Source organism: Acinetobacter entericus, assembly GCF_026168575.1.
Classification (GTDB): Bacteria; Pseudomonadota; Gammaproteobacteria; order Pseudomonadales; family Moraxellaceae; genus Acinetobacter; species Acinetobacter bouvetii.
The window spans coordinates 1-57,671 of record NZ_JAPEQW010000010.1; the positions used below are offsets into that span (position 1 = coordinate 1).

The following is a 57,671-nucleotide window of genomic DNA, read 5'->3' on the forward strand; positions in this document are numbered from 1 at the left end:
AATCTTCATCACCGCCGATGGATGTGCATTCTACAGTATTTCCTATCCCTTGCAATACCTTTTTCTTAATATTTTCACCGTGTGTCTCTTTTTTAAACATTCTATAGCTATTAAGTATTATTATTGACCCAATCTACCCTAATTACCTTGAAAATTGAGTTTGATTTACTCTTCACCCATACAACCTTATTTTTTAAAATTTAAAATGTTCCCAAGAATTACCCTAAACACACTATGTGTCTGCGTTGCTTTTTTCAGCGCCGCCTCATTTGCAGATCCAGTTTCCACCCCGTACAGCACAACCTTTTCCATTTTAAGCTACGCAAAATGGAATACCACCATGCCTGAAATTTGCGTGGTGGACAATTCTGCGCTTGCGCAGCAATTCCAAAGCCACTCACCCAATCCTTCGAATTTCAAAATTTCCAGCATTTTAAGCAATGCCATTAAAAGCAAAGATTGTGAAGTTTTAATTTTTTCAACATTATCACCCAAAGCCGAACAGCAGCTATTGAATACTGCTGTCAGCTTTCCCACCCTATCAATCAGCACCAATAATGCGGAATGTGAATTGGGTAGCGCATTTTGCATCTATAAACGCAATAGCAGCTACGCATTTAAAGTGAATTTAAACAGCCTCTCTCAAGCCAAAGTTCATATTGATCCACGTGTATTACTTCTTGGAAAAAATATGGAGGGCAATCAATGAAGCAGCTATACACCCCGATTACACTGCATCAGCTGTTTACGCGATCTCAACTGACGATTTTTGTTCTGACTTTCACGATTTGCTCTGCCATTTTTTTAGTGATCTCTACATACACAATGAATGCTTATGCAAAAAGCAGCCTGAATATTTTAACGGAAGCCTTAAATGAGCGAATTCAACCCGCCGTTGTTTTTAATGATCGACTCACGATAAATCAAATTCTAAACGAATATATTCAGCAATACCCTATTCGCGCCATTGAAATCAACACACCCAGCAACAGCCTATTGGCGCACGCGGAGCAAAAAGACTTACAGCAACTTTCAAGCCAGTCATTTCTGGATCATCTGTTCTACAGCCAGCCGATTTATATGAATATCGAGCATAATCAGCAAAATTTCGGCAAACTGATTGTTTACGGCAACTCATCAGAGTTAGTGATTTTTTTCCACAAAATTCTATTGGCGCTCTTAATTGGCTTTATTTTACTGCTGGCAACAGCCTACTGGGCTGTAAATTCGGTCTACCAATACCTCATGCACTCCATACGCATTATTGTAGAATCCGCGCAAATGATCAGCGTAAAGAAGAATTACAATATGCGGGTATCAAGTTCCGACATTCAGGAGCTGCAAGCCTTAAGTACGGCCTTCAATGGCTTGCTCAGCGAAATTGAACAATCAAACCATACACTGCTGTCTGAAAATAATAAGCTGCTGCATCAATCCAAGCATGACCCCTTAACCCTCCTGCCTAACCGCAGCTTCTTTTATCAAGAGTTGTTTAAGCTTTTTGAAGCAGCTGAGCCACAGAATGCAGCCGTTTTACTGCTGGATCTCAATCACTTTAAAAATGTGAATGAAAAATTCGGCCATTTGGCTGGAGATGCCGTTTTGCGCGCATCATCCTATTGCGTCAAGAAAGTTCTGCCAGAGGATGCTTTTTTCTCACGCCTAGGAGGAGATGAGTTCGCCATCATTATCCCAAACATTTGCGTTTCCGCTGATATCACACATCACTGTCAACGCATCCAAGAGTGTTTTGCATCTACATTTATTTTTGAGCAGCAAAATATCTCGCTCAGCATCAGCATCGGCGCTGCTTTTACCCACAAAGCAAAAACACCTGAAGAACTGATTGCGAATGCCGATCATGCGCTGTGCAAAGCTAAACAGCTGAATGAAAAATGGTATATTTACCCCAAACTTGATAATAAATAGGCACACCATGTTTAAAAGAGCAGCTACTGCTTGTTTCATTCTGACATTAAGCGCAATTTTAAGCGCATGCATGAATTTAGGAAATCTAAGCTACAAACAAGCAAAAATGCTAAAAAAATAGGGCTTTACGCTCACCCAGGATGGCTGGACTTTAGCGCTGCCGGAACATCTGCTGTTTAATTTTGACGATTATCAGATTAAAGACCACCAGCAAGAGCGGATCATTACGCTTTCCAATCAATTACAGCAATACAATTTGGTGAAAGTTAAATTTGTCGGCCACACCGATAATATTGGCCAAGCCAGCTATAATTTATTGCTGTCGGAAAAGCGCGCGCAGAGCGTAGCCAATGTATTTTTAACGCACGGGTTTAAAGCAGACAACATTCAGACAATTGGCCGCGGTTCCGATCTTCCTCTAGTCAGCAATGACACTGAAGAGCATCGTGCGCAAAATCGACGAGTAAATGTGACAATTATTCCTTGATCCGCAAGAAAAAAGCCTCCTGAACAGGAGGCTTTTTTTAATCTGGGAATTGCCAAATTTCAGGCATAAAAAAACCGCTTAACGCGGCATCTTTACTTGACCACTTTTAAAAAGTGGTCGGAGCAGTAGGATTCGAACCTACGACCCCCTGGTCCCAAACCAGGTGCACTACCAGGCTGTGCTATGCTCCGAATTGGGGTGAATGATGGGACTCGAACCCACGACAACCGGAATCACAATCCGGGGCTCTACCAACTGAGCTACATCCACCGTTACATCGCTTTCAGATTCTAAATATCAAGCAAGCCAAAAATGGCGCGCCTGACAGGACTCGAACCTGTGACCATCCGCTTAGAAGGCGGATGCTCTATCCAACTGAGCTACAGGCGCATGCTCGATGATATAAAATATCATGCGATTATATTGCCTTGAAGAATTGGTCGGAGCAGTAGGATTCGAACCTACGACCCCCTGGTCCCAAACCAGGTGCACTACCAGGCTGTGCTATGCTCCGATTCATCTCAGCTTTGTATCGAACATCTCGTTCGGTACGGGGTGCATTTTAGGCGCGACGCCCAAGGACGTCAACACCTATATTTAAAAAAAGTTAAAANTTCATCTCAGCTTTGTATCGAACATCTCGTTCGGTACGGGGTGCATTTTAGGCGCGACGCCCAAGGACGTCAACACCTATATTTAAAAAAAGTTAAAAAAACGCTTCAACCGCTTATTTATCAAGCATTTTAAGCATTTTTTAATCAACTTTCAGCGTTTTAAACCCGCGCTGAAGTTCAGCATGCGGTCTAAAGGCAATTTTGCGCGTTCAGCCAGTGCAGGATCAACGAATATTTCCTGATCACCACGCTGCAAAACCTGCAAAATGCCGTCTAATTCATTCATTGCCATCCACGGGCAATGCGCACAAGAACGGCACGTTGCCCCCTCACCGGCTGTTGGCGCCTCAATCAGAATCTTATCCGGCACCGCCTGCTGCATCTTATAAAAAATGCCTCGGTCTGTAGCTACGATTAAACGCTCATGCGGCAAAGCCTGCGCTGCTTTGATCAGCTGAGACGTGCTGCCGACGGCATCTGCTATGTCGACTACTGATTCTGGCGATTCTGGATGCACCAGAACGGCCGCATCTGGATACAGTGCTTTCATATTGGCAATGCCGCGCGCGCGGAATTCTTCATGCACAATACAGGCACCATCCCATAACAGCATATCAGCGCCAGTTTTCTTTTGAATATAGCGTCCCAAATGCTGATCGGGCGCCCAAATAATTTTTTCACCAAGACTATCCAAGTGCTCTACAATTTCAACTGCGCAGCTGGAGGTCACAACCCAATCCGCGCGCGCTTTAACAGCAGCTGATGTATTGGCATACACCACAACGGTATAATCTGGGTGCGTATCGCAAAACTGGGTAAATTCATCCACCGGGCAGCCCAGATCTAATGAACAGGTTGCTTCTAGCGTTGGCATCAGCACTGTTTTTTCTGGCGATAAAATTTTTGAGGTTTCTCCCATAAACTTCACACCAGCAACCACCAATGTTGTCGCAGGATGGTCACGGCCAAAACGCGCCATTTCCAATGAGTCTGAAACGCAGCCGCCAGTCAGCTCAGCCAACTCCTGCACTTCTGGGTCGCAATAATAATGAGCGACAAGGACAGCATTGCGTTTTTTTAATTCAGCTTTGATCAATTCAAATTTTTCAAGCTTGGCTTCTTCCGTCAAAAGATGTTCTTTTGCCTCACCCAAACGGTCTAAATGCGCCTGCACAATGGTTTTTGCTTCATTGGCAATTAAATTGTTCGCATCACTCATAACAAAATCTTCTCTATCCTTAATGCCCAGCCTATTCGATGGACTCTACCCAAGTTACCGGCCTGAAATAACGGTTAAGCTTTTTGACCAGTCATTCAAAAGTATCCGTTATAAAAAAGCCTCGCGATGGAGGCTTTAAAAAAATCTTTAACTGCTTAAGAGCGGTAATCCGCATTGATTTTCACATAATCATAGGAAAGGTCACAGGTATAGACCGTATCTTTCGCCTCGCCCCGCCCTAAATCGACACGGATGGTGATCTCGGATTTCTCCATCTCACGCGCGCCAGCTTCTTCCGTATAATCCGCTGCGGCTCCGCCATCTTTGCAAATTTGCACATCCCCCAGCCACACCTGAATATTTTCTACATTCAGTTCCGGCACACCGGCATAGCCAATGGCCGCTAAAATACGGCCCCAGTTTGGATCTGATGCAAACAGCGCTGTTTTCACCAATGGCGAATGCGCAATGCTGTAGGCCACATCACAGCACTCTTGCGTATTGCCGCCGCCTTCTACAGCGACGGTAATGAATTTAGTCGCGCCTTCCCCATCACGGACAATCAATTGCGCCAGACGTTTCATGACACGCGTCAACACCTCTGCAACCGCTGCATAGCGGGCATCGCCCGTTGAACTGATCTCTATACCGCCCGCCTGGCCTGTTGCTGCAAAAATACAGGAGTCATTGGTTGATGTATCGCCATCAATGGTAATGCGGTTGAAAGAAACATTCACGGCATCTTTAAGCAGCTGCTGCACCAACTCACGGCTGATCGGCGCATCTGTTGCAACGTAGCTCAGCATGGTCGCCATATTCGGGCGGATCATGCCTGCGCCTTTCGAAATGCCTGTAATGGTGTATGTTACACCATCCAGCTGAAACAGTTCAGATGCGCCTTTAGGTGTTGTATCCGTGGTCATAATACCCGCAGCAGCATCGACCCAAGCATTTTCACTCAGTGAATTCAATGCCGGCTGCAAGCCTGAAAGCAAACGATCAATCGGCAATTGTTCGCCAATCACGCCGGTTGAAAACGGTAAAATTTCTGAAGCCTGCACACCGGCCAATTCGGCCAGCTTGGCGCAAGTTGCTTCGGCATTAGCCATGCCGATTTTGCCTGTGCCAGCATTGGCATTACCAGTATTAATCACCAAGTAACGCGGATTGCCTGCTTTCAGATGAGCTTTAGACACATGAACTGGCGCAGCGCAGAATGCATTTTGAGTAAAGACGCCCGCAGCTTGAGTGCCTTCTGAAAATTCAAAAACAACCAGGTCACGTCGGTTCTGATAGCGCACATACGCTTCTGCCGAACCAATTTTTACACCTTTCACCGCATGCATGTGCGGCATAGATACGTCACCAACTGCCATTTTCAAATTTCCAATTCAGTTTTCAGAAAAAATACAGCTTAGAGCAAAATACACAAAAAATCGAGCGCCAGCCTAGTTTAAGGCTATTTTTCTTATGCAATCCTTTTCGATAAAAAACCAGCCGGCTGGCTGGTTTTTTTTAAGCATTCAGAAGATATCAATTACGCGCCAGCTGTCCCGCTTCGTTCAGCAGCGCTTGTTTCGCTCTTTGCTGGCTTGCATCAGACAATGCAGGATTGGATGCAATAATGCGGTCCGCATTTGCTGAATTTGCCGCAGCAATTTTTGCAGTCTGCATCACAATCGGACGGTTTGGATTAGCAAAAGTATATTTGATACCTGTACGCGGGCTAGCAATTGTTACTTGGCCGTCAGCTCCGACTTGAGCTTGAGCAGTTTGCGCGCCTATTGCCTGCTTTACTTTTTCCGGCGTAGAGGTCTGTGTATTCGCAGCTGCAAATACAGGCATTGCAAGCAGAGCAATCATCAACGGTTGTAATACTTTTTTCATTGTCGGTTCCGTTTTCCAATTATCAATCTGAAACTAAATAACACTTAATTCAGCGAACTGCAAATACTATTCACAGGCTGAAAAACTTATGCCACAAAATAAATCAGAGCCTTTCGGCTCTGATTTAGGCAGTCATTCGTTAAATTTTACCATGGCACTGTTTATATTTCAGGCCTGAACCGCAAGGGCATGGCGAGTTGCGGCTTTCCGGCGCTTCAACCAATTGATTGCCCTGTACAGGTGTAAATTGCGCATCGACTTCAGCAGATAAATCGTCAGCCAATAAGCTGTCAAATTCCGCATGCGACAGATTCAGCTGCATAGCATCCGCCTGAGCCTGCTTCTGCGCTTCCATCTCTGCCAGCTCTTCAGCAGTTGGCACATGCACGCGTGACAAATCAGTCACTACGTCCGATTTAATAACTGCAAGCATGTTCACAAACAGATTAAATGCTTCTTTCTTATATTCCTGCTCGGGATTCTTTTGTGCATAGCCGCGCAAATGAATGCCCTGACGCAGGTAATCCATGGCAGCCAAGTGCTCTTTCCAGTGACGGTCCAGTGAGTTCAGCACAAAATACCGTTCCAGCTGCGCAGAAGATTCTGCACCCATTTGCTCACGGCGGCTATGATAGCGTGACAGAACTTCATCCGTAATGCGCGCAACCAAACCTTCTTCGTCTAAGCGGCGGTCATTTTCCAGCCACTCACCGATCGGCAAGTCAATTGCCAAGTCTTCGCGCAAAGCGCTTTCAAGGCCATTAATGTCCCACTGATCATGAATGGATTCAGGCGGCACATAAACTTCAATCACGCCTTTCATCACATCACGGATCATTTCATCAATGTATTCCTGCAATGAGTTTTCAGCCAAAACATCATCACGCTGCGAGTAAATAATCTTACGCTGTTCATTATTCACATCATCGTATTTCAACAAGTTTTTACGGATGTCAAAGTTGCGCGCTTCAACTTTGCGTTGCGCATTTTCAATTGAGCGCGACACCATTTTGTGCTCAATCGCTTCATCTTCTTGCAAGCCCATGGCGCGCATCATGGCAACCACGCGGTCACCGGCGAAAATGCGCATCAAGTCATCTTCAAGCGATAAATAGAAGCGTGAAACACCTGGGTCGCCTTGACGGCCGGCACGGCCGCGAAGCTGGTTATCAATACGGCGTGATTCATGACGCTCAGAACCGATAATATGCAGGCCGCCTGAGTTCAAAACCATTTCATGATTTTGTTCCCACTCAGCTTTCAAGCGCGCTTCATCTTCAGCAGTTGGCGCTTCAATTTTAGCCAGCTTGGCTTTCCAGTTGCCGCCGAGCAGAATATCTGTACCGCGGCCCGCCATATTGGTGGCGATCGTCACAGCGCGCGGTGAACCTGCCTGTGCAATAATATCCGCTTCACGCTCATGCTGCTTCGCGTTCAATACTTCGTGCGCAATGCCTGCTTCTTTTAATTTATCAGACAAAATTTCAGACGCTTCAATAGTTGCCGTACCAATCAGGATTGGCGCAACGCCTTCTTCATGCACACGCTGAATTTCTTGAATAATCGCGTTATATTTACCGTTGCGGTTCAAATAAATTAAATCGTTTTCATCTTTACGGATCATTGGGCGGTGCGTTGGAATCAGCACCACATCCAAACCGTAAATTTCTTTCATTTCGGCAGCTTCAGTATCCGCTGTACCGGTCATGCCTGAAAGCTTTTTGTATAGACGGAAATAGTTCTGGAAAGTTGTGGTGGCCAGCGTTTGGTTTTCCGGCTGAATTTCCAGGCCTTCTTTCGCTTCCACCGCTTGATGCAAGCCTTCTGACCAGCGGCGGCCCGGCATGGTACGCCCAGTGTTTTCATCGACAATAATGACTTCACCATCATGAATGATGTAATGCACATTGCGCTGATATAAATAGTGCGCGCGGATAGCCGCAGACACATGATGCACAAGGTTCAAATTGGCAGATGAATACAGGCTCTCACCTTCCGCCAGCAAGCCCATCTGAATTAAAGCGTCTTCAACGGTTTCATAGCCGATTTCGGTCATTTCAACGGTGCGCTGCTTTTCATCAATCCAGAAATGGCCGCCATCCGGCACTTTCTCTTCTTTTTGCGGATGCAGTGTCGGCGGAATAGAGTTGATTGCGGCATACAGCTGTGAAGAATCTTCACTTTGCCCGGAAATAATCAGCGGCGTGCGCGCTTCATCAATCAGGATCGAATCGACCTCATCGATAATGGCATAAGTCAGGCCGCGCTGTTTTTTCTCTGCCAGCGAGAACACCATGTTGTCACGCAGATAGTCGAAACCGAATTCATTATTGGTCCCGTAGGTAATATCCGCACGGTAAGCCTGCGCTTTTTCAGTCGGATCCTGCATGGAATAAATAATGCCGATGCTTAAACCCAAAAATTCAAACAGCGGGCGGTTCAGTTCAGCATCGCGCTGCGCCAAATAATCGTTCACGGTAATCACGTGTACGCCTTCACCGCTGATGGCATTTAAATAACAAGCCAGCGTACCCATCAGGGTTTTACCTTCACCGGTGCGCATTTCTGCAATTTTACCTTCGTGAAGCGTAATACCGCCAATCAGCTGCACATCATAATGGCGCATTCCCATCACGCGCTTAGCCGCTTCACGGCAGACAGCAAACGCTTCTGGAAGCAATTTATCCAGACTTTCGCCTTTATTATAACGTTGTTTGAATTCTTCAGTTTTTGCAGATAAGTCTGCATCGCTTAGTGCAGATATCGTCGGCTCGAGCGCATTCACTTTGTCTACGATTTTACGCATGCGTTTGAGTTCGCGCTCATTTTTAGTACCGAAGATGCCTCCGATCAGACTTGCCAACATGAATAGACTCTCTAAATCTTGCTTGTCAAATGAATAAGTTTTCTTAGTCGTTATTATGGTGCTAGAAATTTGAAGTACAAGGGCTTTGCGCGAAAAGCCGCTAAAAAAGTCTGATCTTTCATTCTAGCCCGATGGACCTAAGGCAAAGTAATGTAGCAAATTTTGTACAGCCGATACAGTAAATGCCCGATGACTCTCAGGATTTTTTCCACTGAATCGTTATTTTCTATTTTCACTTTACAGATAAAGAAATACATAAACAGTATTTTTCATAGTAAAGAAACTGCGCCATATTAAACAACATCTACATACAACGATGCATTATGAGGCTTGAAAATGAGTTTACGCTTAGGAGACACCGCACCCGATTTCACACAGGAATCCAGCGAAGGCGCCATCCGCTTTTATGACTTCCTCGGAGACAGCTGGGGCATTTTGTTTTCGCATCCCGCCGATTACACGCCTGTCTGCACCACCGAGCTGGGCTATACGGCAAAACTCCAGGATGAATTTGCTAAACGCGGCGTGAAAGCCATTGCGCTTTCTGTGGATGATGTTGAATCTCACAAAGGCTGGATCAATGACATCAATGAAACACAAAATACCACGGTCAATTTCCCGATCATTGCAGATAAAGACCGTAAAGTTTCTACGCTGTATGATTTCATTCATCCGAATGCCAGTGAAACTTTAACTGTCCGCTCTTTGGTGATTATTGATCCGAGTAAGAAAGTCCGCCTGATTATTACCTACCCCGCTTCAACAGGCCGCAACTTTAATGAAATTCTGCGCGTCGTCGATTCCCTGCAGCTGACGGATCATCATAAAGTAGCCACACCAGCCAACTGGCAGCAGGGCGATGATGTGGTGATTGTCCCGTCCTTAAAAGATGAAGAAGAAATCAAACAGCGCTTTCCAAAAGGCTATAAGGCTGTTAAGCCCTATTTGCGCTTAACACCCCAGCCTGAGCAAAATTAAAAGGACTCCTTTTTAATTTTGCACAAGGCAAACGGCATGCGCAGTATAGAAAAGCAAAAAATTACGCTGCCATTAAAATAAGGGAGAACTTTTATAAATACGGCGGCTGAACCGCGCTAAATTCAGGCCGCATGACGAGCCGGTCTTGAGATTCTCCACAGCCTGCCTCCGCGTAGGCTTTTTTTCAGCCTGAAATGTGAATCATTGCAAAGCTTAAACAAATACAATTTGGTGAAAATGCCTCCGTTCAGTTATAAATAACCGGACAACCGAATAAAAATGACATCATGATTTATAATATTCACCATTTGCACTGCGGCACCATGTGCCCTGTTTGCGGTCCGCTTTTCGGGCAAAACCGCTTTACAGCTAAAGTCATTTGCCATTGCCTGCTGCTGGAAACAGATCAAGGCTTAGTTTTGGTGGATACTGGACTGGGCGTTCAGGACTATCTGCATACCAAAACCCGTTTAGGCAGCTTCATCGCCCGTGCAGGGCGCATTGAAAACAATTTAGAACTTTCAGCGGTTGCGCAGATTCAGCGCTTAGGCTTCCAGCCTAAAGATGTGAAGCACATTCTGCTGTCGCATTTAGACTTTGATCATGCAGGCGGCATTTCAGATTTCCCTCAGGCTACCGTACATGTGCTGTCAAGCGAATATAACGCCGCGCGCAATCTGAAATCATTCAAAAGCAAAGCCCGTTATAAGCCGCAGCAGTTCCAGCAGCACCGTTACTGGAACTTTGTTGAACCGCTGCAAGGTGAAAGCTGGCATAACCTGCACCGCGTGCAAGGCTTTCAATTGTTTCATGACGATATCTTGCTGATTCCCTTAGCGGGCCATACCCGCGGGCATTGCGGCATCACAATCCGCAAGCGGGATGGATGGCTGTTTTTCTGCGGTGATGCCTATTACTCTCACTTAGAGTTGGCCGGCGGACATTCCCTGAAAACGCTCAATCAACTGGAACGCTTATTTGCTGTAGACAATCAGCAGCGCATAGCCAATTTAGAAAAAATCAAGCATTTAGCGCAAACTGAGCCGGCTATTGAACTCATCTGCGCACACGATCCTATTGAATTTTCGAGATACTCCGCCCTATGAAACGCCTTGCTTTAACACTCATGCTGAGCGCGAGCCTGACAGGCTGCATGACATCTGCGGTTTGGCCTGATCAGCAGCGCCCTGAAAACTGGGGAACCGCCATTGAAGGCAACGCCAACTTTTATCAAATCAGCCCTTTCATCTACCGCAGTGAACAGCCCCATTCTGACCTGCTGCCTTTGCTCAAAGCGCATAACATTCAAGTGGTGATCAATTTAAGATCACGCAATGCCGATGAAAGCATACTGCCCGCCCAAGACTTTCAATTGGTGCATATCCCCATTCAGACCTGGGCGATTTCCAAAGAAGATTTGCTTCAGGTCATGCGAAGCATTCAGCACGCCCAGCAGAACCATCAGAAAGTTTTAATTCATTGCTATCACGGTTCTGACCGCACTGGCGCCAGCATTGCCATGTACCGGATTATTTACGAACACTGGCCTGTAGAAGATGCACTGAATGAAATGAAACATGGCGGCTATGGCTTTCACCCCATCTGGAGCAATATTGAAAAGTTATTCAGCCCTGAGAATATAAAATGGATCCGCCAGCAGCTGGGGGATCCATCTTGAATATCGTCTATGCGGATGCAGCTTAGCGCTTATCGAGCGGCACCCAATCAATGACCCATGCCGACTTCATGCCCAAACTGGCATCGGAGTTGATTTTCTTGCGTGCAGAATCTGCGGTTTCACGGTCTTTCGATGGGCCCACCATGATGCGGATACCTTTTGAGGTCGGGCTCTTGGTCACTCGATAGCCTTTTGCCCTCAGCTTAGACGCCACTGCATCAGCATTGGCCTCATTGGCTGCCAGCGCCACCTGCACCATCCATTGCTTATCGCCATGTTCCAATAAATCACGGGCTTTTTCCGCTTCAGCTTTTTTCTTGGCGTCTTCTTTCTGCTTTGCTTCGGCTTTCTGCTTTTCTTCTGCCTTCCGCTTAGCTTCTGCCGCTTGTTTTTCAGACGCCTGTTTTTCTGCTGCTTTCTTTTCAGCAGCTAAACGTTCAGCGTTCCGCTTTTCATCCGCCGCATGTTTTTCCGCATCAGCAGCTTTTCTGGCAGCATCCTGCTTGGCTTGATCAGCCTTGAGCTGCGCTGCTTTCTGCTGATCTAACTTTTTTTGAGCCGCCAGTTTATCCTCAGCAAGATGCTTTTGTTTAGCGGCCTGATCCTCTACCAGCTCTGGCGGAATGTTATCTGAACTTTGCTGCGCTGAACGGCGCGCATTCAATTCTGCATATTCTTCGGCGGCTTTGCGGGCAGCATCCGCTTCAGCCTGCTGCTGCATTGCCAAGAATTCTGCAGCGCGCGCTTCCTGCTCAGCCACAGACTTTTCACGGGCATGGCGCTGCGCTTCCAGCAGGCGCTTTTCCGTTTCAACATCTACAGTCAGCTGAGATGCGCTGTTATTGGTATTTTTTTGAGCAGCCTCAACAGCAGTTTCAGACGCCTGAACCTGATTGTGATGAATTTCTTCTTTGCCTTTTAAAAGCAATGCGGTCAGCAAAACACCGCCGCTTAATAAAACAACACCGCCCATCCAGCGCTGTTTGTTATTCATTGACATTCTTCCAAATACTCCCATACCGCTTCTAAGGTATGAAATGAACCACATACCAAAATCAGCTGATTATTCTTCGCTTCATCTACGGCTGATTTAAAAGCTAATTTCACACTGTCAAAGTGCTGCACCTTAAGCCCCTGCAGTGCAGAATCCAATTGTGTGATATCAGCGGCGCGCGGAACGGTTAATGGTGCAATTTTCCACATTAAAACAGTGTCTTTCAACAAATTGGCGACAGAATTTATATCCTTGTCTGACAGCATTGAAAAAATACTGATCACTTCTGTGTACTGTTTATTGTATTCTAAGAATTTCTGCAATTGCTTTAACAAAAAATCAACGCCATGCGGATTATGTCCGGCATCAAAAATGACGGTTTTTTCTGCAATTTTACGCACTTCAAAACGGCCTTGCAGCTTGGCATCGATAATGCCCTGATCCATTGCTGACTGCGATACCGTCAATCCGCTGAGCAGAACCGCCGCGGCCGCGGTAGAGATATTTTCTAAGGCTAAACTGCCGATTGGCAATTTCAAAGTCGTGCCTGCAGATGCAAACAGCCAAGACTGGCCATCTTCTGCAAATTGATAAAAATAATCGCGGTTGACTGCATGCAGCTGAGCTTGGCAAGCATTGGCTTTATTTTGGATGGCGTGCGGCAAGTCCTGCTGACCGCCAAAAACCACGGGGATATTCGGACGGATAATGCCGGCTTTTTCAAAAGCGATTTTTTCAATGGTATCGCCCAGCCAGTCGGTATGGTCTAAACCAATATTGGTAATGACCGCAACATCCGGATCAATGACATTCACCACATCCAGACGGCCGCCTAAACCGACTTCCAGCACCCAAACATCGCACTGCTGCGCTTTAAAAATGACAAAAGCCGCTAAGGTCGTGGCTTCAAAAAAAGATAATGATAAATCACAGTCACGGCGCGCCTGATCGACAGCTACAAAAGCCTCTATCAGCATTTGATCGCTGACTTCCATTCCCTGCAGCTTTACCCGTTCATTAAAGCGGTAAATATGCGGGGACTGGTACAGCCCCACTTTATAGCCTTGCGCATTTAGAATGGCAGCCAACGCGGTGGTGGTAGACCCCTTGCCATTGGTTCCGGCTACGGTAAATACTTTGGCCTCCGGACGTGTAACCCCCAGTGCTTCTGCCACGGGAATCACGCGCTCTAAGCCTAAATCAATACCCGTAACATGAACATGGCTCCAATAATCGAGCCATGTGTTTAAAGAATCGGTTGCAAGAGGCGCTGTGTTCAAGTCAAGTTCATCAATTTACTGATAATGCGGTATACAGTATCACGTAATGCGTGACGGTGAACAATTTGATCGATTACGCCATGATCAAGCAGGTATTCTGCGCGCTGGAACGGTTCTTCCAGTTTTTCACGCACAGTCTGTTCAATCACGCGCTTGCCGGCAAAGCCGATCATGGCTTTAGGTTCAGCAATATGCACATCGCCCAGCATAGCTAAAGATGCTGTGACGCCGCCATATACAGGATGGGTCAGCACCACAACATAGGGTAAGCCTGCTTCTTTCATGCGCTGAATCGCGGCTGAAGTGCGCGCCATTTGCATCAGGGACAGCATGCCTTCCTGCATGCGCGCGCCGCCCGATGCAGCGAAACAGATTAACGGCTGTTTCTGTTCAATGGCGCGTTCCGCCGCCTGTACAAAACGGTCGCCAACCACTGAACCCATTGAGCCGCCCATGAAATCAAATTCAAAAGCGCAAGCAATTAAAGGAATGCCTTTTAGCACGCCTTGCATGACCACCAATGCTTCAGTTTCGCCGGTTTTCTTTTGCGCTTCAGTCATACGCTCTGGGTATGGCTTGCTGTCAACAAATTTCAGTGGATCTTTGGCTTTAAATTCCTGACCCAATTCATTTTGCACTTGGTCAAAGAACCAATTTAAGCGGTCACGCGCTTTCATGCGCAGATGTTCATCGCATTGCGGGCAAACATAAGCATTGAACGACATTGCTGTACGGGTCACTAAAGCATGGCACTCAGGGCATTCAATAGTCGGCTCTGTAAAAGTGGCTTTAAGCGCCTGCTGTTCATCGGGCATATGGATGCCTGGCACAGTGCGGTCCGTCCACGGTGTAGACGGGTTTAGAATTTTCCCTGATTTCACGTCTTGACTCATACTAACTCATCGAGCGCGGCTCGAAGCTCCTTAACTTTATTCACCGTTGCTGTAACGGCTTGTTCTGGGGCTAGGTTTGCAAACTGTTTAACAAAGGCGCTGCCGACAATCACGGCATCTGCAGCCACACCCATGGCTTTAGCAGATGCAGCGTCGCTGATACCAAAACCAACACCAACTGGAACATTGGTATACGATTTGATTTTCTGAATGCGGCTGGCAGCTTCTGCCACATCTAAAGTCGCAGCGCCTGTCACCCCTTTCAGGGAAACATAGTAAATAAAGCCGCTGGCCTGCTTCACCACATGCTGAATGCGTTCATCTGTAGACGTTGGCGCCAGCAGGAAGATCTGATCCATGCCGTATTTCTGCAGCACTGCATCTAAATCTTTTGCTTCTTCCGGCGGCAAATCCACTAAAAGAACGCCATCTACACCGCAGTCATTGGCATAAGCCACAAACTTTTCGTAACCAATCACTTCAACAGGGTTTAAGTAGCCCATTAAAACCACAGGTGTTTCTGTGTCTTTTTGACGGAACTCTTTCACCATATCCAAAGCATCAAGGGTATTCGTGCCGCCTGCCAACGCGCGTTCAGCAGCCAGCGCAATCACTGGGCCGTCTGCCATTGGATCAGAAAACGGCAAGCCTATTTCAATCACATCCACGCCCGCTTCAACCATGCCGTGTAGCAATGGAACAGTTACTTGCGGATGCGGGTCACCAGCCATGACATAAGAAACCAGCGCTTTACGCTGCTGAGATTTAAGTGTTTCAAAACGTGCGGCTAAACGTGACATAGGGCTATACTTTCCTTGAATGGTTCAAAACGAGTTGGCTTTGTAAAAATACAAGACACTGCATTGTAACGCTATTTTTCACTCAATGAACAGGGTGCGAGCGTTTCTGCCGGCATTTGTACAGTCTGCAAAACTTCCAGAACAATCCGAAAGCAACATTTACGGATATTTCAGCTTTTTGCACAATGATCAAAGATGCCTAATTTCACTCAATTACAAAACGTTAAGTATTTGGATATTCTTAATTTTATAGATGAAAAACTGATATAAATAACAGGTTTAGCATTTACATTTACCGTTTTTGGAAATTGCAAAACCTGCTTTATACTATGCGCACTGTTTTACTTTTTATCTTCTATGACCTTCAACACCCAAGCAAAAGCGCAGGCAAACGCCTATGCGCTGCTGCCGCTTATTGTATTTTTAGCCATTTTTTTAGGCAGCGGTATTTACCATTCCATCATTGGCACCGAGTTTGCCTTTTATCAAGTCAAAGCCCCGATTGCCGCCCTGCCTGCCGTTATTTTAGCGGTGCTGATGTATAAAGGCCCGCTCAACAGCGGCATTGATACCTTCCTGAAAGGCGCAAGCCACCCGAATCTGATTTTAATGTTCATGGTCTTCATGCTGGCTGGGGCATTTGCCAGCGTCAGCAGCGCGATTGGCAGTGTCGATGCCACGGTGCAGCTGGGCCTGTCCATTATTCCGCCTGCCTATGTGCTGCCGATGCTGTTTGTGATTTCTGCTTTTATCGCTACAGCGATGGGCACGTCTATGGGAACCATCGCCGCCTGCGCCCCAATTGCCTTCGGCTTTACCCAAGCCACCGATATTGAAGCGGTTTACGCCATTGGCGCAGTGGTTGGCGGCGCCATGTTTGGCGACAATCTTTCGATGATTTCCGATACCACCATTGCCGCCACCAGCAGCTTGAAAGTGCAGCTGCGTGATAAATTCCGTGTGAATGTGTGGATTGCTGTTCCGGCATCAATCGTCAGCCTGCTGATCTACATACTGATCAGCCATGACTCCCAAGCCATCGAATACAAGGCATATAATGCCTGGCTGATTTTGCCCTACCTTGCGGTTTTCATTTTGGCATTCAGCCGCCTCCATGTTCTGGCGGTATTAAGCATTGGCATTATACTTTCAGGATTGATCGGCTTAAGCGCTCAGCAGGAATTCAGCCTGCTGCAATTGAACAATGCCATATATGACGGCTTTGTCAGCATGTTTGAAGTCGCGCTGCTGTCAATGCTGCTTGGCGGCCTCTCTGCCATTATGCAGCGCGAGGGCGGCCTGCAGTGGCTGATTCAGCGCATTTACCGCTTAACCAGCCTGTTTAAAGCCAGCGCGCAGCGCGCCGGCGAGATTGGCATCAGCTGCCTGGTGATTTTCTCTAATTTATTTGTCGCCAATAATACCGTGGCCATTATTTTATCCGGGGATATGGCGCGTGAAGTGGCAAAAGAATACGGTGTCGATCCGAAACGCGCAGCTGCGCTGATGGATATTTTTTCCTGCGTCATTCAGGGCTTGATTCCCTATAGCGCGCAATTGCTGCTGGCCTGCTCCATTGCTAAAATTTCGCCGGTTGAACTGCTTGGCAGCATCTATTACTGCTGGGTGCTGGCCATCTGCGCCATTTTGTCAATTCTCTTGCGCTATCCCCGCTTAAGCGCAGCAAAACTCTAGCGCTAAAAGACAGGCTCCTGCCATTCATCCCGCCAGCAGAATGCAGCTGGCTCAATTAGGGCTGCGGTTTCAGCCGCTTCTTGCGCTGCATTAATGTTTGCCTTGTTGAGGCTTTATACGCCCTGGCCAAGGCCGACTGATCTGAATACCCCAGCTGCAGCGCAATTTGAGCTATAGGCGTGTTTTGCTGCAGCAGCTGCTCACAGCGCTTCATCCGTTCTGCATCCAGCACCTGCTTAAACGAAGTGTTCTGCCCATTCAGCTGACGCTGCATCGTGCGGACGGATAGATGCAGTTCTTCTGCAATGCTTTCAATTTTTGGCGCTTGCGCATTCAGGCGCAGGTATTCCGCCACATGCACATGGATCTGCGGCACGATATTTTCAAAATGCGGCTTGGATGCAATTGCCTCTTCCGCCTGCTTCAGCAGCAGCTGCTTCAGTGAAGGATCTGCCAATTCAGATTTTAAATCCAAGCTGTCCGAACTGATGACAAAGGAATACTTTGCATGCCCAAACTCAACGCTGCAGCCAAAAAACTTTTCATAATGGTATCGGGCCATTTGCGGCGCATGGGCAAACTGAATCTTGAGCAATTGCAGAGATGCCGGAAAAATCTGCTTGGCTAACCGCGCCATACAGGCCGTCGTCAGCTCATTTACCAGCGCATATCGGTCATCATGCAGCGGCCAATATAAATAGATTTCCTTGCCTTGGGACTGCAGCTGCATTGGGATAACTGCGGCGCCATCAATGACTAAACGGCTGAAACGCATAATATGCTGCAGCGCCTCCGCTACACTGTCGCTGCGGCTGGCCATATAACCCAGCACCCCAAAATGTTCCGCGCGGATGAACTTCGCCATTTCAAAAATCAGCTGCGGGCAGTCTAGATGCTGCCGGGTCAGCTCCATCACCGCAGAAAAAAAAGAATGCGGCGATTGCGAATCAATCGGCAAAGACAGGACATGGTTCAGCTGCTGCTGATACGGCGCTAGAAAATCCAGATGCGCATCATCCATCTTCAATTCCGCCATATGCATGCGCCAAAGCTGAAAATAACCATTGGGAATCTGAAGCTCTTGCATCACGCACCTCTTTTCCATCATTTTGCCGTAGATAATTTGACATTTATCATTTTCACCTTGGCGTTAAATGTATAAAAATTGGCAATAACTGTCAAAACATTTGCTTCAATCTTAGACATACTGCAAACATCACCGGCAATTGAAGTAAAAATAAAATGAATGCCCATGTTCAATACCCCCAGATCAATCCAGTCGTACGCACCCAGCTGAATTTTAAGCTGGATGAAGTGCCGCGCTTCTGGTTTGGCGGCGACCCGTTCATTACCCGCATGTTTGACGCGCTGAGCCTGACCTTCCCAGATGGTGAGCGTTATTTTATTGAATGCGTGCGTTTATTCCGCGACCAAATTACCAATGCGGATTTACAGCAGCGCGTGGCTGATTTTATTCGTCAAGAAGCCCAGCACGGCATCGCCCATGACAAAATGAATCAGGTGATGAAAGCGCAAGGCATGCCTGTCGATGCGTTTATTCGGCGTTTAAATAAAATCTTTAAATTTGAGCTGAAGCACCGCTCTGCCCAATACAATATTGCTATGACTGCAGCCGCTGAACACTTAACAGCACTGATGGCAGAAACCTTCTTTAGCCAAAAAAACACCTTGCAGGATGCCCACCCCTATGCGCGCGCATTATTTGCCTGGCATGCCATAGAAGAAATGGAGCACCGTGATGTGGCTTTTGATGTCATGAAGCAAGTGGGCAACGTGCCTGAATTGACCCGTAAATTTGCCTTAGCGTTTACCACGTTTATGATGTTTAGCTTCACCCTTTACCGCACCAATATTATGCTGAAACATGATGGCTTTAATTTGCGTGAACGCCTGCAAATGAACCTGAAAGGCTTGCCTTGGTTCTTTGGTAAAAAAGGAATTTTGTCACGTATGCGTGGACAATACTGGGATTGGTTTCATCCAAATTTCCACCCCAATCAACACCCTATTATTGCGCAATACGATGTTTGGGTGAAAACCCTTGCAGCCACAGGTGACCCGATTCAGGCGGGTGAAGCCTTTTGGCAAGCCGCCAAGTAGGCTATTTCATTTAAGATGCATCACTCGTTTCAAAAAGCCGTATTGCAGATTGCGATACGGCTTTTTTATTCACTACCATTTGGCGTAGTGCTGTTCTAATAATCCATATTCATTCAAGAGCACAATTTCTTTATTGTCTTGCTCAATTGTTCCGCTGACCTTGGCCTGCCACTGGCTGAACTGACTGCCCACCAAGCGTAAGTTTAAATTTTCATAACGGCGCCAGCCGGTCGATATCATTAAATTCAACTTATTGTCCAGTGAACGAATGATCCATTGATTGTCATCTTGCTGCTGAAATAGAACGTCTGCAACTGGATACAATACCCCATTGACCCATAAGCAATTTTCATTGCCAAAGCTTTCATTCACACCGGATGCCAAGTTCAAACCAATTCGATTATTTTCAGTGTCCCAAAAATTGCAAGACAGCCAAAACCAAGCGGTTTCAGGGCGCAAAAAGCCGCAAGTGTCATCTAAGGATGCAAAAGTCCGCTCATTAAATTGAATGATATTGCCGCGCTTATTTTTAAAGAAACCCTCACAGCCCAAAGTGGTGAGCTTCTGGGTATAGGTCCAGCCATTAATGCCCGTTGGGCTGCACAGGCTGAGCGGATCTGTGCCGGCGCAGAAAATACGCGCGCTGAGCTGCAGCTCGCCATGCTTGCTGACCTGAATATAGCGCACGCCATTGGCATGCTGAATATCCAGCTGCATGCCTGACTTGCTGAAATGGCTTTGATTGTATAAGGGCTGTTCATCCAGCACGGTATTGGCTGCGAGCAAATTAATTGCATTCCATTCTATGACTTCATTTTTTAGGTGGTCATAGACATACACAAAACCATGTCCTGCCCATGCGATGTCTGCAATTGCCAAACCAATGGTGTAATGCTCATGCTGAATACAGCAAAATTTAAATTTTTTATATTTTAATCGCTTACGCCAACCCGTTAGGACTTTCCCATAAGGGTTTTTATAAATATATTGATTCAAATCAATATGCTGAGGCAAAGCGCTGAACCGGCCATAATTGGGCTGGCCATTGGGCTGTATTAAATCCATTTATTCTTATCCGTGGAATAAATTTGTCTGAAAATCCTTATACTTATTATGCCTATAATTTTTGAGCAGAACAGTTCCATACATCTAATTTGCATAAAATTTCACAAAAATTTTGCTGCCGCTGACTCAATGCTGCCATTTTTAAGATGCAAAAAACTTTATCCGCTTCCTTTATTCCACGCGGCGCGGCATCACTCACCAATGGTCAAATACGTATTTTCCCAATGGCCTTCATCAAAACCGCCTTCAAGCAGATGAACATAACGGCCATGCACATAATCAATGGCAATGCAGTCATCCACATCCAGCACTCGGTCTGTATGCTGTTTTTGCCAAGCAGAAGCAAAATGCAATTTCCCTTGCAGTTTGGCCTCAGCTGCAGTTTTAGCGGCAACCAAAACATAGCGGTGCAGTTCGCCAAATTCTTGCGGTATGTAACCGCCTAAGTTAATCAGCCACAATTTTTCATTTTCTGGATGAGCCTGTGCATCACTAAACTGGATTTGATAGCGCTTGCCTTCAGATACCACGCCATGAATTTGCGCCCATGCATCAATATGCAAGCCTTTTTCCTCGCCAAACCAAGCCTTTCTGAGTTGCGGATAGACCTCTTCCAGCGTTTCTCCTACAGCAAGCACAACATCATGCACTTCAGTGTTTGCACGCGCATGGCGGCCGCCAAGCATGACGACAAATAGGCTGGGCATGTTCTACTCCTTTTTCAAATTAAAATGTACATGACAGAGTCTTACAGTTTGTACTTCTTATTTGTGGAGCTCGTCATGTTACTTTGGTTTCGCCCAAAGTAACCAAAGGCATTCCCGTTTACAAAACTCGGCACATACTGTCAGCCCGCCCACTATATCGCAGAAACAGTATCTTTCAACTAACAGTCTGCCTCAAACAATTGCAAACGGCCTCTCCCCCCATCAAACAACTTTATTAATTTGCAACTTTTTCAGTTCTAATTTTTAAAATCGAAACTCTGTACATAACAAAAAAATCGCGCGGAAATGCTTCTGCGCGATTTTATTTTTTTCTGAGCTAGTAACCTATCCCTTGCGAACTCAGAATATATTCTGAGATTCTCATCTCCTATAAGGAGAAGGCTTCCCCCTCTTTCATAAAGAGGGGTTGGGGGAGATTCCTTACATCTCAACCATTTCCACGCCATCAATGCGGGCAACGGTCATCAAGTCTTTATCGCCGCGGCCAGAAACCGTCGCAATAATGATTTGGTCTTTGTCCATGGTTGGCGCAAGCTTAGTCACGTATGCCATGGCATGTGAGCTTTCCAGCGCAGGAATAATCCCTTCAATATGAGTCAAATCACGGAAGCCCTGAAGCGCTTCGTTGTCATTGATTGGCACATAGTTTACGCGGTGCATGTCTTTTAAGAAGCTATGCTCTGGGCCTACGCCTGGGTAGTCCAGACCGGCAGAAATTGAATGAGTTTCAATGATCTGGCCTTGCTCATCCGACATCAAATACGTACGGTTGCCATGTAATACACCGACATGACCTGCATTCAATGGCGCAGAGTGCTTGCCAGTTTCAATGCCATAGCCTGCAGCTTCAACACCGTACATTTGCACAGACTCATCATTCAAGAATGGATAGAACAAGCCCATCGCATTTGAGCCGCCGCCGACACATGCAACAAGAGCATCTGGAAGACGGCCTGCCTGTTCTTGAATTTGTTTGCGCGCTTCACGGCCAATAATCGATTGGAAATCACGAACAAGCTGCGGATATGGATGCGGACCTGCAACTGTACCAATCACATAATACGTGCTATCGACATTGGTGACCCAGTCACGCATGGCTTCGTTCATGGCATCTTTCAATGTTTTTGAACCGCTTTCTACCGGTACAACAGTTGCACCCAATAGACGCATACGATAGACGTTCATGGCTTGACGCTTCACGTCTTCTGCGCCCATGAATACCACACACTCAAGACCTAAACGCGCAGCAATCGTAGCCGTTGCCACACCGTGCTGGCCTGCGCCAGTTTCTGCAATAATGCGCTTTTTACCTGAAAGTTTTGCAAGTAAAGCCTGACCAATGGTGTTATTCACCTTATGTGAGCCGGTATGGTTCAAGTCTTCACGTTTTAAGTAAATTTGCGCACCGCCTAACTCTTTCGACCATCGCTCAGCATAATATAAAGGACTAGGACGACCGACGTAATACGCCAAGTCACGGTCGAATTCTGCCAAAAACTGTGCATCATCTTTCATGCGGAAATAGAGTTTTTCTAAGTCCTCAAGTGCTGCCATTAGAGTTTCTGACACAAAACGCCCGCCATGAATACCGAAATGCCCTTGTGCGTCAGGGAATTGGGTATAGTCAATCTTATTTTGCTGATCCACGATGGACTCCTTGCATAAAGCGTTCTATGAGTTGTTGGTCTTTCATACCTTTGCTTGATTCTACCCCGCCGCTGACATCGACTGCATAAGCGCCTGTGGTGCGAATCGCATCTTCAATATTTTCAGGTTTTAAGCCGCCTGCCAAAATTAAAGGAATATCCAGTTTGGGAAATTGAGCCCAATCAAAACTGTGCCCTGTACCGCCTTTTAGCTCGGGATGCCAAGCATCTAAAAGTACGGCGCTTGCGCCTGCTGCCTGATAATTCTGAATTTCTGCAATCACATCTAAGTCTGGTTTAACCTGAATGGCTTTGTACCAGCGGCGACCTGCCTGTGCAGCGATGCGCTGGCATTGTTCTGGCGTTTCATCACCATGAAACTGCAGAATATCAAGCGGAACGTCTTTTAAGATTTGCAAAATTTCATCGGCCGATGCATTTACAAATAAACCGACTGTCTGCACATAAGCAGGCACATGCTGAATCAATTGTTTGGCTTGCGCTGTGCTCACACTGCGGGGACTTGGCGGAAAAAATACAAATCCGATCGCATCTGCGCCTGCATTGACGGCAGACTGAATGTCCTGAATGCGTGTAATTCCGCAAATTTTAGCACGGGTTCGCATAGTGTTGTGGCTCTAACTCCGCCTCATTCATAGCCTATCTATGAATATGAAGGCGAATCATTGTAATGCAATTTTTTAGATTTGCGTGCATTTTCAGCATCATTCACGCGGAATTTAAAAAGCCCTGATCAATCAGGGCTTTTTAGTTTGAAGATTAGCTTTTAAGATTATTTCATTGCATAGCGCAAAGTGACCCAAGCCGTGCGGCCGTCTTGGTTGTAGCCTTCAGACGTTTGATATTGCTTATCAAACATATTCGCAAGTTTCGCCTGAACACTAAATTCAGGCGTTGCTTGGTAAGTGACACGCGTATCCGCTGTTGCAAAACTTGGCAATGAAGAGGTATTTAAACCATCAGTATCAACAAAACGTTTATCTTCTGCATGCACAGAACCGCCTACTGTCCATTTGTCCATTGTATAGTCAGCAGAGGCATTGAATAGCTGCTTAGCGCGATAATTAATCTGTTTACCTTTTGCCGCGTCTTCACTTCGGTTTTCTGGATCTTGGTATGTATAGTTCACATTCCATTTCCAGTTTTGCAAGGTTTGACCAAGGCTTAATTCAACACCTCGAATGCGTGCTTTATCAATTTGACTTGCATACCAACTGTAAGAACCGGGCGCATCAGGACGCCAAACGATCAGATCGTCAATTTCATTATAGAAACCATTCAGTTCCCAATCAAATGTCGTTAATTGCCCTTTTAAGCCAATTTCATAATTCTCCGACTGTTCCGGCTTTAAATTCAGTACACCGCCATAAGGGCTGTATAAATCATTAAAAGTTGGCGCTTTAAAAGCGGTGCCATAACTTATATATGTTAGGACTTGATCAAAATGATAACCAAGGGTTGCGTTTCCTGTTGTGTGTGTTCCGAATTGCTCGTTATCATCTACACGAAGTGCAGTTTGCAATTCAACTTGACTGAAATTACCAAGATACTGCGCAAAATAACCATGATTATCACGCGCATTGTTCACATAAGACTTAACGCCTGAACCTTTAATTTCATCATTCAGATAATCATACCCAAGCAGTAATGTATTATTTTCATTAAAGTTTAATGTATTCAACCATGATAAAGAGTCTCTAGCAGTATTATAAACAGACTGTGATTTTTTATCGCTTCGAGTATCTTCTTTATCTTCGGCACGGCCTATTTTCAGCTGAGTTTTCCAAAGATTATTTACGTCATAAACAGCGCCAAGACCGTATATATTCTGCTGAATTTTTTGTTCAGGATTAATCGAGTAGCTATTGTCATACTCAGTGGTGCCATCAACATGTAAAAGATTGGCATCAACAGCAAGCCGCTCTGTGAACTGATAGCCGGTATTGATCGAAACTGAATAATTTTTATATCCATCTCGATCTGGCTCAGTTCGCATATCTGTCGCATCAATTCCTTTGGTATGTGCGCCAGCTACGCTTAATGTTGTCCAGCTTTTATCTGTTTTGATATTGATGCCGGCATTTGCATCATAGGTTTCATGTGATCCATAAGTCAATGAAGCAAAAGGCTTCACCCCATTTTCACTATCTTTACGGGTAAAAATTTTAATGACACCGCCAATCGCTTCTGAGCCATATAAGCTTGAGCGGGGCCCGCGCACAACTTCGATACGTTCAATCTGATCAATCGGCAAAAATTGAAATGCTGTTTGGCCTGTAGTTGCCGAACCAATTTTTTGACCGTCCACTAATACGAGAACCGCATTGGCATTCGTGCCACGCAAACTAATGGAGGTTACTTTACCCGCACCCCCATTGTTCTTCATTGATACCCCTGGAAGAGTACTTAACAGTTCTTCTACAGAATGAAACTGCTTGCGTTCAATTTCTGCACGGTCAATCACCGTTACAGCCGCTAAAGTTTTTTGTGAGTCCTGCTCTACAAGGTTCGCTACCGTATTGGTAATGACTGGAAGCTGATAAGCATTTTCTGCCATGGCCGCAGAAAGTGGAGATAAAACAAAAACAGCCCCGAAAAAGGCCTTAGAAATAGAATGCATAGTGTATTCCCCGATCGCACCGCCCGTGCGAGTGTTAAAGTAAATAACGCAAGGCGGATCAGGGTAAGCAATCGGCTTGGCCGTATAGAAAAGGCGCAGACATGCAATCCCGCTATAATGCCCGCCGCATTATGTGTAGGTGTGCAGCAGGCCGGTCTCCGGACTTAAGGGCTAATTCTATATAGAAAACCCTATTCACCGTTGCGGGGGCAGTGTCAGCTCAAAAAACAACGGATTAAATTGCTTTTACTAACTTCCCAGTTTCACTTCTTTGACAGAAGCACCTGAAGCGCAGGCAGATTAGTTTCTGCTCCGCAGCAAGTCAAGTGAATATTCAATAAAGCCTGATGGATGCGATTGTCGCTCTGCATTGAGTTCACTATACTTAAGCCATTCACAACAGTTGGCATGGGAAGTTTCAACCACACTGCCCCCGCAACGGTGAGCAAGCCTTATCTTGCCAGTCCGATACCTGCATACTGTGTTCTGTCACTCAATCATTTACGTGGGGTAAATGCATGGAGCATTGCATGACTTTCTATTCTCAGCCCACAGCACTTGCAGCCGGTATTGCTGCTGTGCTGGCTTTTTCTGCCTATACGCAAGCCGCAAATATCCAATCCGCCACTTTAGAGACCATTGTAGTCACCGCAACACGTTCTGAAGAAAAGCTGGAAGATGTTCCGGCACGCATTTCAATTATTGATGAACCCCTGATTGAACAGTCGCCTATCGCATCATTTCCGCATTTATTGATGAGTGACGCCTCTATCAATATGGTGCAGCTGGGCGGCTATGGACAGCAAGCTTCATTTTTTTTACGCGGCACAGAGTCTGACCACACTTTAGTATTGCGTGACGGTGTCCGTTTAAATAATGATGCCAGCGGCTTAGCGCCAAACAACTTTATTGATACCACTGACATTAAGCAGATTGAGGTTTTAAAAGGCCCAGCTTCGGTACTGTATGGCAGCAATGCGATTGGCGGTGTGGTGCAGATTATCAGCAAAACCCCCGAAAAAAATGCCGCTTTTATCAGTGCTGAAATAGGTGAAAATCAAACTTATAAAAGCATTGTCGGGGCAGACCTGGCTGATCACGGCTTTTATGCGGAAGTCCGCGGGCAGCGCTTAGAAACTGACGGCACAGCAATTCATGAACATGAAAATGCTGCAGCTTCAAGCTTTGATCAAAAAGGCGTGTCTGCCAAATTCGGCTATGAAGCGGCGCGTTTTGGCACTTCATTGGATTACTCAGAAAACCAAGGCAATGCCCAATATGAGCAATACAGCTGGAGTTCGATGCAATATGAGCACAAATCGCAAGATTTTAAGAATCAAATTGCAACCTTGAAATCACGCTTCAGCCCGACAGACCAGCTCACCCTGAATGCCCGCATATCTTATTTTAAAGATGAGCTGGAACAGCTCAAAAGCTTTGAACGGACCGATTATGAATCCACTGAATATGAACTGACCGCAAAACAGCAAATGTCAGCGGCGCAAAATATCATTGCAGGGATCACCCATCGGCAGCTTGAAACATCAACGCTAAAAACCGCAGAGTCTTTTCATCAAGACTTAAACAGCACGGGTTATTACCTGCAGCATCAGTATCAAACCGATAAATTAAAAGCACAGGCGGGCATTCGTCTTGAGGATCATGAAAAATATGGTCAACACACGGTCGGACAACTTGCAGCGCGTTATTTTTTCACACCGCTGTTTAGCAGCTATGCCAATGTCGGAACGGCATTTAAAGCGCCAACCATGAATGACTTATATTATGGCGACTATGCAAACCCCGGCTTAAAACCTGAAGAAAGCCAGTCCTATGAAATGGGCATAGACCTGCAACTCACGCCGCAACTGAAAAGCGGCCTGTCTCTCTACAGAACAGAAATTGATAACCTTATCGATTCTGACCCCAACAATAACTGGAAGTTTGCCAATATTGAGGCAGCCACCATTCAGGGTGCAGAAATCTATGTGAACTGGGCCAATGACGCACTTTTTGCCAAAGCCGGTTATAGCTATAACCAAGCAAAAAATGATAGAACAGGTTTAGATTTGAGCCGCCGCCCGCGTCAAAAACTGGCAGTGTCGGCAGGCTGGGCCGATGAACATTACGGGCTGTCAACAACGCTCACTGCGAATAGCCATTCAGACAGCAGCAACTATGACGATGATGTGATTCCTGGACATGCGCAGATTGATTTCAACAGCTATTACCAGCCCAATGAACAGCTGCGCTTCTTTGCCAATATTCAGAACGTCGGCGACGTTCAATATAAAACCGCGTCCGCCGGCAATTATGACGGCAAGTTTTATCTGAATGGCGGCCGGCTGGCCTCCGTTGGCTTAACCGTTAAATACTAAATTCCCCCGTATCTTCACCTTTTATATTGCAATGGAAAATTAAAATGGGACACCGTTTAAGTAAAATTTACACCCGCACCGGCGACTCTGGTACAACAGGTTTGGGCGATGGTTCGCGTGTTGCCAAAGATGATTTGCGCATTAATGCACTCGGCGATGTCGATGAACTGAATTCATGCATTGGGATTTTACGTTCACACATTGCGCTGAGCGCGATTGAAGATAAAGCCGCTTGGGACAAGTCTTTAAGCTTGATTCAGCATTGGCTGTTTGATCTGGGCGGTGAAGTCTGCATTCCAAACTTTCATTTAGTACAGCCTGTTGCAATTGAGTTTTTGGAAAATGAGATTGACCGCATGAATGAAGCCCTGCCAATGCTGAAAGACTTCATTCTTCCTGCGGGCACATTGTCATGCAGTTATGCCCATCAAGCCCGTTCAGTCTGCCGGCGTGCAGAACGAAGCCTGATGTCTGTGCATAGCCGCGATCAAAACATTCAAGCGCCGTCATTGCAGCTGCTCAACCGGCTGTCTGACTGGCTATTTGTGGCGTCACGCACGTTGCAGCGCGCTGAAGGCGGTTCTGAAGTGCTGTGGCAAAAAAATATTAACGACACGATTTAAGTTTTTAAAACTTAACCGTTCAATCCCTAATAAAACTTGCGGATTGGATGATGTCTGATTGGCGTAAGGCGGCATGGATGCCGCCGCTAGGTAAAGGTTTCAGGGATGAACCTCTTACCCAACAAAAGATTTTTGTTACTTTTCATCGCTGAAAAGCAAGTGATCACCTGCACAAAGAAATTTAACTTTTCACCGAATATCAAGGCTATGAAAGTACAAAGAAATATCTTGCTTAAATCTTTTTGAATTCATAGTCCTGCCCTGAATAATGACGGATGGTACTTTCACCAATCCAATGTCAACGTGACAACTTTTGACTCTCATTTCTTTAGCGCTACAATCAGCAGCAGTGACATAACAGGAAAAATTATCATGCAAATCATCGGACACCGTGGCGCGCGCGGCGAAGCCCCAGAAAACACCTTAGGCGGTTTCCAATACATTCATGACCTCGGCATCCGTAGCGTTGAATTTGATGTCCGCCAGCTTAAAGACGGCGAACTTGTAGTCATGCATGATGATAATTTCCTGCGGACAACCGGAATCGACAAAAACCTCTATGACTGTGCCAGCACTGAACTGGAGCCGTATAACCAAGCGCACATCTGGATGGACTGGGACAGGCAAATCACCCCGACTCTGCGCCAAAGCCTGCACATTATGCAGGACTTCAAGCATTTGGAAGTTGAAGTCAAAGCCGTTGAAACTATGGCAGATGCAGAAAAATTAGTGCTGGCGCTGGAACAGCAGCTGAAAGGCTTTGAAAACACCGCAGTCATTACCAGTTTTGACCTGAAAATCCATCAAGCCTTGCAGCAGATTGACTCCAATTTCAAACGCGGCTTGCTGATTGAAGAGGATATTCAGGAAAAAGCCATCGAGCAGGCGCTGCAACTCGGCTGCGGTCAAATCGGCTGGATGAATCAGCTCGCATCGGATCAAATCATTCAAGCAACGCAGCAGGCCCAGTTAACTATTAGCGTATGGACAGTGAATGACCTAGAACGCGCCAAACAGCTGCGCGATTTAGGCATTGATGGGCTGATCACAGACTTTCCAAAACTGATGCTTCAGTATTTCAGCTGAATCCTTCTAAAAAGGCCGGCCATGGAAAAGTCCTGCTGACTGATCAGGCTTTTGCATGCTGGATGTCAACTATCTTTTTTTGCCTTGCAGCAGAACTTGACCGCTTTCATTGCGGAGCGTCAGCCGATTGCCGCTGACTTGAAAATTCACCGCCTGCCCTAATATATCCATCAATACCGCTTCTTGCGCCAACGCATGTTCACAGCTCATATGGCCTGCGCGCGCTTGAATATTCAAGGTCTGCATCGGCACATTCATTTCATAGCTCCCTGACAGCGCATTACATCCTGTATTACCCTGCACTTGCTTGAGCTGGGTATTAAAAAGCAGGTATGGCTGGCTGTAAAAAAACTGAGCTTTTTCACCTTGTATTTGCGTAAGTTCCCAATGCACGTCCTGTACTCCATCCATGCTGCGCATCAGCTGCAAGGGGTGTACTGCGGATTGAGGATCTCCTTTTGTGACTGATGCTGTTTTTTGCCCTGAATTTTGACAAGCGCTCAGCAAAACAGCGCACATAAACATGACCGCCAATCCACTTTTTTGAGTATATTTTTTCTTCTTTTCACTGCAGCATCGAACAACTGTTATGAACATGTTTTAACCTTCGATAAAATCAATAAATTGCCGGTTTTATTCTGTTACTGTTTAGTACAATACACCTGTACAATAACTACTGTGAACCGCTTTTAGCACATGCTATTATGCCGTGGCCTTAATCCATAAAAACAATATGGGTTATTTTCTATTTAAGCCTCCCAAAGCTTCTAGGAGTACTGCTGGAGATGACCGCTCCCCTACCCAAAGCCCCAGTCAACTGGATTGCTGTCTTCGCATTGATATTTTTGCCAATCGTCGCAGTTATTGCAATTCCATTGTATGCCTACCATCATGATTTCAGCTTAGCTGCCTGGATCAGCATGTTCGTATTGCTGGGCGTCAGCAGTTTGGGCATCACCGCAGGCTACCACCGCTTATGGGCGCACCGCGCATATGAAGCGACCTTGCCTTTGCAGATTATTTTAATGATTATGGGCACTTTCGCCGTTCAAAACAGCATTCTGTTCTGGGCTTCAGGCCACCGCACGCATCACCGCCATGTCGATGATGTTGAGCAGGACCCGTATTCAATTAACCGCGGCTTCTGGTTTGCACATATTGGCTGGATGCTCCGCGACTATCCATCTGGCGCGTCCAACTATAAAAATGCACCCGATTTATTAAACAATAAATTAGTGATGTTCCAAGACAAGTACTATGTGCCGCTGGTGATTGCCGTGCATGCAGGCATTTTATTGCCGATCGGCTGGGCTGTCGGCGATATGTGGGGCGTCTTGCTTTTGGGCGGTTTAATGCGCCTGATCCTGAGCCATCACGTGACGTTCTTCATCAACTCGCTATGCCACATGTGGGGTTCGCGTCCATATACTGACGAAAACACGGCGCGCGACAATTTTGTATTGGCCATTGCGACTTGGGGTGAGGGTTATCACAACTATCATCACATCTTCCAGTATGACTACCGCAATGGTGTGAAATGGTGGCAGTACGACCCAACCAAATGGCTGATTTGGAGCTGTTCTAAATTAGGCCTTGCGAAAAACTTGCGCCGCATTCCTAGCTTCAATATCAAAAAAGCTGAATTGGCGATGAAGTTTAAATACGCTGAACAGGATCTTGCGATTTACGGCCTGAATGTCTCTGAAGATGTGGCAAATGCAAAACTGCGCATCTCTCAGGAATATGATGCCTTCTCGCAAACATTGAATGATTGGGCAAAGCTGAAAGAGCAAGAAATTCAGGCGAAGAAAACTGCAGTTGCTGAAAAAATCCACCAAATGGATGACAAGCTGAAAGTTGAATTCCAGCTGGTTGAACAGCGCCTTTCACATCACCGTCAAACCCTGAATCTTTTAGTCAGCAACTTTAAAAAGAAAACTGCAAACTAAATTGAATTTGTTTAAAAAGCTCCCGATGGGGGCTTTTTTTTGTGTGAAATTCAAGGTACATATGATGATTAACATATGAAAAAGCGCACGGCTATGGAAATGCACAATATTCCTTTTGGAATAACCAACTGGGACACAGTAGAAACCGAACGCTATGAAGGTGACAACGGCTATGCGCTTTGGCGTACCCAGCGCTTTGGCACAATCCGGGTCAGAATTGTGGAATATTCCGCAGGCTATATGGCAGACCATTGGTGCAGCAAAGGCCACATCTTATTTTGCCTGGAAGGTGAACTGCTGACAGAACTGAAAGATGGCCGCCAGTTCACATTAACAGCGGGCATGAGCTATCAAGTGGCAGATAATGCGGAAGCGCACCGCTCCTATTCCAAAACCGGCGCGCGTTTATTTATTGTGGACTAAGCGCAGATTCACCATTTTGCAGCGCATCCTGGCTGAAGCTTTGCTATAGTTGAAAAATACACAGCTCTCTTGCCCTTTTGTTCTATGCACTTCAATTCACGCTATTCATCACTTCCGGCCAAACTGTATCACCATCAGCAGCCTTTACCTTTAAAAGGCGCTAAGGCGGGCCATTTCAACACAGCGCTAGCAGATCAGTTGCAGTGGTCTGAAGAAGATAAAAAGTCGTGGGTTGAAATCTGCAGCGGTCAAAAGACCTTTGCTGAATTTGAACCGCTGGCCATGGTGTATGCAGGCCATCAATTCGGGCAATGGGCCGGTCAGCTGGGCGATGGCCGCGGACTGCTGATTGCACAGATTTTAGATCAAAACAATCAAACCATTGACCTGCATCTTAAAGGCGCAGGCTCTACGCCTTATTCACGCATGGGCGATGGCCGCGCTGTTTTGCGCTCTGTGATCCGTGAATATTTGGCGGGCCATGCCTTAAACAGCTTAGGCATTCCATCCAGCAATGCCGTCGGCTTCACCAGTTCTGAACAAGGCGTGCAGCGTGAAAAATTAGAGCTGGGCGCGATGATGCTGCGCACTTCTGACTGCCATATCCGTCTCGGCCATTTTGAATGGATCAATCAATATCAGGGCGATTTGCTGCCTGAATTTACCCAAAAATGCATTGAATGGCATTACCCGGGCTGCCTGAAAGCCGAACAGCCGATACTGGCTTTTGCCGCGCAAGTCATTCAGCGTACTGCCGTGATGATTGCCAAGTGGCAGCTGGCAGGCTTTGCGCATGGCGTCATGAATACCGACAATCTGAACATTACCGGCTCGACTTTGGATTTCGGACCTTATGGCTTTATGGAGCGTTTCCGTCCGAACTGGATCAACAACCATTCAGACTACCAAGGGCGCTACACCTATCAGCAGCAGCCGAGCATTGGGCATTGGAACTTATGGCAATGGCTGAACAACCTGATTCCGCTCTGCCCTGCCGGTTATGACAAAGAGCAGTGGAAAGAAGATTTGGCGCAATGCCTAGAGCATTATGAGCCGACTTTCTTAGAACATTATAAAATGGGCTTGGCACATAAAATGGGCCTGCCGAGCTTTCACAAAGACAGCTTTGACTGCACCATGGCGTTCTTACGGATCTTGCAATCTGAACAGCTGGATTACACACAAAGCTTTATCCGCCTGCAAAATAAAGAATACGAAGCCATAAAAGATGACTGCCTAGACCGCCATCAATTTGAGTTATTCTTAACTCAGTACGAATCTATCCGCGATCACCAAGATACTGATGCGCTGGATGCCGAAATGACAAAAGCCAACCCGCAGTATATTTTGCGCAATCATATGGCGCAGAAAGCCATTGAATTGGCGGAACGTAATGATTTTTCTGAAGTCGAGCGTTTATTTACGCTGCTGAGTCAGCCATTTACCCAACAGCCTGAGCTAGAAACCGAAGCCGATTTAGGACCGCTGCCAAGCGATGTGCCTGAAGTGATGGTCAGCTGTTCTTCTTAATATTTATCCACAAATGCATCGCTAAATCAGGTCAGAATTGTGGATAATTTAGACATTATCCACAATCCATCCAATTCATAGCGCTTGGACGGATCAAATTAAAATAGTCAGTATGAACAGAAAGCGTCTCTTTATTTTAACCGGCATATTGCTCATTTGCTTATTTACAGCCTATGCCGTTTATCACAAATACAATAAATATCTGCCGACATCAGCCGGTGAAGTTTCGTTTCCTGCCCCGCTCACTGCGGTACAAATACAGTCTATTCGTCAAAACACCCCAATTGACAGCATTCATGTCTACAAAAGTCAGCGCTATCTGGTACTGCAGCATCAGAATAAAATCGTTCGCCGCTATTCTATCCGCCTCGGTTTTGCGCCTACAGGCCACAAAGTCCAAGAAGGTGACGGAAAAACGCCTGAAGGGCGCTATGTCATTGATTGGCGCAATCCTCAAAGCGCTTTTTATAAGTCACTTCACGTTTCATACCCCAATGCGAAAGATCAGCTAAAGGCGCAGCAGCTGGGGGTTTCCGCCGGCGGAGACATCATGATTCATGGTTCCGCCACGGCTAGACAACTCAAGGTTTTGCCCAACTTGATGGGTTATTTCCCGCAAAAAGATTGGACTTGGGGCTGTATTGCTGTGCGCAATATGGATATAGATGAAATTTGGCAATTGGTGAATAATGATACGGTGATTGAAATCCATCCATAATGACTTTAGCTCATGGCGTATTCATCTTTAAATGAAAAATAATTATGACCGAATTACATACATATGCAGCGGAAGTTGCCCTTGCCCTGCCCGAAACCGCATGCAGCCAGCCCTTTGGTGAAGGCTGTGATGTGTATAAAGTCATGGATAAAGTTTTTATGCTGAGTTTTCATTTAGAAGGCAAAGCGGCCATTAACTTAAAAGTGCGGCCAGACCATGGCGCAATGCTGAGAGATATTTATCCCTACATCCTCGCGGGCTGGCATATGAATAAACAGCATTGGATTTCAGTCTTTGAACATGAAGAGCTGGATGAATCTTTAGTGCAAGATTTGGTGCTGAATTCTTATGAATTGGTGGTGTCAAAGCTCAAAAAAGTTGAGCAGAAAAGAATTTCCCTGCTCCGCATGATATGAATGAATTTGATTTCCAAGTAGAAATTTTCTGCCTAATAATCAAATAGAAATATCCTATCTGGACATTTCTATTTTTACTGGGCTTTATTAAAAATAATAGTTCATTCTTAATAAATAATTTCGCGGAGTTCCAGGCATTGAATTCGAACGCCAGTATTCTTTGTCCGTTAAATTATTCACAGCAATTGTCGCGCCCCACTTATCATCCTTATAGCCAACCGCAGCGTCTAAGCGTGTCCAGCCTGGCATTTTTGTGGTGTTTTTATCCGACGTGAAATAAGAACCCACATAGGTTGCGCCTAATTCGCCATACCATTTTTCCACAGGTAAATAACGTACAAATAAGTTTCCTGTATTTTCAGATATTCCAGGTAGCTTTTTTCCTTTTAAACGCTCTTCTTCTTTGACCGTGGTGCGGCTATCACTTTTCCATGTGGCATCGGTATAACCATAGCCGCCCCGCACATATAGATTATCTAATACTTGGCCAATAAAACTGAACTCGACGCCTTGAGACTGCTGCTGTTGCCCAACTTCCCAATCATTCGGCCGTTCTACAGCATCCGGCTGGTAGCGGATATTATTTTTAGTAATGTCATATACAGAAAGCTGCGTATTTAAACGGCCATCCAGCCAATCACTCTTCACCCCAATTTCATATTGTTCATTAAATTGCGGCTCAGCGTCATACAGGCTTGGATCTATGCTCGCACTCACCCCGAGCAAGCCGCGGCCGCCGTAAGGGGAGAAGCTTTTACTATAAGAGGTGTAAAAGCTTTGGCTTTCAACCGGCTGCCAAACAAAACCAATATTTGGACTTAAACTGTCATCGCTATATGAGCTTTTACTCTGATTGCGCACATCATTGGTCGAAAAATCATAACTGTCGTAGCGGACACCCAACATCATTTTATATTTTTCATTGAATGAAATTAAATCTTGCAGAAAAAAGCTTAAGGAGTTTGCATCAGTTTGACTGTGTGAAGTTTCTGCTGGGCGTGAACCGTTGAGCGTATTCCAGCCGTCCGCAGTATTGAATGGATTGACATAGCGATAATAGAGCCCTGCTTTGTCACCGCTTGAATAATTTCCAAGAATTGGCTCTCTTTTTTCATTTGACCAATCGCTGCCGAACATAACTTTATGTTCAAGAACGCCTGTTTTAAACAGCCCCGTAATATCAAAAGTATTCATGAGTGTTTTATTGGTTGTTTGCTGCCAAGCGTAACTTTGACGGATTTTGCCTTTCCAATCACATGTCTTGCCATCACTCAGCAGGCCTGCGGCTGAGCACCATGTTCCGCCGAAAAAGTTATCAAAATCTTGAAAAGATTCACGATGGCTTAATGCCCAATGAAATTTCCAATCCGGCGCAAACTCATATTTCACATTGGTTCGAACGGATTTTGTTTCATCAACAATATTATCATTGTTTCCGGCAAAGCCGGTTTTAATCGAAACACCAGCAGGCAAGTTCTCATAACTTGGCCCGCGATCAGGCGTTCTGTTTAAATTGTCGTAAGTAAATTCAGTGGTCCAAAGCAGTTTTTCATCATCACTGCGATATGTGACACTTGGCGATAACAATTCTTGCTTAAAGCCAATCCCGGAACGGAAACTATTGCTGTCCGATTTTTCGCCGACTAAACGCACAGCCCAGTTATCATTCAGCGCTTTATTGATATCAATGGTTCCGCCCACATTGTCATAAGAGCCAACATACGCCCCGACTGAACTTGGCGAATCAAAATTGGCAACCTTAGTGACCATATTAATCACCCCGCCGCCAGCACTGCGCCCATAAAGTACTGAAGCGGGCCCTTTTAAAATTTCGATCCGCTCAACATTTGCTGTACTGCGCCGATATTGACCGCTTTCGCGAACGCCATCCCGATAAATATCATTGGTATCGGCATTAAAGCCGCGGATAGAAATTCCATCATTTCGAGCATCATAACTGGTTGAAACACCAGGTGTTCCCTGCAGCATCACACTCAAATCGTTTGCGCCATACAATTTATATTTAGACACATCAAGCGTATCTACCGTTTGTGGAATATCTTTCTTATCTAAACCATTTCGCATGACATTTGCTTGTTTATAGTCCACATAGGTTTTTATAGGGTCTCCCTCCGCCATGCCTTCAATAACAATCGTGGGGAGAGTTGCTGATGCTTTAAGATTGACATTCTCTGTATCAGCCAATGTTACAGAAGAGACAAAAAGCAACCCTGAAGAAATCATCATCAAGGCTAAAGTATTTTTGGCGTAAGGCATAAGTCACAAATGATAAGGAGAATTATTATCAATTATATTAAGATTTACTACACAATTACAATAGACTGCTTCTGATTTGTTATTGGATCTGTATCTTAGTTTTGAAGTTTCTCCATGATTAAAATAATACATGCTATTGAAATAACAGGATATTTTACTTTATCAACAATAACCTGCGTATAATCACCAAAAAATCCTGCATGCTGAAACGGAATTTACACGAATATTGAAATAATATGCTTTATTTAATAACTATTTATAAAACATTTCATTAGCGCGATTGAGCACCCATTAATGTACAAAAATAGCTCATCCATGAGCCCATTTTTATTGCTGTTAAGCCTTCTTCGCCTGCATGATTTTAAACAAAACAAACAGCAGTAAAATCCACACCGGCAGCATCAGCACCGACAGCATAAAGCCCTGCGTCCACATAATGTAGAGAATCATCAGCATAAATGCCAAAACAAAGTAATTTGTAAACGGCGCAAATAATGCAGTAAACTTGGTCTGCATTCCCTGCTGTTTCATGGCTTTTCTGAATTTTAAATGAATCAAACTGATCAGCATCCAGTTCAGTACTGCCGCAGCAACTACAATATAAATCAGATAGCTCAATGCTTTTTCAGGCAAGAAATAATTCAGCAGCACACAGCCAAATATCAATAAGGCAGAAAATAAAACCGCAGCAATTGGTGTACCGTGCTGATTCACCTGCGTAAACACTTTTGGCGCATTGCCCTGCTCCGCCAAGCCCAGCAGCATCCGGCTATTGGCATACATCCCGCTGTTGCAGACTGACACGGACGCCGTCAAAATAATAAAGTTCAGCAAATGCGCCGCCCAGTCAATCCCCATCTGCTGAAAGATCATCACGAACGGGCTATGATCCAAACCGCCCAATTCCAGCTGATTCCACGGCACCAGTGACAGCAATACCGCTAAAGAACAGATATAAAACAGGAACACCCGAATGACCGTCTGATTCACCGCTTTAGGAATGTTCTTTTCAGGATCTTCTGTTTCAGCGGCGGCCATGCTGATCAGCTCAATGCCGCCAAAGGCAAACATCATAAAGACCAGCATATAGAACAGCCCTTCAAAACCATGCGGGAAAAATCCGCCATACGTCCATAAGTTGCTGATGGACGCCGTTGAACCTGCATCCGCTGTCATCAGTAAATAAACACCGAAAATAATCATGGCGACAATTGCCACCACCTTAATCATCGACAGCCAAAATTCAGATTCCGCATACAGTTTGACATTGGCTAAGTTAGCCAGCGTGATGACAGCAAAAAACACCAATACTGATACCCATGCAGGAATATGCGGCCACCAGTAATTGACGTATTTGCCAATAGCAGTCAGTTCGGTCATCACCACCAATATGTAAAGGATCCAGTAGTTCCAGCCGGTTAAAAAGCCTGAAAATTTGCCCCAATATTTAAAGGCGAAATAACTGAATGAACCTGTAACCGGTTCATGCACAATCATTTCACCCAATTGGCGCATAATCAGAAAAGCAATTAAACCGCCAATCATGTAGCCTAAAATAATCGATGGGCCAGCAGACTCAATAATGTGCGCTGAACCTAAGAACAGTCCTGTGCCAATGGCACCGCCCATGGCAATCAATTGGATATGGCGATTCTTCAAGCGGCGCTGAAGTTGGGGTGTTTCGCTGTTCAAAACAAACTCTAATCGTGGATAACACGTGAATTGTAAATACTAAGCGCCTTACAGCCTAGTCCGCTAATCTTAAGGAATGCCTGCTTTTCACTCAACTCTTAAAAATATTGTTTTAAATAAATAAGTTAAAAATATTCAAATAAACAATTTCCTCATCAATTAAATTTTTTTGAACGAATAAAGATGAATTATCTACTCTGCCGCATGAAAAGCATCGTGATAAGCAACCTCGCCTTGCGGAAAAGCCCCCGTAAAAGAAATCGCCTGAAAATACTCCTGCGGCACATCGGGTAGAATCAATCCCGAAACAGGTTTAAAGCCAAAGCGTGCATAATAATTCGGATCACCCAGCAGCACGCAGCCTTTTGCGCCTAAAGCTTTCAAGCGCTGCAAAGCTGCATGCATCAGCATTGAACCGATGCCTAAACCCTGCTTATCGGGTAACACTGAAATTGGCCCTAAACCATACCAGCCAGTTTGCCCCGAGGAAATACGAACTGGTGAAACGGCAACATGCCCGACAATTGCATGCTCTTCTTCCGCAACCAAAGAGATGCTTAATTGTTGATGCTTTCTTAATTGATTCACAATAAAGTGTTCAGTATGGCTGGTGTGCTCTGCATGCAAAAAAGCCGACTTTGTGAGCGCTTCAATGGCTGCAATATCATCCAATGTTTCATCTCTGATGGTTATATTCATTGTATTTTCCTGTACAAATTTTTCACTCATAACTTTTTTCTTCTAACAAAAAAGCGGATCAGTTTTCCCCCAATCCGCTTTTCTTCAACACCCTAAATAAAATCAATCTTCAGGATATTCAAAACGGTAGCCGACGCCATACACTGCTTGAATCCACTCATGGCGGTTGCCGGTTTCAGCGGCATCAGAGATTTTACGGCGCAGGTTTTTAATGTGGCTGTCAATCACCCGGTCCGCCACTTCAAAGCTGTCCGGGTTAATATGATCCAGCAATTGCGCACGTGAATACACCTGCCCGACATGCTCTAAAAACAGCTCCAGCAGACGGAATTCCGTAGGCGTTAAATTTAATGACTTTTGCTGATACCAAATGCGCTGCTGGCCTTTATCCATGCGGAATAAATCATTGCTTTCGGGTTCAGCCTTACGCTCTAAACGGCGCAGCACCGCCTGCACGCGGGCAACCAGCTCTTTCGGACTGAACGGCTTGCAGACATAGTCATCCGCACCCATATTCAAGCCCAGCACACGGTCAATTTCTTCGGTGCGCGCCGTGACCATAATAATCGGCAAATCAGACTGCTCGCGCACTTTACGGCACATGGTCAGTCCGTCCATGCGCGGCACCATCAAATCTAGAATCATCAAGCTCGGCTTACGCTGCGTAAAGCTGTCATATGCATCCTGACCATCATGAAACATGCTGACTTCAAAACCAGCAGCTTCTAAATAATCACGCACCAGTTGTGCAAGTTCTACTTCGTCTTCAACCAGCATGATGTGTTTCATGTAGATATCCTTAATGTTTCATCTGTTTCGGAAAAGTCAGCTTGCAGCGCAAACCGCCCAAGGGTGAATGCTCAAAACTCAATTCACCGCCCATGGCTTTCGCCATTTTGACAGACAGCGCCAAGCCCAAGCCTGTACCGCCCGTTGCACGGGTGCGGGAATCATCAACACGGTAAAAACGCTCGCCTAAGCATGACAGCTGTTCATCCGTCAAACCGAATGGGCTGTCATCCACATATACCGTCCACTGCGCAGCATCCTGCCCAGTATGCACATGTACTGCGCCGCCTGTTTCAGTATAGCGGATGCTGTTGCCCAGCAAGTTCACCATAATTTGCTTAAAGCGGTCTATATCCAATTGCAATACGGTACCTTGACCTTCTGCCGTCACGCTTAAGCCGGCCTGCTCAAACTTCGGCTTAAAGTTCTCAATTTCCTGCAGTACGGCATCCCAAGGGTTCATCTCCGCGAAATAGCACTGCAGCTGCTGCGCTTCCGCCTGCGCCAAATCTGCCAAATCCTGGGTCAATTTTTTCAAACTGTTGACCTGCCTCAGCATGGAGGCAAAATGTTCTGGCGTCGGCTTGCGGATGCCGTCCTGCATTGCTTCAATTTGCGCCTGTAGAACAGCGAGCGGCGTTTTCAGTTCATGCGATGTATCCGCCACCCATTGGCGGCGTGATGTTTCATGCTGATCTAGAATAACCGCCAGCTGATTCAGCTCATTGGATAAATCACCCAGCTCGTCATTGCGGTTGACCTTCACCTGATGCTGATAATTGCCTTTGGTTAACTCACGCGTACCATTCAACAAGCGCTGAATCGGCTTTTTAAAATAAGTAGCCAGCAGCAGTGAAGCAATTAGGCTGGCAAAAAAGGATAAGCCATAAACCAGCAGCAGATAGCGCTTCTGTTTGCTGAAAAAATTAATGCTGATCGCGTCATCCTGATTCAGTACAGGCTTCAAGCCAAGATAGCCGACCACTTGATTATTCACCAGAATTGGCCGATAAGAAATCTGTTCCTGTGTCGGCTCACCAACCACAAATTGACGTTTGGCGTCATACAAAGATAAGCGCGAACTTAGGCCCAAACGGTCTGGCATCTGAATAAACTGTTTTTTGCCGCTGCTGTTTTGCGGCAACGCAATATTGCCGCCCTTTTTCGCCTCTTTCGGATCTGCCGGCCGGAAAACATTTTGATTTGCGCTCAGCGGAAATTTCAAGCCCTCAAAAGGCTGAAATGCCGTAGGCAAATTACGTTCAATAAACAGCTGCTCTTCTGCGTCCGCAGCACTTCTGGCCGGATCTACCGCGTTGTTCAGAACAGTGCCTGCGGCCATTGAGTGCTCTTTAAAATAGCGCTGCTGCAGTGCGATATCGTACTGGCGGCGCAGCCACCAGTGTGACAGCTTGTCATAGTCATCAGGGCCGGCCTCACCTTCAATCTGCAGAATTTGCGCCTGAATGGCATTGCCCCAGTCATGATAAACCACATAGACATCGGCCAAATTGCCAATCAGCCCATCCAGCTTCTGCATTTCCACATCCGCCACATATTTAGTGAAATTGCGCTGCATGTTCCAGTGAAGCACGCCTAAGCTGACCGTAGTGATGAGCAAAGTCGTCAGCAGTACAGTCAGAAATAAGCGCAAGGCGATGGGCACACGGCGGATGTTCAAAAGAGCTACTCTATTTTTTCTATCTTGATTATTGTAGCGAACACGGCTTCAAAAAACCCTCCATTGTTTCTTCATCTTTATTATTTAATCTTATCTGCAGCGAATAATACTCATCCCGCGTTGGAGACCATCTAATGAATCACATGACAAAAATAGCTTTAGCCGCTGCCGGCATTTTATCTATGGGCGCCCTGACTGCATGCCAATCAGCCAATACTGCAAAAGACACTGACCATCCGCAAAGAGTGCATGGGCAAAAGCATGACCGCAATATGACGCCTGAACAGCGCGAACAGATGCAAGAAATGCGCGCTGAACGCCATGAAGTGATGTCTCAAATGAAGCGAGCCTGTGATGGCAAAGCTGCAGGCGCTACGGCACAAGTCAAAGCAGGCGGCCAAACCATTAACGGCACGTGCGCCATGGCATTCAGCATGGATAAGCCCGAACGCGGTGAATATAGCGGCAGACGCGGCGAGCACCGTCCAATGGGTGCTGATCAGCCTGAACGCGGTGAATTCCGCGGCATGCACATGCAGCGCGGCGAACCGCTGACTGATGCTAAGCGTGCAGAGCTAATCCAGCAATTCGATCAGCGCCTTGCAGAGCGCCAGGCAAAACAGCAGGCAATTGCTAAAGCCTGCCTAGGCAAAGCCGATGGCGCAGCGGTGCAAATCAAAGCAGGTGGCCAAACCATCGACGGCAAATGTGAAGTCCGCTTCCAGCCAAAAATGCCTGCTCAGCCGGCTGCCCCTGCTCCAGTAAAAGCATCATAATTGCTGCTGGCAAAAATTAAAGGCGCTTTATGCGCCTTTCTTATTGGACATAACTTTTTACGTTTTTTGACTATTTGTGTCATTTCAATTCACCCAAAACCGTTTACACTCAAGACACTTAGCATTTTCAAGACATAAATCTTTGACTTTACAGTCACCAAGAAAACCCTTAGAAAAGCTTGTACCTTATTAGAAGATGTTGCACGATTAAGCCATTCCAATCCGTGTCAATGAAGACACGTTTTTTATGTTTCTTAGGATTATAAACTGGTTAAACCAGTATTGAGGAAACCGATATGCCACAATACAAAGCGCCCTTACGTGATATGCAATTCGTACTGCATGAGCTATTGAATGCAGAAGAGCACTATTCTAAATTGCCTGCATTTCAGGAAACCGTAAGCCGTGAATTGGTTGACCAATATTTAGAAGCTGCTGCTGACTTCTGTGAAAACGAATTGTCCCCAATCAACCAAAGCGGCGACCGCGAAGGCTGTACTTGGAATGATGGCGTGGTCACGACGCCGACAGGCTTTAAAGAAGCGTATCAAAAATATATCGAACTCGGTTTCCCGTCTCTTTCCGCTGAAGAACAGTACGGTGGTCAAGCTTTGCCTGTTTCGCTGGGCAACGTGATTTCAGAAATGGTCGGTACTGCAAACTGGTCTTGGGGCATGTATCCTGGCCTGTCACACGGCGCAGTCCGTACTTTAGAACATCATGGTTCTCAAGAGCAAAAAGACGCCTACCTGCCGAATCTGGTTTCAGGTGTTTGGACAGGCACAATGTGCTTAACCGAATCTCACGCAGGTTCTGACCTTGGCATTATCCGTTCAAAAGCTGAACCGCAAGCGGACGGCAGCTATGCCATTACTGGTGAGAAAATCTTTATCTCTGCCGGTGAACATGACATGGCGGAGAACATTGTTCACATTGTACTTGCCCGTCTTCCTGGCGCGCCTAAAGGCACCAAGGGGATTTCACTGTTCATCGTACCGAAATTCAATTTAAATGCTGACGGCACCATCGGCGAGCGCAATGCTGTGCGCTGCGGTTCAATTGAACACAAAATGGGTATTCACGGCAACGCAACGTGCGTCATTAACTTTGACAATGCAAAAGGCTTCTTGATCGGACCTGAAAACCGTGGCCTAAACTGCATGTTCACGTTCATGAACACTGCGCGTATCGGCACAGCTGTTCAAGGCTTATCAGCTTCTGAAGGCGCCTTCCAAGGTGCGCTTGCATATGCAAAAGACCGTTTAGCGATGCGTTCGCTTTCCGGCCCGAAAGCGCCTGAAAAAGATGCAGATCCGATTATTGTCCACCCTGCTGTGCGCAACATGCTGTTGACGCAAAAATCATTTGCGGAAGGCGCGCGTGCATTAGTTTACCTGCTGTCTTTCCATGCAGATATCGTAGAACAAGGCGCAACAGAAGAAGAACGCAAAGCATCGGACAACATTTTGTCATTGCTGACCCCGATTGCTAAAGCATTCTTGACTGAAACAGGTTCTGAATCTGCGAAGCACGGCGTTCAAGTATTTGGCGGCCACGGCTTTATTTCAGAGCACGGCATGGAGCAGATCGTACGTGATACACGAATCTCTTGCTTGTACGAAGGCACCACTGAAATTCAAGCGCTTGACTTGTTAGGCCGTAAAGTTTTGGGCACTCAAGGCGCAATGCTGAAGGACTTCACTAAGATTATTCACAAATTCTGCGATGCAAACAAAGACAACGCTGCCATGAAAGAATTTGTTGAACCGCTGGCTGCTCTGAATAAAGAGTGGGGTGAGTTAACCATGCAAATTGGCATGAAAGCAATGCAAAATCCGGAAGAAGTCGGCGCTGCTGCAGTCGATTACCTCTACTTCTCCGGTTATGTCACTCTTGCGTACCTTTGGGCGCGCATGGCGCTTGTAGCGCAGGAAACACTGGCGGCAGGCACCACTGACGTTAATTTCTACAACGCAAAAACCACGACTGCACGCTTCTACTTCAAGAAAATCCTGCCTCGCGTTCGCTCACATGTTGACGTGATTGCAGGCGGTGTAGAGCCGCTGATGTCTTTAGATGCGGAACATTTCGCATTCTAAGCTGAATATCTGAACAATATTCAAAAAACTGTACTCAACAGTGCAGAAATAGAGAAAGGACGGTCATAGCTTTGGCAGTCCTTTTTCTTTATAAAGATATCAAAATTTAACTTTCCGCTGTCTGATAGCATGAAGCTTCATATATTAGACCGAATTGAATCAAACAATAAACAGGTGACACTATGCCAATTTATAACGCGCCTCTTGCTGATATGAAGTTCATCTTGAATGATGTTTTTAATGCAGAAAAGTTCTGGCAAGCCAATGAAAACCTTGCGCATGTCGATGCCGCCACTGCTGAAGCAATTCTTGAAGAAATGGCGAAGTTTGCTCAAAATGTGACTCATCCGCTGAACCGTACGGGCGATGAAGAAGGCGCAACATACAGCAATGGCAATGTGACCACACCTGCTGGCTTTAAAGAAGCATTTAAGCAATATGCTGAAGGCGGCTGGATTGGCTTAGCGGCTGACGAAGAATGGGGCGGTCAAGGCATGCCAAAAATGCTGACTGTGCTTGCAGACGAAATGCTGTTCGCAACCAACCCATCATTCATGCTCTACCCGCTGCTTTCTGTCGGCGCTGGCATGGCCTTAAACAGCTATGCATCACAAGAGCAAAAAGAAACTTACCTGCCAAAAATGTACACTGGCGAATGGTCTGGCACCATGTGCTTAACTGAACCGCATGCAGGTACAGATCTAGGCATTATTAAAACTAAAGCTGAACGCAATGAAGACGGCACCTACAACATTACAGGTACAAAAATCTTCATTACTGGCGGTGACCACGACCTTTCTGAAAACATCATTCACTTGGTATTGGCAAAAACACCTGATGCGCCTGCAGGCTCACGCGGCATTTCGCTCTTCATTGTGCCAAAATTCATTGTCAATGCAGATGGCTCTTTAGGTGAGCGCAACCCTGCTGGCCCAGGTTCTATTGAACACAAAATGGGCATTAAAGCCTCTGCTACATGTGTCATGAACTTTGATGGCGCCAAAGGTTACCTCGTTGGTAAAGAAAATGAAGGCCTTGCTGCCATGTTCGTGATGATGAACTACGAACGTCTGTCTATGGGTATTCAAGGTTTAGGCGCATCTGAATTTGCTTATCAAAATGCGGCGCAATATGCGACTGACCGTTTACAAGGCCGCAGCGCATCTGGTGTTCAATCACCGAGCAAACCAGCGGACAGCATCTTAGTTCATGGTGATGTACGCCGCATGCTGTTAAATGTGCGTGCGAACAACGAAGCATCTCGTGCATTTGCTGTATATGTGGGTCAGCAGCTGGACATTACTAAGTTCTCTACAGATCCAGAAGCCGTTAAAGCAGCCAACAACCGTGTTGCACTATTAACGCCTATTGCTAAAGCGTATTTAACCGATACTGCATTCCAAGCAACCCTAGATGCGCAAATGTGCTTTGGCGGCCACGGCTTTATCCGTGAATGGGGTATGGAACAATGTGTACGTGACTTGCGTATTGCGCAAATTTACGAAGGCACCAACGGCGTTCAGTCTCAAGATTTGATTGGCCGTAAAACGATTAAGTGCAATGGTGAATTTATTGCGGAATACATCCAAGAAATCCGTGATTTTGCCAATGATTTAGACGCAAGCCTGAACTTCATTAAAGATGCCACTTTAGATGCAGCTGCAGAAGTTGAATCTGTGACTCAATATGTACTGGAAGCAGCACGTGAAAATGCAGAATTCTCTAACTCTGCAGCGGTTGATTACCTGCATGCTGTAGGTCTATTGAGCTTTGCTTATATGTTTGCGCGCATTGCCAATGCAGCCAAAGACAAAGATGGCGAGTTCTACCAAAACAAACTTGCATTAACTATGTACTTCACTCAACGTGTTCTTCCTGAACTTGCACTGCGTATTGCAAAAGTAAAAGCGGGTTCTGAAGTGATTATGAACTTCTCTGAAGATTACTTTACCAATCAGGCTTAATGCTTTGTAGATTGTAAAAGAAAAACGCCCGATCATTCGGGCGTTTTTTTATAGAAATTTTTTAATTTAATATTCAATATTCGTTTTTGCACCAGCACATTGATGCACCCAAATACCGTATTCACCAACAAAGTATGTATGTGTGGTTTCAACTTCTAGGTTATACACCGTTGTGGTGACATAGCCTTCACCCTCATCCCATTGAATAGTTTCAGGGTTCACCCAGTCTCCCTGACTAAAACCATGAAAATGTGCATTGGCTCGGTCTTCTTCAGGGAGCTGCTCAAGTAAATCTTCTTTCCAATGGGTATTTTTACTATATAACTTGCTTAAATTGAAATTATTTTTAATGGTTTCATTCCATGAAAGAATATTGCCTGTTTTTAAATCAATTGGTCTACCATAAACACTTAAATCTAAACCATAGTCAGGCATCATACCGACATCTTTATCTGCAGTTGTGAAAATTTCTGCTTGCGCTCTCGTATTATATCCCAAGGGAGTTGCAAGATATTTATTTGCATCTTTATCTACGACAATATCTTCTGTTGTTAATTTATTTGCCGTGACCCAACCTTTTTCTGCTACCCAAAAGGGGTGCTCAGAAGTAACCATAAATTGGACTGAAGGCAAACCTATACCCTCTAGACCAAACTTAGCTCTAATCTCTTTAGCTAGTTTTAACTTTTCAAATAAGGATAATTCAGGCTCTAACTGATACTCAAATTCCATAAAGATAACACGCTGATTTTCAGTTTTTATCACTTTTGTTACAGCTTGATAACTTTGCTGCCCAGTTATTGGATCGGCGCTGAGTACTCTCTCCCCGATTTGGATATCTTGTATTTGTACTAAACCTCGTTCAGTATGCACCAAAGTACCACCAACAAAACAACGATGATCAAATTTATCGAATCCCTGTATTTTTTGATTATCATTAGTCAAACCATGATTGTTTTGTTGTTCTAATTCTTCTTTAAGCATCTGATTTAAATCCAGTAAATATATATTTGAAATGAAATTAACAGAATTTTATGAATAAAAATAGCGCTATTTCTAGTCATGAAATTCTGTTAAATATGCCAAGTCATTTTATGATTTAGGATAATAATTCCTCACCGAGTCTGCCATTTCAGGATGCTCATTTTCTAACGCCCTTGCTACCTTTTCAGCATCTGCAGCACTGCGGTTTTGACTGACCTTAAACTTACCCACAATTGAGTCTATTTCGATTTCTATCGCCACAATTTTCTCTAACTGTTCTTGAATAAAATCTTCAGGTGCATCACCCATTTTCCAAGGCACGGGTTGGTTAGCTTCGTGTTGACGCGTCAAACGAGCCAGAATCCCCCGCAAATATTTTTCATCTGCAATTTTACGTATCATGCCTTTGACATGTACTACACGGTAATTCCAAGTCGGCACGACGCGATGATGTTCTTGTTTCCCGTCATACCAATTTGGCGAAATATAAGCTTGATCTGCATGAAAGATCACATAAGCTGACTGCTCAATCCCTAATATAGAAAATAAAGGATTGGCTAAGGCAATATGTCCTCGAAGGATTCCTTTTTCACCCGCAGTACGATCTAGCGCTAAAGGAATATGATTGACTTCAATTTCCCCATCCTGCACCACCATCACACTGGCGAATGGATTCGCTTCAATGCAGTCAAAAAGCTCAGTTAAATTTTCCTGCTGAAAATGTGTCGGCAAATACATTTTTATTCTCAAGACTGGTAAAACCACAACAACATAACATTAAAAAAACAACATTTCCCTTTCATGTGCATGAAATTTGCTTAGTATTTAATGAAGTATATGCAACGACAAAAGACAACAGGAGGAAACATGACTCACCGTGATCCCAAGATAGAAAAAATTGAAACCCTCCTCGACCGTTTTGGCAATATTGCCGTAGAAAGCTTTCACTACATCGCATTATTTATTATTGGCTGTATGGTCATTTGGTCTGCAGGCCATACTGTGTTTGAAATATTGACGGTTAAACAGTTCGCGACCATTGATGATATTCTTCTGCTGTTTATTTATTTAGAGCTCGGCGCGATGGTGGGCATCTATTTTAAAACCAACCACATGCCCGTGCGCTTCCTGATCTATATTGCCATTACTGCCCTAACCCGCCTGCTGATTTCAGACATCCAGCACGATCATAAAGCCGATATGGATCTGGTGATTATTACAGGCTCGATTTTAATTTTAGCAGTCGCTATTTTGATCGTCCGCTATGCGTCATGGACATTCCCATCGGTGATCCGTGACAAGCATTCAGACAAACCGCTTCCAGAAGGCAAAACCCCACGTCCACAGGATGATGAACTGGCTTAGTGCTTTGAAACCCCCTCTTTCTTAAAAGAGGGGTTTGGGGAGATTTAATAGCACATGTTCATGTTGCAACCTCATGGCATTGCAACATTAATATAGGGATACGCAATTATCGATTCGGCACCAGTACATAACGGCCATTTTCAAAAATCCAGTACATGCCGTTAGGCGGCGCAGGCAGCCCGATACGGCGCCAATCCGTAATAACCGCCTGCGTAGAGCTTTCAATATGCGCTACATTCGGGTCTCCATTCACCCAGCTATAGCTTTGAGAATTTTGAATAATGGTCGTTGGCGCCTGATAATGAATACTCACGCCATTTTGCGGCAGCGGCGGATAGGGACGGTTCGGATACGGCGGATAAGGCCGATTTGGATAAGATGGCTGATTTGGATAAATCGGTCGCTGATTCGGATACCTTGGCCGATTGATTGGCGGTGGCGGACGATGCTGTTTTGAGGTATCAACACCACGGTAATTGCTCCATTGATTTTCAGCCCATGCCGTAGAAGCCCCCAAGAGCATCACGATGCCAGCGGCATATGCGATTACTGTTTTCATTTCAGACTCCTACGTCATTTATAGCTCTATCATAAAGAATAGTTAAGCATAAAAAATGGATAAAAAACCAGCAAATGCAAAGTTTTGTAAAGACCTGAGCAATTGCCCTGAAGTTGCTTGATCACATCTGAAAAATGAAAGCCTTATGCTAGAATGCCATTTTTGTTACTGAGTCATCCATTGTGGCAGAACTGAGTTTTGATCGGCTGTATGAATATTTCTGCAAAGTGCCGAGTGTGCAGAAAAATTTAATTGATGCTTATGGCACCGATGGCCAAAAGGCCTGGTGGTTCAAATTTCAAATTAATATTGAACACCCGCTGGCATGGCAAACTGTGCAGGAATTGGGGCATGTCCTGAATTACATCTCTAAAAATGAACGCCTGCCGACACAATTTTTGCCCGTTTCACCGCCGCCCTATATGAATGGTGAAGCTAAAGAGTTTCTGGCTTGGGTCATTCAGTGTAACCATGCCGATTTCCCGCCAGATGTGGTCTGCGACTGGCTCGAAGCGCGCCTGCCAAATCCAGTTGAAGATGAAAGTAAATGGAAAATCAAAACTGATTTGCATGAGCTGGATAAAATCAGCGATAAAGATTTAGATAAGATGGTTCCGCCAAATCCTGAACCGAAGAATTAAAATTCATTAAATCCCTCAGAACCTCCCTTTTTAAAAGGGAGGAAAGTCCCTCTTTTTAAAAGAGGGATTTAGGGAGATTAAGACAACAATTCTAAAACGTCGACAGCCCGCTCCACTCCATGAAACGGTACAGCACATATTTCAGCTTCGATTCGTCGGCATATTTAGGATATGGCACACTGATTTGACGGCTATTCAAATTCGCCCATGAGCTGTCAAAATACTGTTGCGCATCTTTAAATACTGCATCTTGAGGCTTGCCGAGCACCCGGAAATCTGTTTCCAAATTATAGTTTTTCAAATTGCGGGCAGTAAAGTTGGCCGAACCTAAAATCAATTCCGCCTGCTGCGCGCCAGTTTTCAAAATCATTTTGCTGTGGCATTGCTCGCCCCGAGTATCGCACCAGCGCACCGCTACACCGGCATCATTCAGCTCTGACGCCACCTGACGGTTGGGAATGCCATTCTTTTGACGGCCAAATGCATCTTTATTCGGGTCCAGCAGCACGCGGACATTCACACCGCGTTGATGCGCAGCGATCAGGCCTTTGACAATTTTGCGTTCTGACAGATAGAACATGGCCAAATCAATCTGCTCTTTGGGCTTCGCAGAATCAATTAATTTCAATACGGCATCATAGATGGCCTTTTCCGTCAGCACCTGCACTTGAGGCTGATCTTTTGGATCCTCAAACTCTCCCATAATCACCACAGGCATATTGGCTTTGGACATGATGCCGACAGACTGCTCTGTTTTCAGCACATCAATGGCGGTATTGCCCGTCACTGTCAGCGCTACATTGGAATGGCGCGAACTGCCGTCATGCGGATTCATCGACGTGACTAAGGCTTTCCAGCCTTCTGCAGTATCCACCACGATGCTCTTGCGGTGATTGGCTTTGAAATTAAACAAATCCATATAGCTGCGGACAGTAATTTTTTCACGGCCAAAGGGGTTCGGCAGCCAGCCTTTTTCGGCATTGTTGCCAACGCCCTGACAGCATAAATACCAAAACCCAGACCATGCGGGATTTGAGGCGCGCAGCGGCGTTAAATCAGTTTCAATGACATCAATGCCAGTTTGGCGCAGCTGATGATACTGTTCAGCGTATACCCCGCCATAAACGGAATTGATCGGGTCGGTAATAAATTTGATTTCGATATTCGGATTGTATTTGCGTTTTTCAATCAGCGCATCCGTCAATTGCTGCATCAGCGCCTGATGCTTAATTTTAGAATTTCCAACTTCCTGATTAAACAGGAACATATCCAGTACAATTGTGGTCTGCGCCTGATCAATTAGGCTCAGCATCTGCTTGAAAATCTGCTGATCGAGCTGCTGCTTGCCTTTGGCATCCAGATAGCTTTGATCGGCGGTAAACTGCACCTTGGCATGCCTCAATTTACCTGTGTAATTCAGACCCTCCGGCAAAGGCTTATAGACCTGATAAATTGCAGAAGAAAGATAGCCCAGGGCCAATAAACCAATCACAACACCAAAGTATTGGCGGCGTGACCAATTTAACTTGCTGTGAATCCGCTCAATAATACGCATAATAAAAAACCTAATCCAATGCGCTCAGACTAGGTTTTATCATGCGAATTTTCAAGAGGATTTCTGTGATTTGGCCTGCGGCTGCAGGCAAATTCAAGAAGATTTAGAAACCTAATTCAACGCCCACGCTAAAGTTTCGGCCGATTTGAGGGATATTCGACAAGAAAGAAGCATGTGAATAGACCTGATCATCCAGCAGGTTGTTGGCGTTGAAATACACGCGGTAATCATTGCCCTTCGCATATTGCCCAGCATAGGACAGGCCCACATTCACCATATTGTAGCCTTGCGTTTCCTGCTCATAGTCAGCGAATTTATCCTGCTGAAAGACATGATAATATTCCGCCATGCCAGTCCAGCCATCGGCAAAGCCGGCATTGACTTTTGTGCCTAAACGCCCTGCAGGCACGCGCGGCGCATTGGCGCCGTCAATTTTGCCGCGCACATAATCGCCGAATAAGCCGACTTTATACATCTCATTCACTTGATAGCCGGTTTCCGCTTCTAGGCCATAAAATTTGGCTTTATCCTGGGTGTAATCGACCAAACGAAAATTGTCATGCTGGTCTGTCGTGGCTGCATAAATGTAGCTGTCATACCAGTTATGGTAGACATGCACGTGATAATCCAATTTGTCCGCTTCATAGTGCAGGCCCAGCTCGAGATTATTGGATTTTTCCGCACCGAGATTTTCATTGCCGCGCTCATAAGTATTGGTAGCAAAATGCTTGCCGTTGGCGTACAGCTCCTGCGCCAAAGGCAAACGCTCTTGATGCGAGGCTGCCAATGATAATATGTAGTCTGGCGCAAAGGCCCAGTTCACAGCGCCTGAATAGGAAATCGCATAATCGCTAAAATCTTTTTGCGTTGAATCAATATCAATTTTCTGCTGATCCGCACGGGCGCCTAATTCCACATGGAAATCACCGATTTGCTTATGCTCTAGCCCGAATACACTCCACTTTTCCGTGGTATTGGGGTTCATCAACGACTCTTCACCCGTGATATTGAGCTTTTGACGGTTATACTGTGCGCCAATTACCCCTTCCCAATCTGCAATTGGATTATGAACCAACTCTAAACGCGCATCATAACCTTGGCTTTTAAAGGTGGTCATGACTTCGCTTTCTTCAACTTCATCATGCTTATAGTCGGTAAAGCTGGCATGTGCGCGGAGTTTTTGAAAGCCTTTAAACGGTTCCGCCAGTTCGGTGCGCAGGTCATAGCGTTCAGATTTCAAATCAACCCATGGCCCGCCATGCTCTTCCTCATCATGGTCATGGGCGCCGCCTGCAGCATGCGCATGGCAATCCAGTTCATCGCCATGCGGATGGCAGTTTTCATATTCATGGCTATGGCCCGGCAAACCGTATTGATCTTCCCGGCGGCTGTAGGACAGGCCGACAAAACCGCGGTCATGAATCCATGAACCGCCAATATTCACGGTTTGACCTTCTGCAAAAGTATTGTCTACACGCCGCTCCGGCACCTGTTCAACATGTTCTTCGACCACGCCATTGCCCAAGTCATGTTCATGTGAATGCGTATGCACATAATCCGGCGCAATGTAATTATTGGCTTTGCGCTTTGATCCTTCAACACGGATTGCAAACTGATCGCCTAAGGCTGCCGTTACACCTGCGCTCGCCAGCTTTTCATCATTGCCCGAGTTATAGCGTAGCCCTGCCCGGCCTTCATAGCCTTGATCCGGCATGTGCGTTGGAATTTTCTGATCCGTGACATTCACCAAACCGCCCACACTGCCAGCGCCATACAGCAGTGTTGATGGGCCGCGGATAATCTCCACTTGTTTTGCCAAAATCGGATCTACTGTCACGGCATGGTCTGGCGACAGCGCAGAGACATCTGCGGTTTCTGAAGCATGCTGCAGCACTTTGACCCGCGGGCCATCCTGACCGCGGATCACGGGACGGCTGGATCCTGCACCAAATTGATTAGAAGCCACACCCAATTCACCCGCCAAAGCATCGCCAATGGTTGCTGGCCGCTCAGCTAATTTTTTTTGACTGACAATACTGTCTGCAACTGCAAAATCTGCTGCGGTCTGCTCTAGCGGATGCGCTTGCACATGAATGGTTTCCAGCTGCTGCGTTTGAGCCTGCGCATCATCTGCAAAAGCAAAAGGCGCTGTGACCATAAGAATGGATGCAGTGATTAAATTTTTTTTAAAGATATTTTCAAAGGACATGGATAGGGCTCAAACAGGCTGCTTCTTAATTAACGTTATAATATAACATTTCATTAATTTTGCAATAAAAAACATTCCCCAGAACCTGCATCGATTACACTGCTGAGCTGACTGCTCACTCAAATCCTCAGGATTCATTTTTAAATCAATGCCTTTTACCATTTCTCATGCTGTTCTTGCGCCGCCGCTGTCCAAGCTGACAGGCAGCCGCTTGCCAATATCCGCTTTAGCGATTGGGACAATGGCGCCTGATTTGTTCCGCTTATTTACCAATGCTGATTATGACGGCTCACATCAGTGGTCGGGTTTAATCTTTCCAAACCTCATGCTGGGACTGATTTTATGTTTGCTTTGGTATGTCCTGTACCGCCCAATGCTGTTCTCTTTTTTTGGCCTAAACAAACCGCTCAAAATTCACGGCTTAAATGAGTTTTGCGGTTTTATCATCAGCCTCATCGTGGCGCTGCTTGTGGGCACATCCACACACCTGATTTGGGATGGCCTGACGCATGTCGACTTTCGCACCTTTGCATTTAAAAACATTTTGATGCAGCCGATTCATCTCTTTCAGCACACTTATCCCCTGCACCGTGTACTGCAGATTGGAATGTCCGCGCTGGCACTTCCACTTTTAGTCTGGATGATCTACCGGCACCACCTGCATTACCGCAGCCGGTCGGCGGTACATCGCAATATCAAAATTTATGTCTATGCTTTGTCTGCACTGTCACTGCTGGCGGGCATCGTCAGTTATTTTTATTTTGCTGAAAGCGTGTATTCAGAAGCATTTGCAGATGATCTATATGCCTATGTCGGCAAATCGATTAATTATTTTTTCCGCGCATTTTTGGGCATGTTTACGGCCGGCAGCCTTATTTTCGCCATCCTAAAATCAACGTCAGATATTTTTCAAAGCCATCCCGATAACTGGCATGCAAACAAATAAAAGCAGGTAATTTTTAATGTTTTAAACTGAAGTCCTTGTGACAAAATGCCCAAAAAGAGGCATAATCTTCCCCTTTGTATAAAAGCGGTACGCTGTTTACGTATTCGCTGACCTTAACCCATATAGTTGGATTTCTAACGCTATGATGCGAACTCATTACTGCGGTTCTTTAACCGAAGCTCAAATTGACCAAACCGTAACATTATGCGGTTGGGTTCACCGTCGCCGTGACCACGGTGGTGTAATCTTCCTTGACATGCGTGACCGTGACGGTCTTGTTCAAGTGGTTATTGACCCAGATACTCCTGAAGCATTCGCAACTGCGGACAAATCACGTTCAGAATTTGTTTTAAAAATTACAGGTCGCGTACGTCGTCGTTACGAAGGCACTGAAAACGCGAATATTACCAGCGGTCAAATCGAAGTTCTTGGTAAAGACATCGAAGTGCTTGCTGCTTCTGAAACTCCGCCATTCCCATTGAATGACGAAAATACAAATATTTCAGAAGAAGTACGTTTGAAATATCGCTTCTTGGACATCCGCCGTCCTGAAATGTTAGATCGTTTACGTTTCCGTTCTAAACTAACTAACCTTATTCGTAACTATTTCGAAGACAATGGTTTCTTAGATGTTGAAACTCCGATTTTGACTCGTGCGACTCCTGAAGGTGCACGTGACTATTTAGTACCAAGCCGCGTATCTAACGGCAGCTTCTACGCGCTTCCACAATCTCCACAGCTATTCAAACAGTTGTTGATGGTTGGCGGTATCGATCGTTACTACCAAATTGCTAAATGTTTCCGTGATGAAGACTTACGTGCTGACCGTCAGCCTGAATTCACACAAATCGACGTTGAAACATCGTTCATGAGTGACGATGACATCATGGATTTAATGGAACGTTTAACCGTTAAGATGTTCAAAGAACTTCTAAACGTTGACTTCGAAAAATTCCCTCGCATGACTTATGCAGATGCAATGCGTGACTATGCATCTGACAAACCAGATATGCGTATTCCTTTGAAACTGGTTGACGTTGCAGACATGATGCAAGACGTTGAGTTCAAAGTATTCGCAGGTCCTGCTAAAGATCCTAAAGGCCGTATCGTTGCGCTTCGCGTACCAGGTGCTGGCGCACTTCCACGCAGCCAAATCGACGAATACACTAAATTCGTGGGTATCTACGGCGCGAAAGGCTTGGCTTACATCAAAGTCAACGATCTTGAAAAAGGCATCGAAGGTCTTCAATCTCCTATCGTCAAATTCATCGAGCCAATTGTGCTTGATCTATTAAAACGTGTTGGCGCTGAAAATGGCGATATCGTATTCTTTGGTGCGGACAAAGCGAAAGTTGTAAACGATGCAATGGGCGCTTTACGTATTAAAGTCGGTCATGACATGAAGATGGCAACTTGCGAGTGGGCGCCGCTTTGGGTGGTTGACTTCCCAATGTTTGAAGAAACTGATGATGGCAAATGGACCTCTGTTCACCACCCATTCACATTGCCGAAATCAACTGTTGAAGAAGTGAAGAACAACCCTGGCGAAGCGCTTTCAGTTGCTTATGACATGGTCTTGAACGGTACTGAAGTGGGCGGCGGTTCACTGCGTATCTTCAACCTTGAAATGCAAAAAGCCATCTTTGAAGCGCTGGGTATTTCTGAAGAAGAAGCAGAAGAGAAATTCAGCTTCTTGCTCAATGCGTTGAAATTCGGTGCGCCTCCGCACGGCGGTTTGGCATTCGGTCTTGACCGTCTTGTGATGCTGATGACCGGTGCATCTTCAATCCGTGACGTGATTGCATTCCCGAAAACCAAAACAGCTGAATGTCCATTGACTCAAGCGCCCGCGCCAGTTGAACCAAATCAATTGCGTGACCTTGGCATCCGTCTTCGTGAAAAGCCAAAAGCGGAAGAAGCTAAATAATATTTAGTTTTTCATGTAAAAAAGCCCTGCAATAATGCGGGGCTTTTTTATCACAATGCTCAAATATTATTTTCAAAGGCTTTCTCTGCTTGATATATTCACTTTTAGCAATTTTGATCATGCTAAATTTATAATTTGCGCTATGATGCATTCCGCAGTATATCTTTCCGCCTATATTTGATCTGGATTTAACTTTTTAGTTTTGCGCTTAAGATCCTTATCTTTTTGTGATTTTTCTCGGTCTTAGATAGTTCAGTCTCTGGCTAAAATTGCCGCCAGCTCCATTGTATTAAAATAACAGGGTAAAAATAAAGCCAATGTACTTCCTTCTCAAACTGGTTTCACTTTTACCTTTATGGCTTTTACAGGCTATAGGCCGCTTTGCCGCATTCATCCTTTGCTGCTTCAATTCATCTATTCAGCGCATTACCAAAATTAATATTCAGCTTGCTTATCCGGAGCTAAGCAAGGATGAGCAATCCGAATTGATCCGTCAAAGCATTAGAAGCCAGTGTCTGACCTACATTGAATTTGTGAAATGCTGGGGCATGCCGCCGCAGTACAGCCTGAATTTATTAAACAATGTTTATGGGGCATCTATTTTAAAAGATGCTTTGGCCAATAAGAAAGGCGTGATTGTTGTAGTGCCGCATTTTGGCTGCTGGGAACTGCTGAATGCCTGGCTGAACCTTTATGCGCAGCCGGTGATTATGTATAAACCCGACAAAATTAAGGGGGTTAACCGCTACTTGCTGGAAGCGCGGCAAAAGTTCAACGCAACTTTAGTGCCCGCAGATGAAACCGGCATCCGCGCCATTTTTAAGCATCTTAAACAAGGCGGTTTAACCGTCATTTTACCTGATC

The 57,671-nt window shown here is 45.6% G+C and carries 48 protein-coding genes, 4 tRNA genes, 1 pseudogene and 1 riboswitch (1 of these 54 running past the window's edge); of the genes and pseudogenes, 24 read left to right on the forward strand and 29 right to left on the reverse strand.

The window, feature by feature from the left end; all coding sequences use genetic code 11:
* Positions 1–205 precede the first annotated feature (205 nt).
* The 3 genes and pseudogenes from yfiR to yfiB all read left to right on the forward strand — a co-directional run bounded on the left by yfiR (position 206) and on the right by yfiB (position 2,416).
* Positions 206–709 (forward strand): regulatory sequestration protein YfiR, encoded by a 504-nt coding sequence (gene yfiR / locus OKC24_RS09315; protein WP_130146369.1) that lies wholly within the window; start codon positions 206–208, stop codon positions 707–709.
* Complete coding sequence (dgcN, locus tag OKC24_RS09320) at positions 706–1,929, forward strand: diguanylate cyclase DgcN/YfiN (RefSeq protein WP_130146367.1); 1,224 nt, start codon at positions 706–708, stop codon at positions 1,927–1,929. The genes yfiR and dgcN overlap by 4 nt, the downstream gene beginning before the upstream one ends.
* A gap of 7 nt (positions 1,930–1,936) precedes the next feature.
* Positions 1,937–2,416 (forward strand): annotated as a pseudogene (gene yfiB / locus OKC24_RS09325) (outer membrane lipoprotein YfiB).
* Positions 2,417–2,530: 114 nt separating this feature from the next.
* Here yfiB and OKC24_RS09330 read toward each other — a convergent pair.
* From OKC24_RS09330 to secA, 8 genes are all read right to left on the reverse strand, one after another.
* Positions 2,531–2,607: transfer RNA gene (locus OKC24_RS09330), tRNA-Pro, on the reverse strand.
* A gap of 3 nt (positions 2,608–2,610) precedes the next feature.
* A tRNA-His gene (locus OKC24_RS09335) sits at positions 2,611–2,686 on the reverse strand.
* A gap of 43 nt (positions 2,687–2,729) precedes the next feature.
* Positions 2,730–2,806: transfer RNA gene (locus OKC24_RS09340), tRNA-Arg, on the reverse strand.
* A gap of 47 nt (positions 2,807–2,853) precedes the next feature.
* Positions 2,854–2,930, reverse strand: a tRNA-Pro gene (locus OKC24_RS09345).
* 251 nt (positions 2,931–3,181) lie between these two features.
* A complete protein-coding gene (gene nadA / locus OKC24_RS09350) occupies positions 3,182–4,249 on the reverse strand; it encodes a quinolinate synthase NadA (RefSeq protein ID WP_130146364.1) in 1,068 nt (355 codons plus the stop codon).
* 155 nt (positions 4,250–4,404) lie between these two features.
* Positions 4,405–5,625, reverse strand: coding sequence for a bifunctional glutamate N-acetyltransferase/amino-acid acetyltransferase ArgJ (argJ, locus tag OKC24_RS09355; protein ID WP_131276708.1), 1,221 nt, complete (start codon positions 5,623–5,625; stop codon positions 4,405–4,407).
* Positions 5,626–5,782: 157 nt separating this feature from the next.
* Positions 5,783–6,136 carry a hypothetical protein gene (locus tag OKC24_RS09360; protein WP_130146360.1) on the reverse strand — a complete coding sequence of 118 codons (354 nt, stop codon included), beginning with the start codon at positions 6,134–6,136 and terminating at the stop codon, positions 5,783–5,785.
* 139 nt (positions 6,137–6,275) lie between these two features.
* Entirely contained in the window at positions 6,276–9,002 is a 2,727-nt protein-coding gene (gene secA, locus OKC24_RS09365) for a preprotein translocase subunit SecA (RefSeq protein ID WP_130146358.1), read from the reverse strand.
* Positions 9,003–9,338: 336 nt separating this feature from the next.
* On the opposite strand from secA, the gene OKC24_RS09370 reads away from it, so the two are divergent.
* The 3 genes from OKC24_RS09370 to OKC24_RS09380 all read left to right on the forward strand — a co-directional run bounded on the left by OKC24_RS09370 (position 9,339) and on the right by OKC24_RS09380 (position 11,658).
* Positions 9,339–9,980, forward strand: a complete 642-nt coding sequence (locus OKC24_RS09370) for a peroxiredoxin (RefSeq protein ID WP_131276711.1) — start codon at positions 9,339–9,341, stop codon at positions 9,978–9,980.
* A gap of 287 nt (positions 9,981–10,267) precedes the next feature.
* The gene (locus OKC24_RS09375; protein ID WP_131276713.1) at positions 10,268–11,086 is read left to right on the forward strand and encodes an MBL fold metallo-hydrolase; all 819 of its coding nucleotides are present in this window, start codon (positions 10,268–10,270) and stop codon (positions 11,084–11,086) included.
* A complete protein-coding gene (locus tag OKC24_RS09380; protein WP_130146352.1) occupies positions 11,083–11,658 on the forward strand; it encodes a dual specificity protein phosphatase family protein in 576 nt (191 codons plus the stop codon). The genes OKC24_RS09375 and OKC24_RS09380 overlap by 4 nt, the downstream gene beginning before the upstream one ends.
* A 22-nt stretch (positions 11,659–11,680) precedes the next feature.
* Here OKC24_RS09380 and OKC24_RS09385 read toward each other — a convergent pair whose 3' ends face one another.
* The 4 genes from OKC24_RS09385 to trpA are packed head-to-tail and all read right to left on the reverse strand — an operon-like array spanning position 11,681 to position 15,625.
* Complete coding sequence (locus OKC24_RS09385) at positions 11,681–12,652, reverse strand: SPOR domain-containing protein (protein ID WP_130146350.1); 972 nt, start codon at positions 12,650–12,652, stop codon at positions 11,681–11,683.
* Positions 12,649–13,932: a bifunctional tetrahydrofolate synthase/dihydrofolate synthase gene (gene folC / locus OKC24_RS09390; RefSeq protein ID WP_131276718.1), complete on the reverse strand. Its 1,284-nt coding sequence runs from the start codon at positions 13,930–13,932 to the stop codon at positions 12,649–12,651. Before folC ends, OKC24_RS09385 begins: the two co-directional genes overlap by 4 nt.
* Positions 13,929–14,825 (reverse strand): acetyl-CoA carboxylase, carboxyltransferase subunit beta, encoded by an 897-nt coding sequence (accD, locus tag OKC24_RS09395; RefSeq protein WP_130146346.1) that lies wholly within the window; start codon positions 14,823–14,825, stop codon positions 13,929–13,931. The genes folC and accD overlap by 4 nt, the downstream gene beginning before the upstream one ends.
* A complete protein-coding gene (gene trpA, locus OKC24_RS09400) occupies positions 14,822–15,625 on the reverse strand; it encodes a tryptophan synthase subunit alpha (RefSeq protein WP_131276722.1) in 804 nt (267 codons plus the stop codon). Before trpA ends, accD begins: the two co-directional genes overlap by 4 nt.
* A gap of 357 nt (positions 15,626–15,982) precedes the next feature.
* On the opposite strand from trpA, the gene OKC24_RS09405 reads away from it, so the two are divergent.
* A complete protein-coding gene (locus tag OKC24_RS09405; RefSeq protein ID WP_131276727.1) occupies positions 15,983–17,320 on the forward strand; it encodes a Na+/H+ antiporter NhaC family protein in 1,338 nt (445 codons plus the stop codon).
* A gap of 55 nt (positions 17,321–17,375) precedes the next feature.
* Here OKC24_RS09405 and OKC24_RS09410 read toward each other — a convergent pair whose 3' ends face one another.
* On the reverse strand, positions 17,376–18,407 hold the full coding sequence (locus tag OKC24_RS09410) for an AraC family transcriptional regulator (protein ID WP_131276732.1): 1,032 nt from the start codon (positions 18,405–18,407) through the stop codon (positions 17,376–17,378).
* 155 nt (positions 18,408–18,562) lie between these two features.
* Here OKC24_RS09410 and OKC24_RS09415 point away from each other — a divergent pair, with 155 nt between their 5' ends.
* On the forward strand, positions 18,563–19,441 hold the full coding sequence (locus tag OKC24_RS09415; RefSeq protein ID WP_131276735.1) for a metal-dependent hydrolase: 879 nt from the start codon (positions 18,563–18,565) through the stop codon (positions 19,439–19,441).
* A gap of 72 nt (positions 19,442–19,513) precedes the next feature.
* On the opposite strand, the gene OKC24_RS09420 is transcribed toward OKC24_RS09415, so the two are convergent.
* From OKC24_RS09420 to OKC24_RS09440, 5 genes are all read right to left on the reverse strand, one after another.
* Complete coding sequence (locus OKC24_RS09420; protein ID WP_131276738.1) at positions 19,514–20,506, reverse strand: DUF2804 domain-containing protein; 993 nt, start codon at positions 20,504–20,506, stop codon at positions 19,514–19,516.
* Positions 20,507–20,697: 191 nt separating this feature from the next.
* Complete coding sequence (locus OKC24_RS09425; RefSeq protein ID WP_265464997.1) at positions 20,698–21,213, reverse strand: DUF1543 domain-containing protein; 516 nt, start codon at positions 21,211–21,213, stop codon at positions 20,698–20,700.
* 441 nt (positions 21,214–21,654) lie between these two features.
* Positions 21,655–22,881: a tryptophan synthase subunit beta gene (gene trpB, locus OKC24_RS09430; RefSeq protein WP_130146332.1), complete on the reverse strand. Its 1,227-nt coding sequence runs from the start codon at positions 22,879–22,881 to the stop codon at positions 21,655–21,657.
* Positions 22,865–23,506, reverse strand: a complete 642-nt coding sequence (locus tag OKC24_RS09435) for a phosphoribosylanthranilate isomerase (protein WP_131276744.1) — start codon at positions 23,504–23,506, stop codon at positions 22,865–22,867. The genes trpB and OKC24_RS09435 overlap by 17 nt, the downstream gene beginning before the upstream one ends.
* 167 nt (positions 23,507–23,673) lie before the next feature.
* Positions 23,674–25,521 (reverse strand): TonB-dependent receptor domain-containing protein, encoded by a 1,848-nt coding sequence (locus OKC24_RS09440; protein ID WP_265464998.1) that lies wholly within the window; start codon positions 25,519–25,521, stop codon positions 23,674–23,676.
* 132 nt (positions 25,522–25,653) lie between these two features.
* Positions 25,654–25,824: riboswitch (cobalamin riboswitch) on the reverse strand.
* A gap of 227 nt (positions 25,825–26,051) precedes the next feature.
* Here OKC24_RS09440 and OKC24_RS09445 point away from each other — a divergent pair.
* The 3 genes from OKC24_RS09445 to OKC24_RS09455 all read left to right on the forward strand — a co-directional run bounded on the left by OKC24_RS09445 (position 26,052) and on the right by OKC24_RS09455 (position 29,608).
* Positions 26,052–27,899, forward strand: a complete 1,848-nt coding sequence (locus OKC24_RS09445; RefSeq protein WP_131276752.1) for a TonB-dependent receptor plug domain-containing protein — start codon at positions 26,052–26,054, stop codon at positions 27,897–27,899.
* Between the two features lie 44 nt (positions 27,900–27,943).
* Complete coding sequence (locus tag OKC24_RS09450) at positions 27,944–28,522, forward strand: cob(I)yrinic acid a,c-diamide adenosyltransferase (protein WP_131276755.1); 579 nt, start codon at positions 27,944–27,946, stop codon at positions 28,520–28,522.
* 372 nt (positions 28,523–28,894) lie between these two features.
* Positions 28,895–29,608 (forward strand): glycerophosphodiester phosphodiesterase, encoded by a 714-nt coding sequence (locus OKC24_RS09455; RefSeq protein WP_131276758.1) that lies wholly within the window; start codon positions 28,895–28,897, stop codon positions 29,606–29,608.
* 69 nt (positions 29,609–29,677) lie between these two features.
* On the opposite strand, the gene OKC24_RS09460 is transcribed toward OKC24_RS09455, so the two are convergent.
* The gene (locus tag OKC24_RS09460) at positions 29,678–30,205 is read right to left on the reverse strand and encodes an META domain-containing protein (RefSeq protein ID WP_252151915.1); all 528 of its coding nucleotides are present in this window, start codon (positions 30,203–30,205) and stop codon (positions 29,678–29,680) included.
* Between the two features lie 188 nt (positions 30,206–30,393).
* On the opposite strand from OKC24_RS09460, the gene OKC24_RS09465 reads away from it, so the two are divergent.
* The 5 genes from OKC24_RS09465 (at position 30,394) to OKC24_RS09485 (ending at position 34,644) form a co-directional block, all read left to right on the forward strand.
* Positions 30,394–31,557 carry an acyl-CoA desaturase gene (locus OKC24_RS09465; protein ID WP_005012733.1) on the forward strand — a complete coding sequence of 388 codons (1,164 nt, stop codon included), beginning with the start codon at positions 30,394–30,396 and terminating at the stop codon, positions 31,555–31,557.
* A 93-nt stretch (positions 31,558–31,650) separates the two neighbouring features.
* Positions 31,651–31,980: a DHCW motif cupin fold protein gene (locus OKC24_RS09470; protein WP_131276895.1), complete on the forward strand. Its 330-nt coding sequence runs from the start codon at positions 31,651–31,653 to the stop codon at positions 31,978–31,980.
* Between the two features lie 84 nt (positions 31,981–32,064).
* The gene (locus OKC24_RS09475) at positions 32,065–33,510 is read left to right on the forward strand and encodes a protein adenylyltransferase SelO (protein WP_131276761.1); all 1,446 of its coding nucleotides are present in this window, start codon (positions 32,065–32,067) and stop codon (positions 33,508–33,510) included.
* Between the two features lie 112 nt (positions 33,511–33,622).
* Positions 33,623–34,228, forward strand: a complete 606-nt coding sequence (locus OKC24_RS09480; protein ID WP_131276764.1) for a L,D-transpeptidase family protein — start codon at positions 33,623–33,625, stop codon at positions 34,226–34,228.
* A gap of 44 nt (positions 34,229–34,272) precedes the next feature.
* Positions 34,273–34,644, forward strand: coding sequence for an MmcQ/YjbR family DNA-binding protein (locus OKC24_RS09485; RefSeq protein WP_131276767.1), 372 nt, complete (start codon positions 34,273–34,275; stop codon positions 34,642–34,644).
* Between the two features lie 87 nt (positions 34,645–34,731).
* On the opposite strand, the gene OKC24_RS09490 is transcribed toward OKC24_RS09485, so the two are convergent.
* From OKC24_RS09490 to baeS, 5 genes are all read right to left on the reverse strand, one after another.
* The gene (locus tag OKC24_RS09490; RefSeq protein WP_131276770.1) at positions 34,732–36,921 is read right to left on the reverse strand and encodes a TonB-dependent receptor; all 2,190 of its coding nucleotides are present in this window, start codon (positions 36,919–36,921) and stop codon (positions 34,732–34,734) included.
* A 336-nt stretch (positions 36,922–37,257) separates the two neighbouring features.
* Complete coding sequence (locus tag OKC24_RS09495) at positions 37,258–38,613, reverse strand: amino acid permease (RefSeq protein ID WP_265465002.1); 1,356 nt, start codon at positions 38,611–38,613, stop codon at positions 37,258–37,260.
* 192 nt (positions 38,614–38,805) lie between these two features.
* The gene (locus OKC24_RS09500) at positions 38,806–39,312 is read right to left on the reverse strand and encodes a GNAT family N-acetyltransferase (RefSeq protein ID WP_131276775.1); all 507 of its coding nucleotides are present in this window, start codon (positions 39,310–39,312) and stop codon (positions 38,806–38,808) included.
* 102 nt (positions 39,313–39,414) lie between these two features.
* The gene (locus OKC24_RS09505) at positions 39,415–40,101 is read right to left on the reverse strand and encodes a response regulator (RefSeq protein WP_005012719.1); all 687 of its coding nucleotides are present in this window, start codon (positions 40,099–40,101) and stop codon (positions 39,415–39,417) included.
* Positions 40,102–40,111: 10 nt separating this feature from the next.
* Positions 40,112–41,782 (reverse strand): sensor histidine kinase efflux regulator BaeS, encoded by a 1,671-nt coding sequence (baeS, locus tag OKC24_RS09510; protein WP_131276777.1) that lies wholly within the window; start codon positions 41,780–41,782, stop codon positions 40,112–40,114.
* A 134-nt stretch (positions 41,783–41,916) separates the two neighbouring features.
* On the opposite strand from baeS, the gene OKC24_RS09515 reads away from it, so the two are divergent.
* From OKC24_RS09515 to OKC24_RS09525, 3 genes are all read left to right on the forward strand, one after another.
* Positions 41,917–42,558, forward strand: a complete 642-nt coding sequence (locus tag OKC24_RS09515) for a hypothetical protein (RefSeq protein WP_130146304.1) — start codon at positions 41,917–41,919, stop codon at positions 42,556–42,558.
* Between the two features lie 296 nt (positions 42,559–42,854).
* Positions 42,855–44,657 carry an acyl-CoA dehydrogenase C-terminal domain-containing protein gene (locus tag OKC24_RS09520; RefSeq protein ID WP_005012714.1) on the forward strand — a complete coding sequence of 601 codons (1,803 nt, stop codon included), beginning with the start codon at positions 42,855–42,857 and terminating at the stop codon, positions 44,655–44,657.
* A 182-nt stretch (positions 44,658–44,839) separates the two neighbouring features.
* On the forward strand, positions 44,840–46,621 hold the full coding sequence (locus OKC24_RS09525; RefSeq protein ID WP_130146302.1) for an acyl-CoA dehydrogenase C-terminal domain-containing protein: 1,782 nt from the start codon (positions 44,840–44,842) through the stop codon (positions 46,619–46,621).
* Between the two features lie 66 nt (positions 46,622–46,687).
* On the opposite strand, the gene OKC24_RS09530 is transcribed toward OKC24_RS09525, so the two are convergent.
* On the reverse strand, positions 46,688–47,605 hold the full coding sequence (locus tag OKC24_RS09530) for a Hint domain-containing protein (protein ID WP_131276780.1): 918 nt from the start codon (positions 47,603–47,605) through the stop codon (positions 46,688–46,690).
* Positions 47,606–47,713: 108 nt separating this feature from the next.
* The gene (locus OKC24_RS09535; protein WP_130146298.1) at positions 47,714–48,343 is read right to left on the reverse strand and encodes an FMN-binding negative transcriptional regulator; all 630 of its coding nucleotides are present in this window, start codon (positions 48,341–48,343) and stop codon (positions 47,714–47,716) included.
* Between the two features lie 129 nt (positions 48,344–48,472).
* Here OKC24_RS09535 and OKC24_RS09540 point away from each other — a divergent pair, with 129 nt between their 5' ends.
* Entirely contained in the window at positions 48,473–48,970 is a 498-nt protein-coding gene (locus OKC24_RS09540; RefSeq protein WP_005012708.1) for a phosphate-starvation-inducible protein PsiE, read from the forward strand.
* A 106-nt stretch (positions 48,971–49,076) separates the two neighbouring features.
* Here OKC24_RS09540 and OKC24_RS09545 read toward each other — a convergent pair whose 3' ends face one another.
* Positions 49,077–49,529 (reverse strand): RcnB family protein, encoded by a 453-nt coding sequence (locus tag OKC24_RS09545; protein WP_130146296.1) that lies wholly within the window; start codon positions 49,527–49,529, stop codon positions 49,077–49,079.
* A 182-nt stretch (positions 49,530–49,711) separates the two neighbouring features.
* Between OKC24_RS09545 and OKC24_RS09550 the strand changes: the two genes are divergently transcribed.
* Positions 49,712–50,170, forward strand: coding sequence for a hypothetical protein (locus tag OKC24_RS09550; RefSeq protein ID WP_130146294.1), 459 nt, complete (start codon positions 49,712–49,714; stop codon positions 50,168–50,170).
* Positions 50,171–50,261: 91 nt separating this feature from the next.
* On the opposite strand, the gene OKC24_RS09555 is transcribed toward OKC24_RS09550, so the two are convergent.
* Together OKC24_RS09555 and znuD are read right to left on the reverse strand one after the other, a co-directional pair.
* The gene (locus OKC24_RS09555) at positions 50,262–51,725 is read right to left on the reverse strand and encodes a phospholipase D family protein (RefSeq protein ID WP_130146292.1); all 1,464 of its coding nucleotides are present in this window, start codon (positions 51,723–51,725) and stop codon (positions 50,262–50,264) included.
* A 103-nt stretch (positions 51,726–51,828) separates the two neighbouring features.
* On the reverse strand, positions 51,829–53,934 hold the full coding sequence (gene znuD / locus OKC24_RS09560) for a zinc piracy TonB-dependent receptor ZnuD (RefSeq protein ID WP_130146290.1): 2,106 nt from the start codon (positions 53,932–53,934) through the stop codon (positions 51,829–51,831).
* Positions 53,935–54,082: 148 nt separating this feature from the next.
* Here znuD and OKC24_RS09565 point away from each other — a divergent pair, with 148 nt between their 5' ends.
* From OKC24_RS09565 to OKC24_RS09575, 3 genes are all read left to right on the forward strand, one after another.
* Entirely contained in the window at positions 54,083–54,880 is a 798-nt protein-coding gene (locus tag OKC24_RS09565; protein WP_131276783.1) for a DUF4184 family protein, read from the forward strand.
* Between the two features lie 142 nt (positions 54,881–55,022).
* A complete protein-coding gene (gene aspS / locus OKC24_RS09570) occupies positions 55,023–56,807 on the forward strand; it encodes an aspartate--tRNA ligase (RefSeq protein WP_131276786.1) in 1,785 nt (594 codons plus the stop codon).
* A 317-nt stretch (positions 56,808–57,124) separates the two neighbouring features.
* On the forward strand, positions 57,125–57,671 hold the 5' portion of the coding sequence (locus OKC24_RS09575; RefSeq protein ID WP_131276789.1) for a lysophospholipid acyltransferase family protein. The gene runs 329 nt beyond the window's last position; 547 of the gene's 876 nt are visible here — the first part of the coding sequence; it begins with the start codon at positions 57,125–57,127; its stop codon lies off the right edge, out of view.

Bases quoted from the DNA above. Each gene is read 5' to 3' on its own strand.
- yfiR (WP_130146369.1), top strand. From the start codon at position 206: ATGTTCCCAAGAATTACCCTAAACACACTATGTGTCTGCGTTGCTTTT.
- dgcN (WP_130146367.1), top strand. From the start codon at position 706: ATGAAGCAGCTATACACCCCGATTACACTGCATCAGCTGTTTACGCGA.
- nadA (WP_130146364.1), bottom strand. From the start codon at position 4,249: ATGAGTGATGCGAACAATTTAATTGCCAATGAAGCAAAAACCATTGTG.
- argJ (WP_131276708.1), bottom strand. From the start codon at position 5,625: ATGGCAGTTGGTGACGTATCTATGCCGCACATGCATGCGGTGAAAGGT.
- OKC24_RS09360 (WP_130146360.1), bottom strand. From the start codon at position 6,136: ATGAAAAAAGTATTACAACCGTTGATGATTGCTCTGCTTGCAATGCCT.
- secA (WP_130146358.1), bottom strand. From the start codon at position 9,002: ATGTTGGCAAGTCTGATCGGAGGCATCTTCGGTACTAAAAATGAGCGC.
- OKC24_RS09370 (WP_131276711.1), top strand. From the start codon at position 9,339: ATGAGTTTACGCTTAGGAGACACCGCACCCGATTTCACACAGGAATCC.
- OKC24_RS09375 (WP_131276713.1), top strand. From the start codon at position 10,268: ATGATTTATAATATTCACCATTTGCACTGCGGCACCATGTGCCCTGTT.
- OKC24_RS09380 (WP_130146352.1), top strand. From the start codon at position 11,083: ATGAAACGCCTTGCTTTAACACTCATGCTGAGCGCGAGCCTGACAGGC.
- OKC24_RS09385 (WP_130146350.1), bottom strand. From the start codon at position 12,652: ATGAATAACAAACAGCGCTGGATGGGCGGTGTTGTTTTATTAAGCGGC.
- accD (WP_130146346.1), bottom strand. From the start codon at position 14,825: ATGAGTCAAGACGTGAAATCAGGGAAAATTCTAAACCCGTCTACACCG.
- trpA (WP_131276722.1), bottom strand. From the start codon at position 15,625: ATGTCACGTTTAGCCGCACGTTTTGAAACACTTAAATCTCAGCAGCGT.
- OKC24_RS09405 (WP_131276727.1), top strand. From the start codon at position 15,983: ATGACCTTCAACACCCAAGCAAAAGCGCAGGCAAACGCCTATGCGCTG.
- OKC24_RS09410 (WP_131276732.1), bottom strand. From the start codon at position 18,407: ATGCAAGAGCTTCAGATTCCCAATGGTTATTTTCAGCTTTGGCGCATG.
- OKC24_RS09415 (WP_131276735.1), top strand. From the start codon at position 18,563: ATGAATGCCCATGTTCAATACCCCCAGATCAATCCAGTCGTACGCACC.
- OKC24_RS09420 (WP_131276738.1), bottom strand. From the start codon at position 20,506: ATGGATTTAATACAGCCCAATGGCCAGCCCAATTATGGCCGGTTCAGC.
- OKC24_RS09425 (WP_265464997.1), bottom strand. From the start codon at position 21,213: ATGCCCAGCCTATTTGTCGTCATGCTTGGCGGCCGCCATGCGCGTGCA.
- OKC24_RS09435 (WP_131276744.1), bottom strand. From the start codon at position 23,506: ATGCGAACCCGTGCTAAAATTTGCGGAATTACACGCATTCAGGACATT.
- OKC24_RS09440 (WP_265464998.1), bottom strand. From the start codon at position 25,521: ATGCATTCTATTTCTAAGGCCTTTTTCGGGGCTGTTTTTGTTTTATCT.
- OKC24_RS09445 (WP_131276752.1), top strand. From the start codon at position 26,052: ATGACTTTCTATTCTCAGCCCACAGCACTTGCAGCCGGTATTGCTGCT.
- OKC24_RS09450 (WP_131276755.1), top strand. From the start codon at position 27,944: ATGGGACACCGTTTAAGTAAAATTTACACCCGCACCGGCGACTCTGGT.
- OKC24_RS09455 (WP_131276758.1), top strand. From the start codon at position 28,895: ATGCAAATCATCGGACACCGTGGCGCGCGCGGCGAAGCCCCAGAAAAC.
- OKC24_RS09460 (WP_252151915.1), bottom strand. From the start codon at position 30,205: ATGTTCATAACAGTTGTTCGATGCTGCAGTGAAAAGAAGAAAAAATAT.
- OKC24_RS09465 (WP_005012733.1), top strand. From the start codon at position 30,394: ATGACCGCTCCCCTACCCAAAGCCCCAGTCAACTGGATTGCTGTCTTC.
- OKC24_RS09470 (WP_131276895.1), top strand. From the start codon at position 31,651: ATGGAAATGCACAATATTCCTTTTGGAATAACCAACTGGGACACAGTA.
- OKC24_RS09475 (WP_131276761.1), top strand. From the start codon at position 32,065: ATGCACTTCAATTCACGCTATTCATCACTTCCGGCCAAACTGTATCAC.
- OKC24_RS09480 (WP_131276764.1), top strand. From the start codon at position 33,623: ATGAACAGAAAGCGTCTCTTTATTTTAACCGGCATATTGCTCATTTGC.
- OKC24_RS09485 (WP_131276767.1), top strand. From the start codon at position 34,273: ATGACCGAATTACATACATATGCAGCGGAAGTTGCCCTTGCCCTGCCC.
- OKC24_RS09490 (WP_131276770.1), bottom strand. From the start codon at position 36,921: ATGCCTTACGCCAAAAATACTTTAGCCTTGATGATGATTTCTTCAGGG.
- OKC24_RS09500 (WP_131276775.1), bottom strand. From the start codon at position 39,312: ATGAATATAACCATCAGAGATGAAACATTGGATGATATTGCAGCCATT.
- OKC24_RS09505 (WP_005012719.1), bottom strand. From the start codon at position 40,101: ATGAAACACATCATGCTGGTTGAAGACGAAGTAGAACTTGCACAACTG.
- OKC24_RS09515 (WP_130146304.1), top strand. From the start codon at position 41,917: ATGAATCACATGACAAAAATAGCTTTAGCCGCTGCCGGCATTTTATCT.
- OKC24_RS09520 (WP_005012714.1), top strand. From the start codon at position 42,855: ATGCCACAATACAAAGCGCCCTTACGTGATATGCAATTCGTACTGCAT.
- OKC24_RS09525 (WP_130146302.1), top strand. From the start codon at position 44,840: ATGCCAATTTATAACGCGCCTCTTGCTGATATGAAGTTCATCTTGAAT.
- OKC24_RS09530 (WP_131276780.1), bottom strand. From the start codon at position 47,605: ATGCTTAAAGAAGAATTAGAACAACAAAACAATCATGGTTTGACTAAT.
- OKC24_RS09535 (WP_130146298.1), bottom strand. From the start codon at position 48,343: ATGTATTTGCCGACACATTTTCAGCAGGAAAATTTAACTGAGCTTTTT.
- OKC24_RS09540 (WP_005012708.1), top strand. From the start codon at position 48,473: ATGACTCACCGTGATCCCAAGATAGAAAAAATTGAAACCCTCCTCGAC.
- OKC24_RS09545 (WP_130146296.1), bottom strand. From the start codon at position 49,529: ATGAAAACAGTAATCGCATATGCCGCTGGCATCGTGATGCTCTTGGGG.
- OKC24_RS09555 (WP_130146292.1), bottom strand. From the start codon at position 51,725: ATGCGTATTATTGAGCGGATTCACAGCAAGTTAAATTGGTCACGCCGC.
- znuD (WP_130146290.1), bottom strand. From the start codon at position 53,934: ATGTCCTTTGAAAATATCTTTAAAAAAAATTTAATCACTGCATCCATT.
- OKC24_RS09565 (WP_131276783.1), top strand. From the start codon at position 54,083: ATGCCTTTTACCATTTCTCATGCTGTTCTTGCGCCGCCGCTGTCCAAG.
- aspS (WP_131276786.1), top strand. From the start codon at position 55,023: ATGATGCGAACTCATTACTGCGGTTCTTTAACCGAAGCTCAAATTGAC.